The following is a 53,528-nucleotide window of genomic DNA, read 5'->3' as shown; positions in this document are numbered from 1 at the left end:
CACTTCTACAATCACCATCGACCCCACACCGCAACCGGAGGCCAACCACCCATCACCCGACTGAACAACCTCCCTGGACATCACATCTATTGACGACCTGGCACGAAGAAACGGAGGTCAGGCGAGGAACGCCGTCGCCGCGTCCTTGAAGGCCCGGCTGGTGACGGCGGTGAGGTGATCCCGGCCGGGGATCCGCAGGGTCTCGGGGTGACCGCCGGCGTCCTCGAGCAGGGTCACGAGGTCGCCCATGCCGGCCGCGAGCTCGTCGTTCTCGCCCGCGACCAGGAGCACGGGCTGGCGAGGCACCATCGTCTCCGGGTGGTACGGCTCCTGCTGGGCGGCGTGGATGAACGCGAGGATCGGATCCATGGGGTTGCCGGCCGCCTGGGCCATGGAGAGGAACATCCGCGTCTCGTCGTGCGCGATGCCGGTGCCGGAGGCCAGGTGCGCGCGGGCGCTGGCCAGGTCGAAGGCGACGAAGCGGTCGTTGGCCGCGGCCCCGCCGAGCACGATCCGGCGCACGAGTTCGGGCTGGGCCGCGGCCAGTTCCCACGCCAGCCGGGCGCCGAACGAGTAGCCGATCAGATCGGCACCGCCGCCGTCGGGCCCGATCGGGCGGACGTTCTCCTGGGCGAGGATCTGGAGCAGGTCGGCGCGGATCCGGGACGGTAGGCACGCCTCGACCGGGGCGACGCCGGACCGGCCGTGCCCGGGCAGATCCACGGTGAGCACCGTGCGACCCGCCCGCGTCAACTCCCGGACCCAGCCCGGTCGCTCCCAGTTCAGCTCCGACGACGACGCGAAGCCGTGGAGGAGCAGCACCGGAGGGCTGTCCGCCGCGACCGAGGTCTCCGGTGAGAAGCGTTCGACGTGCAGCCGGGCGTCGACCCCCTCGACCACCTCGTGGTTCAGGACGTGCTCCGTGGCGGGCTGGTGGGAATCGCTCATGCCTCCATCATGCCCGGCCAGCGGCGGACCGGTCCCCGTCGTCCACCGCGTCCGGAACCGTGACGGCGCGGCCGTGAGCGGTCTGCCGCCGGTTCCACGCCCAGCAGCCGAGCGCGATGGCGGCCGTCAGCCCGGCGGTCGCGAGGAGCTGGAGGCGGGCGGCGGGATCGAGCAGGGCCAGCACGACGATGCCGGCGAAGAGGACGCAGGCGAGGCCGGTGAGCCAGGGCCACGCCCACATCCGCAGCGGCAGGTCGGTCCCCTCCCGCTCGGCGCGGCGGCGCAGGATGACGTGCGAGGCGATCGACGAGCCCCAGATCACCAGGATGGTGGCGCCGACCAGGTTGAGCAGGACGTTCAGCACCGTCTCGGGCCACAGGTAGTTGGCGAGGACGGCGAGGAAGCCGAAGGCGACCGACGCGAGCACCGCGGGCACGGGCACCCGGTGGGCGTTGACCCGGCCGAACACCGCGCCGGCCTGGCCCCGGCTGGACAGGGAGAAGATCATCCGCGAGGCGCCGTAGAGGTTGGCGTTCAGGGCCGAGAGCAGGGCGATCACGATGACGATCGTCATGGCGGTCGTGGCCCAGCCCACCCCGGCGAGCTCGAGCACCGCGACGAACGGGGTGGCGGCGAGCAGCGGTGAGTCCCACGGCAGCACGGTGACCATGACGAACACCGAGCCGATGTAGAAGACGAGGATCCGCCACAGCACCGTGCGGATCGCGCGGGCGACGTTGCGCCGAGGCTCCGCCGTCTCGGCCGCCGCCACGGTGACGATCTCGGTGCCGCCGAACGCGAAGATGACGACGAGCAGGCCGGCCGCGACGCCGGCCAGTCCCTGGGGAGCGAAGCCGCCGTGGCCCAGCAGATTGCTCAGCCCGGGCGCGGGCACGCCGGGCACGACGCCGGCCATCAGGGCCAGGCCGAGGGCGAGGAACACGACGATCGCGGCGACCTTGAGCACCGCGAACCAGAACTCGAACTCGCCGAAGCGCGCGACACCGGTGAGATTGACGGCCGTGAAGAGGACCATGAACGCCAGCGCCAGCACCCACTGCGGCACGGCCGGCACCAGGGTGGTCAGCAGGGCCGCGGCGGCGGTGGCCTCGGCCGCGATGACGACGACCAGCTGGACCCACCACATCCAGCCCACCGTCGCGCCGGCGACCGGACCCATCGCGCGGTGCGCGAAGACCGAGAACGCCCCGCTGGACGGGTGGGCGGCGGCCATCTCGCCGAGCATGCGCATCACGAGGATGACGAGCAGGCCCGCGAGGGCGAAGGAGATCAGCACGGCCGGGCCGGCCACGGCGATGCCGGCGCCCGTGCCGACGAACAGGCCCGCGCCGATGGCGCTGCCCAGGCTCATCATGATCAGTTGTCGCGGTTTCATCGACCGGCCCAGGTGGGTCGACCGGGTCGGCGACGGGGCGGGACGACGCGGGGCGGCCGCGGGGTCGGCGTGCGAGACGGGGGCGGTCGGGCGGGTGGTGCTCATGCGGTCTCCTGAGCGGCGGGAGTGCCGTGCGGTCGTGGGTGTCGGCGCGTGCGCGCGGTCGGCGCAGCACCCGGCACGTGATCCTAGTCACGCCGCCGTCCGGTGTGCCATTCGTGCGCACCTGGATGAACAGGATGAGCACTAATCGCGCCTCTGTGCGGGTTTGCGCTGTACAGTTCGACCAGTGCGGCGGCGATCCGGTCGTCGCGTTGTCATCTCGGGGCACTGGAGTCAGGACATGGACGCACTGGACGGTCGAATCATCACGCTGTTCACCGCCGAACCACGCGTGTCGGTGCTCGAGGCCGCCCGCCGGCTCGGCGTCGCGCGCGGCACGCTGCAGGCCAGGCTCGCCCGGCTGGAGGCCGAGGGGGTCATCGCCGGCTGGGCGCCGACGCTGAATCCGGCGGCCTTCGGCTTCCCGGTCAGCGCGTGGTGTTCCCTGAGCGTGCGGCAGGGCTCGAACGCGCAGGCGGTGGAGGCGCTCAGCGCCATCGACGAGGTGCAGTCCATCCACCTCGTCACCGGCCCGAGCGACCTGATGGTGCGCGTGGTCGCCCGGGACAACCCCGACCTGCAGCGCGTCATCGAATCGATGCAGGCCACCGGGCTGCTGCTGCGTTCGACGACGGTCGTGGTGCTCACCTCGCCGGTCGAGGCCGGGCGGGCGGCCCGTCTTGCCGCCGTCGCCACCGCCGGCTGACGGACGACGGACGACGGACGACGGACGACGGACGACGAGAGGGCCCGGCGACCGCGTGGCGGTCACCGGGCCCTCCCATCGACGCCGACGGGTCGGTGGGTCAGACGTCCTCGCGCCGGGTGCCGTACTGGTGGCTGCCGGGCTGGTGCTTGAGCACCGCGTCCGGGACGACCGTCGCGCCGGGCTTCTCGTCGGCATCCCGGTCGCCCTTGCCGTGCTTGCCCGAGTCCCGGCCACCCTTGCCCGAGCCCGTGCCCGCGTCGGAATCCTTTCCGGACCGCGCGCCCGCCGCCGCGCCGGGTGCGCCGTTCTGCTCGCTCTCCTCGCGCAGCTCGCGGCCCTGTTCGACCAGGTTCTCCGTCTTGGCGGCCACCTTGTCGGACTGCTTGGTGTCCCGCGGCGGGAGCTGGATGGTCTCCTCCGCGACGATGCCGGCCTGCAGCTGCCGGCCGCGTTCCAGCTCGGCGTCGAACTCGGCGCCGAAGAGCAGCGAGATGTTCGCGATCCAGATCCACAGCAGGAAGATGATGACGCCGGCGATGGACCCGTAGGTCTTGTTGTAGTTGCCGAAGTTGCTCACGTAGAACACGAAGAGCAGCGTCGCGATGATGAGCACGACGACGGCGATGATCGCGCCGCCGGAGACCCAGCGGAACTTCGGCGGCTTGACGTTCGGGGTGGCCCAGTAGAGCACCGCGACCGCCAGCATGACGAGGACGAGCATCACGGGGATCTTGGCGATGTTCCAGACCGTCACGGCCGTGCCGCCCAGGCCGATCACGTCGCCGATGCGCTCGGCGATGGGGCCGGAGACGACCAGCATCAGCCCGGCGGCGGCGACGATGACGACGAGGATCAGCGTCACCAGCAGCATCATCGGACGGAGCTTCCAGATCGGGCGGCCCTCGTCGATCTCGTAGATCCGGTTCATCGCGCGGCTGAAGCCGCCGACGTACCCGGAGGCGGACCAGAGCGCGCCGAGAATACCGACGACGAGCGTGATCCCCGCACCCGTGGAACCGGTCAGCTCCTTGAGGATGTCCTGGGCCGGCGTGATGGCCTCGTTGCTGAGGTACGGCCGGACCAGGTCCAGCATGGCGTTCGTCGTCGCCTCGGCCTGCCCGACGACGCCGAGCAACGACACGACGGCCAGGATGGCCGGAAACAGGGCCAGGACGGCGAAGTACGTCAGGCCGGCCGCCAGATCGGTGCACTTGTCCTTGGAGAACTCGCTCAGGGTCCGCTTGAACACGTACCCCCACGACGGCTTGGCGACGTCCGTGGGAGAGTCGGGTTTGCGGTCGTCCTCCGGATCAGGCGCATTCGCCCTGCCGCGCGCGGTCTGCGCGTCGTCGTCGGTCGGGGTGGTGGTCGCCATGGTCGCTCCTGGTCCGTCGAGGGAGACCGCGCAACCGCGATCACCCGGGCAGTGAGATCGTTGTCTCAGGCTAGTACACACTGATCACCCTGCTGACGACCCACCGGAGGTTCCATGACACGCGAGGTGTCCGCTCACATCACCGGCCAGGTCGGTGACGGCACGCGACTTGTGTTCGCCGTCGCCGCCGTCGACAATGCCGGCTACGACCGGTTCGAGGAGGACCTGCGGATCACGGTGGACGGCCGGCAGCTCGACGTCACCGAGATCCGCGAGAGCCACGGGGGCCGCCTGCACACGGTCACGGCACCGGACTCGGGCGAGGTCGTCCTCGACTACCGGGCGCGGATCGAGGGCCGGTCCACCGTCGAGCCGGTCCGGGAACTCGAGCTGATCGAGTACCTGCGACCGAGCCGGTACTGCGAGTCGGACACGCTGATGCCGACCGCGGTGGCCGAGTTCGCGCAGCTGCGCGGCACGGAGCTGCTCGACGCCGTCACCCGGTTCGTGCACCGCGAACTCGCCTACGTCTCCGGCTGGAGCCGACCCACCGACGGCGCGGTGTCGACGCTGCTCAGCCGCCGGGGCGTGTGCCGGGACTTCGCGCACCTGGCGATCGCCCTGCTGCGGGCCCGCAACGTGCCGGCCCGGCTGGTGGCCGTCTACGCGCCCGGGCTGACGCCGATGGACTTCCACGCCGTGGCCGAGGCGTTCGTGGACGGGTCCTGGTACCTGCTGGACGCGACGCGGATGGCGCAGCGCCACCAGGTCGTGCGCATCTCGACCGGCCGGGACGCGGCGGACACGGCCTTCCTCACCGCGATCGACGGCCCGTTCACCTTCGGGCAGCTCGCGGTCACGGCCACCGCCGACGGCGACTGGCCGGCGGACACCGGCGCCGCCGACGTCGTCATCGGCTGAGGCGGCCGGGAGTCAGCCCAGCGGCGGCAGGCCCGCGCGCAGCCGGTCGGTGAGGGCGGCGAGGGCCTCCATCTCCTCCCGGGAGAGGGCGGCGGCGAACAGCCGTTCGATGGTGCGCACGTGGACGCGGCCCACCTGGCGCTGCATCGCGGTGCCCGCCGGGGTGAGCCGGATCTGGACGCCGCGGGCGTCGTCGGCGGCGCGGCGGCGTTCCACCAGACCGCGGTCGTCCAGCCGGTCGAGCATGCGGCTCAGGCTCGGCTGGCTCATCAGCAGGTGGGCGTTCAGCTCGTGCTGCCGGATCCAGCCGTCGCACCGGGACAGGTTGAACAGGACGTCGTACTCCCGCATGGTCAGCGTGGCGAACGCGTCGTCGGCCAGCAGGTGCCGCATCACCTCCACCTGCGCGCGGAACAACGACTCCCACGCCACCACGGAGGTGCGCAGGTCGGAACGCCCGGACGGGGACGGGTCGCCGTCCGGCGTCGGCCGCGCGGTCCCGTCAGTCGGCGGCATGGCGTCCCCGATGTCCGTTCGAGGCCGCCGCGCCCGCCGGGGCGAGCAGCCCCGCGCCCGCCGCGGAGCCGGCGCCGGTGATGCGGTGGGGCTCCTCCGCGCCGGCCGGCTGCCCGCGCCGCGCGGCCCGGCGTTCGCGCCAGCCCTCGAGCAGCCGGTACAGCACCGGCACGAGGATCAGGGTCAGGGCGGTCGAGGAGATCAGCCCGCCGATGACGACGACGGCGAGGGGCTGGGAGATGAACCCGCCGCCGCCGGTGAGCCCGAGCGCCATCGGGATCAGCGCGAAGATGGTGGCCAGCGCCGTCATCAGGATCGGCCGCAGCCGCCGTCGGGCGCCGGTGGTGATGGCGTCCGCGAGACTCATCGCCGGGCGGTCCGGCCCGGGCCGGCGGTACTGGTTGATCAGGTCGATCAGCACGATGGCGTTGGTGACGACGATGCCGACGAGCATCAGCAGCCCGACGAGGGAGGCCAGGCCCAGCGGGATCTGCGTCGCCACGAGCAGCCCGATCGCCCCGGTGGCGGCGAACGGCACGGAGACGAGCAGGATCAGCGGCTGGGCGAGGGACTTGAACGTGGCGACCATGATGACGTAGACGATCGCGATGGCCGCCAGCAGCGCGAGCCCGAGCTGCTGGAACGAACTGGCCTGCTGCACCGCGGCACCGCCGATGGCCGCCTCGGCGCCGGTGGGCAGGTCGAGGGTCGCCAGCCGGTCCTGCACGCTGCGGCTGACCGCGCCGAGATCCGTGCCCGCCGGGGTGACGGAGACGACCGCGGTGCGCTGACCGGAGGAGACGGTGATGCTGGTGGCCACCTGCTCCTGGCTGACGTCCGCGAGCCGGCTGAGCGGGACGGTGGTGGGGCCGGCCGGGATCGGCAGGTTCCGCAGCGTGGCGACGCTCGTCAGCGCTGGCGGATCGCCGATCTTGACCTGGTAGTCCGTGTCGTTCAGCCGCACGGTACCGCCGGGGATCGGGGAGAGCCGGGCGGCGAGGATGCCGGCCAGGGCGTTCTCGTTGACGCCGAGGCGGGCCGCGGCGGCCCGGTCGACCCGCACCTGGACGACCGGCTGGTTCGCGGCCAGGTTGCTGGAGACGTCCCGTGCGTCCTGCACCCCGGTGAGCCCGCGCACGACGACGTCGTTGGCCTTCGCCAACAGGTCCGACGTGGGCGCGGTGACCGTGACGTTCACGGTGCTGCTGGTGCCGAAGCCGCCGCTCTGGGTCGACAGGGTGACGGTGCCGACGTCGGGCAGCCCCGTCACGGCCCGCCGGACGGTCTCCCGCAGGTCGGTCTGGTTCCGCTTCTCGTCCGTGATGACCGTGTACTGGGCGGTGGACGCCCCGGCGGTGAGGAACGCCGACAGGCCGCCGCTGGCGTTGCCGATGTTCACCTGCACGGTGCGGACGCCGTCGATGCCGCGCAGCGTCGACTCGACCCGCTCGGCCGCGTCGCTCGTGGCCTGCAGGCTGGTGCCGGCCGGCAGGGACTGCTTGATCGAGAAGCTGTTCTGCCCGCTGTCGCCGAGCAGGTTGGTCTTCATCAACGGCAGCATCAGGGCGGTGATGGCGAGGATGAGCGCGGCGGCGGCGACGGTGATGACGGGGTGGCGCTGCGTGCCGCCGAGGATCGGCAGGTAGGCCCGCTGCAGCCACGGCAGCCGGTCGCCGCGGCCCCGGTCCTCCCGCGGGCCGGCGACGGTCGATCCGGTGCCGTCGGCGGCCGCGACGGTCGACCCGTCGGCACTCGAGACCCGGGTGGTGCGGTCCCGGCCCCGACGCGCCGGCCGGTCCCCGAGGAACCAGTAGGCGAGCACCGGGACGATGGTCAGGGCCACCAGCAGAGAGGCGAGCAGCGCCATCGTGACCGTGAGCGCGAACGGGCGGAACAGCTCGCCCGCGAGGTCGCCGACGAAGGCGATGGGCGCGAACACGGCGACCGTCGTCAGGGTCGAGGCGGTGACCGCACCGGCGACCTCGCGGATCGCCTCGAGGATGGCCTGCAGCTTCGCCTGCCCGTACTCGAGGTGCCGCTTGATGTTCTCGATCACGACGATCGAGTCGTCCACGACCCGGCCGATGGCGATGGTCAGGGCGCCGAGGGTCAGGATGTTGAGCGAGTACTTCAGGCCGGTCATGCCGATGAACGTGATGAGCAGCGACAGCGGGATCGAGATGGCCGTGACCAGGGTGGAGCGGACGGAGAGCAGGAAGACGAGGATCACCAGCACCGCGAAGCCGAGCCCCAGCAGGCCCTCGGTGGTCAGGTCCTTGATCGACTTCTCGATGAAGGGGGCCTGGTCGAAGACCGTGGTGAACCGGGCGCCGCCGCCCACCTCGGCCTGCACCTGCGGCAGCAGGTCGCGCACCTGGTGCGAGATGCTGACGGCGTCGCCCTCGGGCTTCTTCGTCACCGCGACCGACAGGGTCGGCTCGCCGTCGGTGCGGGTGATCGACGTCGCGGCGTCGTCGGTCAGGGACACGGACGCGACGTCGCCGATGGTGACCACCCGCGGGTCCCGGCCGGAGACCGGCAGCGCGCGGACGGCGTCCAGCGACGCGATGGGGGACCCGAACTGCACGTCCAGGGCCTGGCTGCCCTGCCGCACCGTGCCGGCCGGCAGGAGGTCGCCGTTGTTCTGGAGGGCGTCGCGGATCGCGGTGACGGAGAGCCCAGCCCGGGCGAGCTTCGCGTCGTCGGGCAGGACCCGCACGGACTGGGTGGCGCCGCCCGCGACGTCGGCGGACCGGACACCGTCGATCTTCTGCAGCTTGGGCACCGCGGCCGTGGTCAGCCGCTGCCGCAGGGCGCTGAGCGACTCGTCGTCGGAGGAGACGGCGAGGTAGACGATCGGGAGGTCGGAGATGCTGCCCGTGATCGACTGCGGGTTCGCGTCGTCGGGCAGCTGGCGGCGGGCGTTGGAGATGGCCCGGTCCACCTGGCTGCGGGCGCGGTCCAGGTTGGTGCCGTAGACGAACTGGAGGTTGATCGTCGAGACCCCGGAGCGCGACGTCGCCGTCGACGAGTCCAGGCCCTCGACGGCGTTGAGCGCGGCCTCGAGCGGCTCGCTGACCTGCTTGTCGATCACCTCCGGACTGGAGCCCGGCATCGACGTGATCACCGAGACCTGCGGGAACTCGATCGACGGGATGAGCTCCTGCTTCAGGGAGGTCATCGTGATCACCCCGAACACCGAGGCGAGCACGGTGACCAGCGCGATCAGCGCCCGGTTGGCGAGCGAGAGGTGGGCGAGGCGGAACACGGTGGTCCCTTCGGTGCGGAGCCGAGCCCCGGGCACGCGCGGCGTCCGGGGCGGTGGGTCAGGCGAGCGCCAGAGCGCGGTTGGTGGCCTCGAGCACCTCGTCGGCGAGCTGCGGGTCGTCGTTGAGCTTCCGGCCGTACGAGGGGATCATCTCGGTCAGCTTCGAGGCCCAGCGATCCGCGTAACCCGGGAACGAGCGCTTGAGCAGGTCGATCATGATCGACGTCGCGGTGGAGGCACCCGGGGAGGCGCCCAGCAGCGCGGCGATGGACCCGTCGGAACTGGTGACCAGCTCGGTGCCGAACTGGAGCACGCCGCCCCGCTTGGCGTCCTTCTTGATCACCTGGACGCGCTGGCCCGCGGTGATCAGCTCCCACGACGCCGGATCGGCCTCGGGGTAGAACTGGCGCAGGCTGTCGTCCTTCGCGGACCGGGACTTGAGCACCTCGGTGACGAGGTACTTCGTCAGGTCCATGTTGTCCTTGGCCACCGCGAGCATCGGGACGATGTTGCTCGTCCGGATGGACAGCGGCAGGTCCAGATAGGTCCCGGTCTTGAGGAACTTTGTGGAGAACCCGGCGTACGGCCCGAACAGCAGGGAGCGCTCGCCGTCCGCGAACCGGGTGTCCAGGTGCGGCACCGACATCGGCGGGGCGCCGACGGAGGCCTGGCCGTAGACCTTGGCGTTCTGCTGGTCGGCGATGGCCGGGTCGGTGCAGCGCAGGAACTCACCGGAGACGGGGAACCCGGCCAGGCCCTTGCCCTCGGGGATGCCGGAGCGCTGCAGCAGGTGCAGGGCCCCGCCGCCGGCGCCGATGAACACGAACCGGGCGTCGACCGACGTGCGCTGCCCGGTCAGGCGGTTCTTGACGGAGACCTGCCAGCGGCCGTTGGTGCCGCGGGTGATGTCGGTGACCTCGTGGCCGTACGCGACCTCGGCGCCGTTCTCGGCGAGCTTCGCGGTCAGCTGGCGGGTCAGCTCGCCGAAGTTGACGTCGGTGCCGCCGACCACACGGGAGGCGGCGACCCGCTCACCCCGGGGACGGCCGGCCATGGTCAGGGGTGCCCACTGGGCGATGACGTCGGGGTCCTCGCTGTGCTCGATGGTCTCGAACAGCTTGTTCGGCTTGAGCGCCTCGTATCGGGTCTTCAGGTAGCGGGCGTGGTCCTCGCCGAACACCAGGCTCATGTGCGCGACGGGGTTGATGAAGCTCTTCGGGTCGGCGAGCACGCCCGTCTGAAGCAGGTGGGACCAGAACTGCCGGGAGAGCTGGAACTGCTCGTTGATGACCAGCGCCTTGTCCGCGCTGACCGATCCGTCCTTCGCCTGCGGCGTGTAGTTCAGCTCGCACAGGGCGGAGTGACCGGTGCCGGCGTTGTTCCACGGGTCGGAGCTCTCGCTGCCCGCCCGATCCAGCCGCTCGAACATCCGGATCGTCCAGGTGGGCTCGAGCTGCTGCACCATGGTGCCCATCGTCGCGCTCATCACGCCCGCCCCGATGAGGACGACGTCGGCCTTCTCGGTGACTGGTTCTCCGGACATTGACAACCCTCCATCAGCAGTATTGCTCGCTTGACGAGACTACCGTCTGGCACCGAGCGCTCCGAACCGCGCTCAGTTCAGGCGGATGGCGTTGAACACCTCGTTGTAGGTGGAGGAGACCGGGTAGGAGGCCACGCGGGGCGAGACGGCGAGCGCGGAGACGGGGAAGGCGAGCGGGACCGCGGGGACGTCCGAGGAGACCTGCTCGGCGATGTTCTGGTAGGCGGCGGTGCGGTCGGCGCCGTCCGGCAGGGTCCGGGCGCGGGCGACCTTCGTCTCCACCTGGGCGTTCCGGTATCCCAGTTCGGGTGTCGCGGCACCGAAGAGCGGGCCGACGAAGTTGTCAGGGTCGCGGTACGCGCCCGTGAGCCCGAGCAGGTGCAGCCCGTGACCGGCGCCGGTGACGACGTCGTCGGCGTACCCGTCCGCCCAGGCGATCGGCACCGGTTTGATGGTCAGCCCGATGACCGTCAGCTGCCGGGCGATCTCGGCGTAGACCTTCTCCGGGGCCGGCAGCCACGGCAGGGTGGCGTTGCGCGGGTAGTAGAACGGGATCGCCTGACCCCGGTAGCTGGAGGCGGCGAGCAGCTGCTTGGCCCGGGCGACGTCCGTGTCGTACCGCTGGACGTTGTCGCTCGTGACCGCGAGCCGCGGCGGCACGAACTGGTTGGCCGCATCGGTCCCGTCGATGAAGTAGTTGCGCAGCAGGGTCTGCCTGTCGATGGCGTAGGCGATGGCCTGGCGGACCCTGAGGTCGGAGAGCGGGCCGAACTCCTGGTTGATGCCGAGATAGGCCACCGAGTAGGGGTCGCGCTGGATGATCTGCTGTCCGGCCTGGGCGAGCGGCGCGAACGCATCGCGCGTGACCCCGTCGAACCCGTCGACGGTGCCGGCACTCAGCGCGGCCAACCGCTGCAGCGGGTCGCGGATGGTCCGGAACGTCAGGGACCGGATCTGCCCGCGTTCGCCCCAGTAGCGATCGAACGAGGTGAGCACGACGTCCTGCCCGGTCCAGGCGGCGAACCGGTACGGTCCCGTGCCGACCGGGTGCTGCCCGAACGCGGAGATCGCCCGGCCGGCGCGGCGCTGCGTCAGCTGGTCGGCCGCCAGCGACGTCAGCGAGGCCGGGGACGCGATCGCGAAGGCCGGGGCGCTGAGCGCCTTGAGCAGGGTGGGGAAGCGGTCGTTCAGGGTCAGCGTCACCTTGCCGGTGCCCTGCGCGGTGCAGCCCCGGTAGACCGACAGATCGGGCTGGTCCGCGTAGGCACCGAAGACGTTCTTGAAGGTCAGGGTCGCGCGGCCGGTGCGCAGCGAGACGGGCAGGGTGTACCAGCGCTGGAAGTTCGCGCACACGGCGGCCGCGGTGAACGCGGTCCCGTCGTGGAAGACGACGTCCGGGCGCAGGGTGAAGGTCCACGCCCGGCCGTCCGCGGACGTGGTCCAGGACTGGGCCAGGGCCGGTTTCGGCTCGGCGGTGCTCGGATCGGCGGTGACGAGTCCCTCCATCACCTGCCGGCTGACACGGGTCGCCTCCACGTCCCGGGTCAACGCCGGGTCGAGGCTCGAGGGCGCCGCCGGGGTGGCGAACACGAACGACGCCGACGGACCGGTGGGGGACGCGGACGTCGACGGGGGCGGGGTGGGCGGGGTACCCGTGCAACCCGCGAGCAGCAGGCCGGCCACGGCGGCACCGGCGACGGCCAGGCGTCCCTGCGCGCGGCGTCGTCGTGCTGGGCGCGGCACCGTCCGCCTCCTCTCGCGTCGGGGCGCCCGACCGGCGAACGGCCCGGTCAGGCGCGTGCGGGTGGGCGGTGGATCAGGCGCCAGTGTAGCCCAGCGGCCACGCCGGCCCGGTGCGCCGTGACGCCGCCGGCGGCCGGCCTGCTGCCCCTTGGCGTCGCGGTGAGGCAGCATGGTGACATGGACAACACGGTGCCGCCGACCGCGGACACGGACTCGACCCCGCCCCTGCTCAGCGTCACGGACCTGTCGGTGAGCTTCGGCACGGCCCACGGATCCGTGGCCGCCGTGCAGGGCGCGTCGCTCACCCTGCACCCCGGCCGGACGCTCGCGATCGTGGGTGAGTCGGGGTCCGGCAAGTCGACGACGGCGATGAGCGTGATCGGCCTGCTGCCCGGCAACGGCCGGGTGACCGGTGGGTCGATCGTCTTCGACGGCCAGGAGCTCGTGGGGCTGCCGGAGTCACGCCTGCGCGCCATCCGCGGCCGGCAGATCGGCCTCGTCCCGCAGGACCCGATGTCCAATCTCAATCCCGTGACGAAGATCGGCACCCAGGTCGCCGAGACGCTGCTCGTGCACGGGCTGGCCACCCGCAAGGACGTGGACGCGAAGGTCGTCGCGGTGCTCGAGGCGGCGGGGCTGCCCAACGCGGCCGAGCGGGCGAAGCAGTACCCGCACGAGTTCTCGGGCGGCATGCGGCAGCGCGCCCTGATCGCGATCGGGCTGGCGTGCCGGCCGCGGCTGCTGATCGCCGACGAGCCGACCAGCGCCCTCGACGTCACGGTCCAGCGCACGATCCTCGACCAGATCGGGGCGATGACGGACGAGCTGGGCACCTCGGTGCTGCTCATCACCCACGACCTCGGCCTCGCCGCCGAACGCGCGTCCGACGTCGTCGTCATGCACCGCGGCCGGGTCGTGGAGCAGGGGCCGGCGCAGCAGATCCTCCAGGACCCCCAGCACCCCTACACCCAGCAGCTGGTCAAGGCGGCGCCCTCGGTGGGCGTCGCCCGGCTGCAGCCGGCGGCATACACGCACGGCTCGACGGCGGTGGGCGCCGGCGCCCCCGGGGCCTCCTCCTCGGCACCGACGACCGCCGCGACGTCGTCGGACGGGCCGGACAACAGGGGCACCATCGTGGAGATCACCGGCCTGTCCAAGGTGTTCAAGGGCCGCGCCGGGGCCGAGGACTTCCGCGCCGTGCACGACGTCAGCCTGCAGATCCCGCGGGGCTCCACGGTGGCGATCGTGGGCGAGTCCGGCTCCGGGAAGACGACGACGGCGCGGATGCTGCTGAAGCTGATCGAGCCGACCAGCGGCACCATCACGTTCGACGGTACCGACATCACCGCACTCGACCGGGCGGGGGAGAAGGACTTCCGGCAGCGGGTGCAGCCGATCTTCCAGGACCCGTACTCGTCGCTGAACCCCATGTTCACGATCGGGCGGATCATCGAGGAGCCCCTCTCGACGTACCACCGCGGGTCGAAGGCGGAGCGCGCGGCGCGGGTGCGGGAGCTGCTCGAGGCGGTCGCCCTGCCGGACTCGATGGTGAGCCGGTATCCCGCGGAGCTCTCGGGCGGGCAGCGGCAGCGGGTCGCGATCGCCCGGGCGCTCGCGCTGCAGCCGGAGCTGATCGTGTGCGACGAGCCGGTGTCCGCGCTCGACGTGCTGGTCCAGGACCAGATCCTGCGGCTGCTCGGCGACCTGCAGCGCGAGTTCGGGCTGAGCTACCTGTTCATCTCCCACGACCTGGCGGTGGTGCGGCTCATCTCGGACTACGTGTGCGTCATGAAGGACGGCGAGCTGGTCGAGGCGGCCAGTTCCGAGGAGATCTTCGTCAACCCGCGGCACCCGTACACGCGGAAGCTGCTGGCCTCGATCCCGGGCAACGAACTCGGCATCGAGGAGGCGTCGTAGAGGTTTCGTCCGCCGGATCCGCTGAGTCCGTCACCTCCGCCCGCTGGATCCGGTGAGTCCGTCACCTCCGCCCGCTGGATCCGGTGAGTCCGTCACCTCCGCCCGCTGGATCCGGTGAGTCCGTCACCTCCGCCCGGACGCGCCTGTCTTTGACCGGGGTCGCAGGGCAGAACTGACGGACTCACGAGCGTGATCGTGCACCCGGCGACCACGACGCCGCGCGGCTCCGGTGCACCGTACGGGCGGACGGCGTCGTTGTCCACAAGCGTCGGCGGAGCCTTTCGCGGGGGGTAGCGCAACGGCGACAGTGAGCCATGCGCGCATTCTCCCCTCGACCCACCGGACATGAACTGGGCGTCCGGACGACGGGTCAGCTGCTTCACGCCGGGTACGGGTCGAATCGCCTCGACCGGCTCGTCCGGACGGGCGCCCTCATCCGCATCTGGCGCGGGCACTACGTCGCGGCGACGACCTGGAACGCGCTGACGCCGGAGGACAAGCAACTCGCGCGCCTGTTCTGTTCGCAGGCCGTGCCGACCGGATCTGAGCGGGTGCTGTGCCGCCAGAGTTCGGCCCTGGCCCACGGGCTGTCGCTGCTCCGGCTCGATTCGTCGATCCACGTGGTCGCGAGAACCAAGCGGGCAACCGGTGAGCGGCACGCCGGGCTGCGTTTCCACCTGACGGAGGAGGAGACGCCCGTCGTCGCGTTGCCTCACGGACTCCTGGTCACCACGGCAACGGCAACGCTGATCGATTGCGCCCGGTTCCTGCCCCACCGGGACGCCCTGGTGATCGCCGACCAGTTCGCCGCCGCCGGCGTGGACCCGGACCGTGTTGCCGCGTGGGCGACCTCCCATCCCGGCTGGAGGGGCGTTGCTCGGCTGCGGCTCGTGCTCGAGCGCGTGGACCCGCTGTCGGAGTCGGCGGGCGAAACGCTGACCCGGATCCGGCTGCACGAGTGGGCGGTCCCGCTGCCGGTCAGCCAGTTCGAGATCGAGACGCCGCTCGGCCTGTTCCGAGCGGACTTCGCCTGGCCCGAACTCATGCTGATCCTCGAGTTCGACGGCAAGGCCAAGTACTTCGGCGAGACTCCGACCGCGGAGGTGCTCTTCAAGGAGCGGCAGCGTGAGAAAGCGCTCGCAGCCCTCGGCTGGACGGTCTTGCGCACCGACTGGGACGAGGTGAACCGCCGCCCGGAGGCCCTCCGCGCGAGGCTGACGTCGGCCTTGGCGCGCGGCCGCCGAGGAGCGCTCCGCGCCTGATGCCACGAGACGACGAACGTGCTGGATGAGTCCGTCAGTTCCGCCCTCAGGAGGTGGTCAAAGACCGGGGTGGAAGGGCGGGACTGACGGACTCACGCGAGACCGAGGGCGGGACTGACGGACTCACGCGAGACCGAGGGCGGGACTGACGGACTCACGCGAGACCGAGGGCGGAACTGACGGACTCACGCGAGACCGAGGGCGGAACTGGCGGACTCACGCCCGACCGGGGACGGGCCTCAGACGCTGCGCGTCTTCGGGTCCAGTGACTCCCGCAGCGACTCACCGAGCAGGGTGAAGCCCAGCGCGGTGATGGCGATGCAGATGCCGGGGAGGAAGGCCAGCTGCGGGGCGACGGCGAGCTCGTTCTGCGCATAGGTGAGCATCCGCCCCCACTCGGCCGTCTCCGGCCGGCCGCCGCCGAGTCCGAGGAAGGACAGGGCCGCCGCGTCGATGACGGCGGTGGCCAGCGTCAGCGTCGCCTGCACGATGACCGGCCCGATGCTGTTCGGCAGCAGGTGGTTGATCGTGATCCGGCTCCGGGAGAGGCCCAGGGTGCGGGCGGCGAGCACGTAGTCGGCGCCGCGCTGCGAGAGCATGGACGAGCGCAGCAGCCGGGCGAAGATCGGCACCTGCGAGGCGCCGATCGCGATCATGACAGCGGCCGAACCCTGGCCGAGCACGGCGGCGATGCTGACCGCGAGCAGCAGGTTCGGCACGGAGAGCAGGACGTCGACGACGCGCATGATGATGCTGTCCACCCACCCGCCGAAACCGCCCGCGAGCAGGCCGAGCAGCATGCCGCCGGCCAGGCCCAGTGCGGTCGAGACGATGCCGATCAGCAGGGACGCCTGGGCGCCCCAGATCAGCTTCGAGAGCACGTCGCCGCCGAACCGGTCCAGCCCGAGCGGGAAGCCGTCGACCTCCCCGAAGCCGGGGATGTGGGTCGGGGTGATGTACTGCCGGCCGGGCAGGTCGTCCCCGCCATGGGGGGCCAGCACCGGCGCGAGCAGCGCGACGAGCACGAACAGCACCACGATGACGGCGCCGGCGATGGCGGCCGGGTTCCGGCGCAACCGCAGGAAGGCCTCGTGCCAGAGGCTGCCTCCGCCGCGGGCGTCGACCGCGGTACCCGGGCCGGGCTCGGGTGCCAGGCTCGACGACGGGGTGGAGGCCGGGGGAAGAGTCGCACTCATTGCACACGCACCCTGGGGTCGATGAGGCCGTAGCTGATGTCCACGATCAGGTTGATCAGCGAGTACATGATCGCGATCAGGATGATGAAGCCCTGCAGCACGGGATAGTCGAGATTGAAGATGGCGTCCCGCAGGAACCGGCCGATGCCGCTGAACGCGAAGACGGTCTCGGTCAGCACCGCGCCGGAGATCAGCAGGCCCAGCTGCAGACCGATCGTCGTCACCACCGGCAGCAGCGCGTTGCGCAGCACGAACCGGTCGCGGATGGTCGCCTGCCGCAGGCCCTTCGCCCGGGCGGTGCGCACGTAGTCGGCGTTCTGCACCTCGAGCACCGAGGCGCGGGTGATGCGCACGATGATCGCCAGCGGGATGGTGCCCAGGGCGATGCCGGGCAGGATCAGGTGGGTGAAGGCGTTCCACGCCGAGTCGAGCTCGCCGGTCAGGAACCCGTCGAGCACGAAGAACCCGGTGGCGTGCGTGGCGTCGATCCGGGGGTCCTGCCGCCCGTCGGTGGGCAGCCAGTGCAGCTGGATGGCGAAGATCCACTTGAGGATGAACGCGAGGAAGAACACGGGCACGGTGATGCCGAGGAGGCTGAGCACGACGGAGCCGTGGTCGACCAACCGGCCGCGGTAGCGTGCGGCGACGTAGCCCAGCGGGATGCCCAGGCCGATGGCGAAGACGAGGGCGACGATGGTCAGTTCCACCGTGGCCGGGAACCGGGTGGCGAACTCCTCCAGCACGGGCCGGCTCGTCGTGATGGACGTGCCGAAGTCGCCGGAGAGCAGCTTGCCGAGGTACGTGACGTACTGCTCGAGGATGGGCCGGTCGAACCCGTAGGCGGCGTTGATCTGGGCGACGGCCTCGGGCGTGGCGCGGTCGCCGAGCAGGGCGGTGGCCGGCCCGCCGGGCAGGGAACGCACCCAGGCGAACAGCAGGATGGACAACCCGATGAGGGTGGGGATCAGCAGCGCGATGCGCTTGCCGATGACTCGAAGCACGGTGCTCCTCGTGGCTGACGACGGCGGTCCCGCCGGACGACGGTGCCGCGCCGCCGCGGCGGACGGCCGGGCGGGCCGGCGGACGGGGGCGGGGTGGGCCGTGGGCCGCCGGATCGCTCCGACGGCCCACGGTGGGTGGTCAGCTGGTCAGCTTGATCTCGTTGAACACCTCGTCCTGGACGGGGCTGGCGGGGTAGGACTCGACGCGGGACGCGAAGCCGAGCGACGGCGCGGGGTGCGCGAGCGGGACGCCCGGCACGAACTTCATGATGTCGTCGTTGATCTTCTCGTACAGCGGGGTCTGCTCCTCGAGCTTGCTGACGCCGCGGGCCTTGGTCAGCTCGTCGAACAGGCTCGGGTTGGAGAAGCCCCACTCGGGCTTCTGGTGGCCGAAGAACACGCCCACGAAGTTGTCCGTGTCGTTGTAGTCGCCGGTCCACCCGAGCAGGTGGATGCCGTGGTCCGCGGTGCCCTGCGTCTTCTCCAGGTAGTCCGGCGACCACTTCAGCGGCTTCGGGTTGACCTTGATGCCGACCTCGGCGAGCTGGGCGCTGAGGTTGGTGAAGGTCTGCTCCGGGGTCGGCATGTAGGGCCGGGACACGTTGGTCGGGTAGTTGAAGTCGATCGTGAACCCGTTGGGGTACCCGGCCTCCTTCAGCAGCTCCTTGGCCTTGTTCTTGTCCGTCGGGTAGCTCGTGACGTCCTTGTTGTAGCCGTTGACCGACTCGGGCACGAACTGGGTGGCGACCTTCGTGCCCTCGGGCAGGGTCTGCTTGACGAGGGCGTCCTTGTCGATGGCGTAGGCGATGGCCTGCCGCACCCGCACGTCCTTCAGTTCCTTCTTCGCCTGGTTGAAGCCCAGGTAGAGGATGTTGAACGGATCGCGCTGGATGACCTTCATGCCCTTGTCCTTCAGCGACTGCGTGTCGGCGGGCGCCACCAGGTCGTACCCGTCGATGCTGCCGGACTCGAGAGCCTGCCGGCGGGCGTTGGCGTCGTCGATCACCCGGAAGATGATCTTCTTGATCTGGCCCTTGTCGCCCCAGTAGTCGTCGTTGCTGGACAGCTCGATCTGCTGGCCGACGTCCCACTTGTCGAACTTGAACGGGCCGGTGCCCACCGGGTGCCCCTTGGCGTACTCGCTCAGCTGCGGCGAGTCCGCGGTGCCGGCGACGGCGTTGGCGTTGTACTTCTGCAGCGCCGTCGGGCTCTGCATGCCGAACGCGGGCAGCGACAGGGACGCGATGAACCCCGCGAACGGCTTGGCGAGGGTGACGGTGGCCTGCGCGTCGCCGGTGGCGGAGCAGGACTTGTAGACCGCGTTCTCCGGCTTGTCCTTGAAGCCCTTGAACAGCGAGCCGTAGTAGTACGCCAGGTTCTCGGACTGCTGGATGCCCTTGAAGTTGTACCAGCGGTCGAAGTTGGCGCAGACGGCGGCGGCGTTGAACGGGGTGCCGTCCTGGAACTTCACGTCCTTCTTGAGCTCGAAGGTGTGCGTCAGGCCGTCCGCGGACGTCTTCCACGACTCGGCGAGCAGCGGCGCGGGGTCGGCGGTGCCGGGCTTGGTGCCGACGAGGCCCTCGAACACCTGCCGGCTCACGCGGAAGGACTCGCCGTCGCTGGCGAAGGCGGGGTCGAGGGACTTCGGGTCCGACGACGCCGCGAAGACGAACGTCGAGTTGACGGACCCGCCGCCGTTGCCGGACTCCGTCCGCTGGCTCTGGACGCAGCCCGAGAGCGCGAGGGCGCTGGTTACCAGGATGGCCGTGGCGCCGGCGGCGCGAAGGCGCGGGCGGCTCCCGCGCCCGGCCGGGGGTGTTGCTGACATGGCATCTCCTCCGATGCGAGTGATCGGCGGGGACCGCTCCTGCGTCCCGCCCCGCGGGCGGCTGTGGCGCGCCTCACGGTGGTCAGGAGCCTAACCCGCCGGTAACGGTTGGGGGAGCGTCGCCACGGCGTCGGGCACGATTTCCCGCGGCCGGGCCGGGTGGGTGCGCGAGGCGGGACTCGAACCCGCACACCCGGGGGCACAGGAACCTAAATCCTGCGTGTCTACCAGTTCCACCACTCGCGCGCGCCCCGTCGGCAGGGCGCGGTCAGTCTACCCGCGCGTCCGAGGCCGACGTCGGCCTGGGTCACGGCGCCACCGCCCGTCCGGACCTCAGTCGATGCCGAGGTCGCGGCGAAGCTTGGCGACGTGACCCGTGGCGCGCACGTTGTACTGCGCCAGGTGGACGACGCCCTCCTCGTCGAGCACGACGGTGGACCGGACCAGCCCATCGTAGGTCCGCCCGTAGTTCTTCTTCTCGCCCCAGGCGCCCCAGGCCTCGGCGACCGCGTGGTCGGCGTCGGAGAGCAACGGGAAGGTCAGCGCCTCCTTCTCGGCGAAGGAGGCCAGCTTCGCGGGCGGGTCCGGGCTGATACCGACGACGGTGTAGCCGGCCGACTGCAACGAGGCGAGGCTGTCACGGAAATCACAGGCCTCCTTCGTGCACCCCGGCGTGCCCGCCGCGGGGTAGAAGTAGGCGACGACCTTCCGGCCCCGCAGGTCGTGCAGGTGCACGGCGGTGCCGGTCGCGTCGGGAAGGGTGAAGTCGGGGGCGATGTCGCCCCTGCTCAGTCGCTGCATGATCCGCACTTTCGGCCGGTGGAGGCGGGGGAGGCGTCGTCGCCCCACCCAGCGTATCCCGACCCCTCGACGGCCTCGAGGCGTACTTTTCATGCCCGGGTGAACCATCAGTCGGCTGACGGACGCTATAATTCTGTGCATGCCTCAGCCGTCACTCTGGCCGACCAGCCGTTTGCTGTCGACGGCGGCGCGTCTGGTCGAGCACTCCTGGAATGAGAATCTCGCCTCCATCGGCGTCACCCACGCCGGTGTCATCGCACTCGACGTCCTGGCGGCGTACGGCCCCATGACGCAGGCGCGTCTCGCCTCCCTCGTCAAGGTGCAGGCCCAGACCATGGGCAAGACCCTGCACCGGCTGCAGATCCACGGCCACGTCAGTCGGCAACGGGACGAGCAGGACCGCCGCAGCCACGTCGTCACGATCACCGATGCCGGCCGCACCGCACTCGAGCGGTCGCGGCGGATCGAGCGGGACCTCCTGCCCGGCGGCGATCGCAGCAGCGACGAGCTGCGCGCGCAACTCGTCGGCATCATCGCGAGCCTCGGCGACGCGCGGTGGCAGAGTGCCGGGATGCTCCCGGATGACGACGATCTCTCGTCGGCCGCCACGTCCTGACCCGGGCACGGCCGGATCGCCCGATTTCGTGATCGGACGATCCAGCTGCTAGGGTTTCATGCTGTTGCCGACGACGTCGGAGAGGCTCCCGGACACCGGTCCGGAACCGCTCCCGACGGCCCAGGGAACACGCGCCTCTAGCTCAATTGGCAGAGCAATTGACTCTTAATCAATGGGTTCTCGGTTCGAGTCCGAGGGGGCGCACCCCAGAAGAAACACCCTCCGGTCCATCGGGCCGGGGGGTTTTCTGTTGTCGGTGTTCTGCTGTCGGGCTGGTCTCGCGGTCCGAATCGTCTGCTCCCGGATCCCCGCGCCCGGATGAGAGGATCCAGGGCATGGCCGAGACGACCGGAACGCACCGCAGCGACCAGCCGCAGACCGACCGTGCGGCGGCCGGCCTGCTCGACACCGACCTGCCGATCGTCGCCGCCCCCATGGCCGGGGGTCCCGGCACGGCCGACCTCGCCCGGGCCGTCGGCGCGGCCGGTGGCTTCCCCTTCCTCGCCGGTGGGTACCTGACCCCCGAGGCGTTCGCCGAGGCCCTGGGCTCGTACCGGCGGCTCGGCACGCCGTTCGGCGTCAACCTCTTCGTACCGGGGACGGGCGACGACGTCGACCCGGGCGCCTTCGCCGCGTACGCCGCCCGCCTCGCACCCGAGGCCGAGCGCTACGGACTCACCCTCGACCTGGAACCGGTGATCGGCGACGTCGACGCCTGGCCGGACAAGCTCGCCCAGCTGCTCGCCGATCCGGTCCCGGTCGTCTCCCTCACGTTCGGCCTGCCCGCCACCGAGGACATCGCGGAGCTGCGCCGCGCCGGCTCACGGGTGCTGGCGACGGTGACGACGCCGCGGGAGGCGCTCGGCGCGCGGGACGCGGGCGTGGACGGACTGGTCGTGCAGGGACCGGCGGCCGGCGGCCACAGCGGCACCTGGGATCCGGCGCGCCCCCCGACGAAGATCGCCACGGCGGACCTGGTCCGCGAGGTGGTGGCGGCCGCGGGGCTGCCGGTGATCGCCGCCGGGGGCGTCGACGGAGCGGCGGCGGTGCGGGGGCTGCGGGACGCCGGGGCCGTCGCCGTCGCGGTCGGCACCCTGCTGCTGCGTACCGACGAGGCCGGCACCTCCCGCACGCACCGGGACGCCCTGACCGATCCCGCGCTCGGGCCCACCGTGATCACTCGCGCCTTCACCGGCCGGCCCGCCCGCGGCCTGCGCAACGCGTTCACCGAGCGGTTCGAGGCGGACGCTCCGCTCGGTTACCCGGCGATCCACCACCTCACCCGGCCGTTGCGGCGCGCCGCGGCGGACGCCGGCGACCCGGACCGGGTGCACCTGTGGGCCGGGACCGGCTACCGCAACGCGCCGCCTGGCCCGGCGGCCGACGTGATCCGGGCGCTGGCCCGCGGCTGGTGATCCGGTCCACCGTGGCGGCGAACCGACCCGGCCGTCGCCGGCGGCCCGGGACCACGGCCGGTCAGCCCACCTCGACCCGCAGGATGGACGAGCCCGCGCCCTGGTCGGTCAGCACCCACAGGGAGCCGTCCGGCGCACGCTCGACGTCCCGCAGGCGGCCGTACCGGCCCTGCAGGTGCGCCACCGGATCCCCGGCACGGTCTCCGTCCAGCGGCACCTGCCACAGGCGCTCGCCGCGCAGTGCGCCCACCCACAGGGAGCCGTTCACGATCGCGGCGCCGGACGGCGAGCTGTCCGCCGTCGACGGCCAGACCACGGCCGCGTCGACGTACTCCGCCCGGTGCGGCGCGCCGGTGACCTCCGGCCAGCCGTAGTTGCCGCCGGCCCGGATCAGGTTGACCTCGTCGTCCACGGTGGGCCCGAACTCCGTCGCCCACAGCCGGCCCGCCGCGTCCCAGGCCAACCCCTGCACGTTGCGGTGCCCGTAGCTGTAGACGGGGGAGTCCCCGAGCGGGTTGCCCGGTGCCGGGCGGCCCTCCGCCGTGATCCGCAGGATCTTCCCGTTCAGCGCCGCGCGGTCCTGGGGCGCCCCGCGGTTCTGGGCGTCGCCCGTGCCGACGTAGAGGTAGCCGTCCGGGCCGAAGGCGATGCGCCCGCCGTTGTGCGTCGTGTTCTTCGCGATGCCGGAGAGGATCACGCGGCCCTCCGTCAACCGGCCGTCGGCGTAACGGAACGACTCGACCCGGTTGTCGGACGCGGCCGTGTAGAAGAGGAAGACCCGCTGGTCGCGGGCGAATCCCGGGGAGAGGGCGATGCCGAGCAGGCCGCCCTCCCCGGCGGGGCGAGCCGCGTCGATCCGTGCGACCTCCGTCGCCGTGCCGTCCCGCACCAGCCGCACGGTGGCGGGGTCGCGCTCGGTGATCAGCGCACCGCCGTCCGGCAGGAACGCGACGGCCCACGGGGTGTCGAGACGCTCGACGACGGTCCGCACCCGCGGCTCGGGACCGGGGGGCGCGGTCGGTCTCGCTGTCGCGTCCGGACCCGAGGCGCGCGATGACGTCGGCAGAGGCGTCGTCGACGACGCCGCCGGGGATCCCGCCGCCCCGCTGGGGGATGGGGAACCGGCCGCGGGGCCGCCCCCGGTGCATCCGGTCAGCGCCAGGACGATCGCGGCCGACGCGGCCAGCGGCGCGAGGACGGCGCGCGGGTGGGAGTGGACGGGGTGGGAACAGGACGGGTCGGGTCGCATGGGGGTCCTCCGTCGGCGGCTACCGCGATGGTACGCGGTGCCCCCGGCGCCGCGCTGGGTCCGGCCGCCGCCCCGGGCACGTGACTAGGGTGGACGGCATGGACCCGACGCCCTCCCTCACCGCCACCGTCCCCGAACGCTGGATGCTGGAGGGCATCGGACCGGTGCCCGGCGTCGAGCTGGTGGTGTGGGACGCGAACGCACCGGCGCCGGTGGAGGCCGCCGACCGGATCGGTGCCGTGGTGCTGCCCTACGGCCGCGGCTACGACGGTGACGCCGTGCGCGCGCTGCCGCGCCTGCGGACGGTGCTGACGGCGACCACCGGGTACGACGGGGTGGCCGAGAAGGTCGGCGACGGCCCGGCGATCGTCACCGCGGCCGGCGTCCACGCCGCCGCGACGGCCGAGATCGCGCTCGCCCTGACGCTGGCCTCCCTGCGCGGCATCGACATCGCCGTGCGGGACCAGCTGCACGAGCGCTGGCGCCCGGAACGGCGACTGTCGCTGGCGGACCGCCGGGTGCTGCTGGTCGGCGTCGGCGGCATCGGCGAGCAGATCGCCCGCCGGCTGGACCCGTTCGAGGTCACGCTCACCCGGGTGGCGTCCCGTGCCCGCACGGACGAGCGGGGCCCCGTGCACGGCACCGACGAGCTGGCGGCCCTCGCCGCCGACCACGACGTCCTCGTCGTGGTCACTCCGCTCACGCCGGACACACACCACCTGGTGGACGCGGACGTGCTGGCCGCCCTCCCGGACGGCGCCCTCGTCGTCAACGTCGGACGCGGAGCGGTCGTGGACACCGAGGCCCTCACCGCCGAGGTGACGGCCGGCCGCCTGCACGCGGCGCTCGACGTCGTCGATCCCGAGCCGCTGCCGGCCGGTCACCCGCTCTGGTCCGCGCCGAACGCCCTGATCACCCCGCACGTGGGCGGCAACGCCTCCGCGTTCGAGCCGCGGATCGTGGAGCACCTGCGGCGCACGCTCGGTCAGCTGGCCCGCGGTGAGGAGCCGGCGACCCAGGTGCGGCCGGCGGCCGGCTGAAGGTCCTCCTGCCGACCGGCGGACCGGTCGCCCGGCTCAGAGGTCGACGAACTCCTCGGCCATGAAGCGGGCGAAGTCGTCGGCGTCGTCCCCCTGGTCCAGCCACGTCGTCGACCCGTCGACGGCGAGCCGGGCCCGGCCGCGGACGGTGACCCCGAAGCGGACCCCGATGTTGGTCTCCACCTCGTACCAGGAGTCGGTGCCGATCTCGGCGAACGCCAGGTTGGTGGCATTGACGGCCGTGGCGGGTTCCACCGGCGTCAGTGCGGGCAGCAGGAACGGGGCGAACACCACCTCGACCGGCGTCATGCAGTACCCCACGATGAAGTCCCGCCGGGTGCCCGGGGCGATCCCGGCGCGCGGCGGGGGGTACTCGGCCGAACCGTACCCGTAGAGCAGGTTGTACGAGCCGAAGGTGGAGATCTGCCGGTCGAAGATCCGGTGCAGATCGGCCTTGAGCCGGGCACCGTCGTCGGTCGTCATCGCGCCTTTCAAGGGAGCGAGGCAGCGGCTGGGGTCGTGCCGTGACCACGCCCCGCGGGAGTGGGGGGGTGCTCTCAGTCTAGGGAGGACACCCACCGGGCCGGCCGCGAACGACGGCGTGTGACGGCGACGAACCCGCGCCGGAGTACGCGCCGCGGTGCCGTTCCGGGGCCGGGACGACGACGGCGGCCGGCCCCGGAGGACCGGCCGCCGTCGTCGGCGCACGTCAGCGCCGCACGCGTGGGGAGCGGACGCGTCAGAAGGTCAGCACCAGCCGGCCCCGCGTGCCGCCGGCCTCCAGCCGGCGGTGGGCCTCGGCGGCCTGCTCCGCCGGCAGCGTGTCGGCGACGCGCAGCGTCAGGGCGCCGGCCTCGACGGCCTGCCGCAGGGCGTCCAGCTTGGCACCGGAGTGGTACTCGGCGAAGACCCAGATCTTGTGGACGGTGACGTCGCTGCCCTCGACGCCGCCCCAGTTGCGCACGGTCGCGAAGCCGCCGCCCGAGCGGACGGCGGGCAGGGCCTTCTCGTTCATCACGGCGGCGTCCAGCAGCCCGTCGACGCCCTCGGGCACGATGGCCCGGATCCTCGCGGCGACGTCGTCCCCGCGCTCGACGATGTGGTCCGCCCCCAGGGAGGCGACCAGCGCGCGGTCCTTCTCCGCGGCGTCGGCGATCACCGTCAGGCCGCGCTGCTTGGCCAGCTGCACCGCGTAGTTGCCGAGGGTGCCCGCGGCCCCGGTGACGGCGAAGGTGCCGCCGGCCGGGATGGCCAGTTCGTCGAGGGCCTGCACGGCGGTCAGGCCGTTCATCGGCAGCGAGGACGCCTCCTCGAGGGAGGAACCGGCCGGGATCCGGGCGAGGGAGTCGGCGTCCGCGACGAGGTACTGCACGTAGGCGCCGCCGTGGCCCTTCCGCGGCAGGGCGATCGCCATCACCTCGTCGCCGACGGACCAGCCGGAGGTGTCGAGCCCGCGCGTCGGGTCCGGATCGCCGACCTCGTCGATCACGCCGGCCGCGTCCATGCCGGGCACGACCGGGAAGGGCAGCTCGCTCTCGCCGTAGGCGCCCTCGCGGACGTTCGTGTCGGTGGGGCTGACCGCGGCGGCCCGGACGCGGATCCGGACCTCGCCGGGCCCGGCGTGCGGGGCGGGGACCTCGTGGACCCGCAGGTTCTCGGGGCCGCCGTACGTGTCGACGCCGACGGCGGTCATCGTGCTGGTGCTGGTGGTGGTGTCCATACCGGGGCGAACAGATCCGCGCGCGGATAATTCCCGGGCGCCCGCTCGGCGGGGCGGTTCGTCGCCCGCGTCACGGAGTGGTCCCGGGACGGGGCCGCAGGTCCGCCCGGCATAGACTCCGAGCATGAGCGTTGAGAACACGGTGGACATCAAGCCCCGCAGCCGGGACGTGACCGACGGTCTGGAGAAGACCGCCGCGCGCGGCATGCTACGGGCGGTCGGCATGGGCGACGAGGACTTCGGCAAGCCGCAGATCGGCGTCGCGAGCTCGTGGAACGAGATCACCCCGTGCAACCTCTCGCTCGACCGGCTCGCGAAGGCGGCCAAGGAGGGCGTGCACGCCGCCGGCGGCTACCCGCTGGAGTTCGGCACCATCTCCGTCTCGGACGGCATCTCCATGGGCCACGAGGGGATGCATTTCTCGCTCGTCTCCCGCGACGTCATTGCCGACTCGGTGGAGACCGTGATGATGGCCGAGCGCCTCGACGGCTCCGTGCTGCTGGCCGGTTGCGACAAGTCGCTGCCTGGCATGCTCATCGCCGCGGCCCGCCTGGACCTGGCCTCGGTGTTCCTCTACGCCGGTTCCACCATGCCGGGCCGGGTCAAGCTCTCCGACGGCCAGGAGAAGGAAGTGACGATCATCGACGCGTTCGAGGCCGTCGGCGCCTGTGCCGCGGGCCTGATGAGCCGCGACGACGTCGACCGGATCGAACGCGCCATCTGCCCGGGTGAGGGCGCCTGCGGCGGCATGTACACCGCGAACACCATGGCGTCGGTGGCCGAGGCCATGGGCATGTCAGTGCCCGGCTCCGCGGCCCCGCCGTCGGCCGACCGCCGCCGCGACAACTTCGCGCACAAGAGCGGCGAGGCCGTCGTCGAGATGCTGCGGAAGGGGATCACCGCCCGGCAGATCATGACCAAGGAGGCGTTCGAGAACGCGATCTCCGTGGTGATGGCCTTCGGCGGCTCGACCAACGCCGTGCTCCACCTGCTCGCCATCGCCCGCGAGGCGCAGGTCGACCTGACCCTGGACGACTTCTCCCGCATCGCCGAGCGCGTCCCGCACCTGGGGGACCTGAAGCCCTTCGGCCGGTTCGTCATGAACGACATCGACCGGATCGGCGGCGTGCCCGTCGTGATGAAGGCCCTGCTCGACGCCGGGCTGCTGCACGGGGACTGCCTCACCGTGACCGGGAAGACGGTCGCCGAGAACCTCGCCGACATCAACCCGCCGGATCCGGACGGGAAGATCCTGCGCGCGCTGGCGGACCCCATCCACCCGACCGGCGGCATCACCATCCTCAAGGGCTCGCTCGCCCCCGAGGGCGCCGTCGTCAAGTCCGCGGGGTTCGACTCGGACGTCTTCGAGGGCACCGCCCGCGTGTTCGACGGGGAGCGGGCCGCGATGGACGCGCTGGAGGACGGCACCATCGCCGCCGGCGACGTCGTGGTCATCCGCTACGAGGGTCCCAAGGGCGGCCCCGGCATGCGGGAGATGCTGGCCATCACCGGGGCGATCAAGGGGGCGGGGCTGGGCAAGGACGTCCTGCTGCTCACCGACGGCCGGTTCTCCGGCGGCACCACCGGCCTGTGCGTCGGCCACGTCGCCCCGGAGGCGGTGGACGGCGGCCCGATCGCGCACGTGCGCGACGGCGACCGGATCCGGCTCGACGTCGCCGGCAAGACCCTGGACGTGCTCGTCGACGAGGCCGAGCTGACCGCCCGGGGCGACGGCTTCGAACCGCGCGAGCCGCGCTTCTCCACCGGCGTGCTGGGCAAGTACGCCAAGCTGGTCCATTCGGCGTCCGAGGGCGCCTGGGTCGGCTGAGCAGCGCCGCCGTGTGGACGTCTCGTCTCACGATGTGAGACGAGACGTCCACACGTTGACACCGTCGGCGCCCGGGGACGACACTGGGGACATGCAGAAGCTGAGTGTTCTCGTAGTCGACCGGTGCGTGGCGTAGGAGCCCCCTCGGAAGCTTCTGCCACCCACGCCCACCCCCGCGCCGCAAGGCTGAGGGGTTTTTTTATTGGGGTGACCCTCCCGCCGGGACGGGGGAGGATCGCCGCGGGCGACCACCACGAGCGAGACCGAAGGACGAACCGATGAGCAAGGGACAGACCGTCAGCCCGGCGCTGATGGCGCACACGTCCCGGGCGGGTGCCCGGGAGACCGCACCGGTGCCCCCGGCGGTTCCCGGGGGCACGAGCACCGCGCGGGCCACCACCGGGGAGACCGGCGTCTCCCCTTCCGGCTCCTCCGTCCAGGGCCCGAACCGCGTCGTCGAACCGGTGCGGATGACCGGGTCGCAGGCGATCGTGCGCACCCTGGAGGAGCTCGGCGTCACCGACGTCTTCGGCCTTCCGGGCGGGGCCATCCTGCCGACCTACGACCCGCTGATGGATTCGACGACGATCAACCACATCCTCGTCCGCCATGAGCAGGGTGCCGGTCACGCCGCGCAGGGCTACGCGATGGTCACCGGGCGGGTGGGCGTGTGCATCGCGACGTCCGGCCCCGGGGCGACGAACCTCGTCACCCCGATCGCGGACGCGCACCTGGACTCGGTGCCGATCGTCGCCATCACCGGTCAGGTCTCCAGCGCCGTGATCGGCACCGACGCCTTCCAGGAGGCGGACATCGTCGGCATCACCATGCCGATCACCAAACACTCCTGGCTCGTCACCGACCCCGAGGACATCCCGCGGGTCCTCGCGGAGGCGTTCTACATCGCCGGCACCGGGCGCCCCGGCCCGGTGCTCGTGGACATCGCCAAGGACGCCCAGCAGGGCATGATGACGTTCAGCTGGCCGCCGAAGGTCGAGGCCGCCGGGTACCGACCGGTGCTGCGCGGGCACGCCAAGCAGTTGCGCGAGGCCGCCCGGCTGATCGCCGCGTCCTCCCGGCCCGTGTTCTACGTCGGCGGCGGGGTCGTCAAGGGCCACGCCTCCGAGGAGCTGCGCCAGCTCGCCGAGTACCTGGGCGCGCCGGTGGTGACGACGCTGCAGGCCCGCGGCGTGTTCCCCGATTCCCACGACCTGCACTTCGGCATGCCCGGCATGCACGGCGCCGTCTCCGCGGTCGCCGCCCTGCAACAGGCGGACCTGCTGATCACCCTCGGCGCCCGCTTCGACGACCGCGTGACCGGGCAGCTCTCCAGCTTCGCCCCGGGAGCGAAGGTCATCCACGCCGACATCGACCCGGCGGAGATCTCCAAGAACCGCACCGCGGACGTGCCGATCGTCGGCTCGGTCAAGGAGATCATCCCGGACCTCACGGACGCGCTGACCGCCGAGTTCGAGCACGCGCAACGGCCGGACCTGACGCCGTGGCTGGCCACCCTGCGCCGACTGCGGGAGACCTACCCCCTGGGGTACGCCGAGCCGTCCGACGGGCTGACCGCCCCGCAGAAGGTGATCTCGCGGATCGGGGAGCTGACCGGACCGGAGGGCGTGTACGTGGCCGGCGTCGGGCAGCACCAGATGTGGTCCGCCCAGTTCATCCAGTACGAGCGCCCCCACGCGTGGCTCAACTCCGGCGGCGCGGGCACGATGGGCTACGCCGTGCCGGCCGCGATGGGCGCGAAGGTCGGCAACCCCGACCGCGTCGTGTGGGCGATCGACGGCGATGGCTGCTTCCAGATGACCAACCAGGAACTGGCCACCTGTCGGATCAACGACATCCCCATCAAGGTCGCGGTGATCAACAACTCCTCGCTCGGCATGGTCCGCCAGTGGCAGACCCTGTTCTACGACGGTCGCTACTCCAACACCGACCTCAACACCGGCCACGACACCGTGCGCGTCCCCGACTTCGTCAAGCTCGCCGAGGCGTACGGCTGCGCCGCGCTGCGCTGCGAGCGCGAGGAGGACATCGACGCCACCATCGAGCAGGCCCTGGCCATCAACGACCGGCCGGTGGTGATCGACTTCGTCGTCAGCCCGGACTCGATGGTGTGGCCGATGGTGCCGTCGGGCGTGAGCAACGACCTGATCCAGGTGGCGCAGAACATGACGCCGCAGTGGGAGGAGAACGACTGATGGCTCGCCACACCCTGTCCGTGCTGGTGGAGGACAAGCCCGGCGTGCTCACGCGCGTCGCCGGCCTGTTCGCGCGCCGCGCGTTCAACATCCACTCGCTCGCGGTCGGGCCGACCGAGGTGCCCGGGGTGTCCCGGGTGACCGTGGTTGTCGACGCCGACCCCGAGCTCCTCGAACAGGTGACGAAGCAGCTCAACAAGCTGATCAACGTCCTGAAGATCGTCGAGCTGCTGCCGGAGACCTCGGTGCAGCGCGACCACGTCCTGATCAAGGTGCGCGCCGACGCGGCCGCGCGCCTGCAGGTCACCCAGGCGACGGACCTCTTCCGCGCCTCGATCGTCGACGTCGCCCCCGACTCGGTGGTGATCGAGGCGACCGGGACGGCCGAGAAGTTGAACGCGCTGCTGGCGGTGCTCGAGCCCTTTGGGGTGCGGGAAATCGTCCAGTCCGGCACGCTGGCGATCGGCCGAGGCCCCCGCTCGATGAGCGACCGCGCGCTGAGGAGCGCGTAGCGCCAGCGGAGCGCGACCGAAGCGCGCAGACCCAGCACCGCGCGCTGAGGAGCGCGTAGCGCCTGAGTAGCCCACTCATTCCCGCAACACATCCAAGGAGAGACTGAACCCCCATGGCAGAGATCTACTACGACGACGACGCCGACCTCTCGATCATCCAGGGCCGGCACGTCGCGGTCATCGGCTACGGCAGCCAGGGCCACGCCCACGCTCTCAACCTGCGCGACTCGGGCGTCGACGTGCGGATCGGCCTGGCCGAGGGGTCGACGTCCCGCGCCAAGGCCGAGGCGGAGGGCCTGCGGGTGCTCTCGGTCGCCGACGCGGTCGAGGAAGCCGACGTCATCATGATCCTCACGCCGGACCAGGTGCAGCGGACCGTCTACGCGGAGTCGATCCAGCCGCACCTGACCGCCGGTGACGCCCTCTTCTTCGCCCACGGCTTCAACATCCGCTTCGGCTACATCAGCGCGCCCGAGGGCGTCGACGTCGCCATGGTCGCTCCGAAGGGGCCCGGCCACACCGTGCGCCGCGAGTTCGAGGCCGGCCGGGGCGTGCCCGCGCTCATCGCCGTCGAGAAGGACTCCTCCGGCAACGCCGAGGCCCTCGCCCTCTCCTACGCGAAGGCCATCGGCGGCACCCGCGCCGGCGTCATCAAGACCACGTTCACCGAGGAGACCGAGACCGACCTCTTCGGCGAGCAGGCCGTGCTGTGCGGCGGTGTGTCCCAGCTCGTCCAGTACGGCTTCGAGACCTTGACCGAGGCCGGCTACAAGCCCGAGATCGCCTACTTCGAGGTGCTCCACGAGCTCAAGCTCATCGTCGACCTGATGATCGAGGGCGGCATCGCCAAGCAGCGCTGGTCCGTCTCCGACACCGCCGAGTACGGCGACTACGTCTCGGGCCCGCGCGTCATCGACCCGCACGTGAAGGAGAACATGAAGGCCGTGCTCTCCGACATCCAGGACGGCACCTTCGCGAAGCGGTTCATCGACGACCAGGACAAGGGCGGCCCCGAGTTCAAGGAGCTGCGCGCGAAGGGCGAGGCGCACCCGATCGAGGCCACCGGCCGCGAGCTGCGCCAGCTGTTCTCCTGGATCAAGTCGAACGACGACTACACGGAGGGCCAGGTCTCCCGCTGAGACCGCGCTGACCCGTTTGACCGCCGGTGAGGCCAGTCTCACGGTGTTGCCACCGGTGACACCGTGGGGCTGGCCTCGCGCCGTCGTGCGCCCGGCCTAGGCTGGAACCCGCTGCCCGTCCATCCCCGTTCGCCCGTTGTGAAGGAACCGTGTGACCACCGCACCCGCTCCCACCCGTCCCGTCGTCCTGATCGCCGAGGAGCTCTCCCCGGCCACGATCGAGGCCCTCGGCCCCGACTTCGAGATCCGCCGCGCCGACGGCGCCGACCGCGCCGAGCTGCTGCCCGCGATCGCCGACGTCGACGCCATCCTGATCCGATCGGCCACGCAGGTCGACGCCGAGGCCATCGCCGCGGCCTCGAGGCTGAAGGTGATCGCGCGAGCCGGCGTCGGCCTGGACAACGTCGACGTCGCCGCCGCCACCCGCGCCGGCGTGATGGTGGTCAACGCCCCGACGTCGAACATCATCTCCGCCGCGGAGCTGACCGTCGGCCACATCCTCTCCCTGGCCCGCAACATCCCCCAGGCCAACGCCTCCCTCAAGGGCGGCGAGTGGAAACGCTCGAAGTACACCGGCGTCGAGTTGTTCGAGAAGACGATCGGCATCATCGGACTCGGGCGGATCGGCGGCCTGGTCGCCGACCGGGTCAAGGCCTTCGGCACCGAGGTCATCGCCTACGACCCGTACGTCACCTCCGCCCGCGCCGCCCAGATGGGCGTGCGCCTGGTGGACCTGGACACCCTGCTCGCCGAGGCGGACTTCATCACCATCCACATGCCGAAGACGCCCGAGACCCTGGGCATGCTCGGCGCGGACGCGTTCGCGACGATGAAGGACACCGCGTTCGTGGTCAACGTGGCCCGCGGCGGCCTCGTCGACGAGGCGGCGCTGGACGCGGCGATCACCGCGGGCACCATCGCGGGCGCCGCGATCGACGTCTTCACCTCCGAGCCGGCGACGGACCTGCCGTTCATGGCGCACGAGAGCGTCGTCGTCACCCCGCACCTGGGCGCCTCGACCGACGAGGCGCAGGAGAAGGCCGGCGTCTCCGTCGCCCGCTCCGTGCGGCTCGCCCTCGCCGGGGAGCTGGTGCCCGACGCCGTCAACGTCGCCGGCGGCGTCATCCACCCGGACGTGCGCCCCGGCATCCCCCTGATCGAGAAGCTCGGCCGGATCGTCACCGCCCTGGCCGCCGGCTCCGTCACCCAGGTCGAGGTGGAGGTCGCCGGGGAGATCGTCGAGCACGACGTGAAATCGCTCGAGCTGGCCGCCCTCAAGGGCGTGTTCCAGGACATCGTCTCCGAACACGTCTCCTACGTGAACGCCCCGGTGCTGGCCGAGCAGCGCGGCGTGGCCGTGCAGCTGACGAAGACCGCCGAGTCCCCGGACTACCGCAACCAGCTGACGGTGCGCGGCGCCCTCTCGGACGGCCGCCGCGTGGAGGTCTCCGGCACCCTGACCGGGCCGAAGCAGAACCAGAAGCTCACCGGGATCAACGGGTATGAGCTCGAGATGCCGCTGGACGACCACCTCATCGTGGTCATCTACCGGGACCGACCCGGCGTCATCGCCGTGATGGGCTCCGTGCTGGGGGACCGGGACGTCAACATCGCGGGCATGCAGGTGGCCCGCACGTCCGAGGGCGGCCAGGCCCTGTCCGTGCTCTCCGTCGACTCCACCGTCACCGGCGAGCAGCTCGACGAGATCAGGGAGCGGATCGGCGCCGAGACGGTCCGCCAGGTCGACCTGACGGAGTCCTGAGCGCCGGACCGCATCCGCTGTCCGAGGGCGTCGTCGGCCGTCACCGAACGGGGCGGCCGACGGCGTTCACCTAGACTGTCCCGGTGACGTCCCGCCCTGCCTACTACCTGACCACCGCCATCGCCTACCCCAACGGGGAACCGCACATCGGGCACGCGTACGAGTACATCGCCACCGACGCGATGGCACGCTTCAAGCGGCTGGACGGGTACGACGTCTTCTATCTCACCGGCACCGACGAACACGGTCTGAAGATGGAGCAGACCGCGCAGAAGCTGGGTCTGACGGCGCGGGAACTCGCGACCCGCAACGCGCAGCTGTTCAAGTCGATGGACGACGCGCTCGGCATCAGCTACGACCGGTTCATCCGCACCACCGACGCGGACCACTATGCCGCAGCCCAGGAGATCTGGCGCCGGATGGAGGCCGCCGGTGACATCTATCTCGACGCGTACGCCGGCTGGTACTCGGTCCGCGACGAGCGGTACTTCGGCGAGGATGAGACGACGGTGGGGGAGGACGGCGTGCGCCGGGCCACCGAGACGGGCACCGAGGTCACGTGGACGGAGGAGGCCAGCTACTTCTTCCGGCTCTCCGCCTACCAGGACCGGCTGCTGACCCTCTACCGGGAAAAGCCCGAGTTCGCGGCGCCGCGGTCCCGCTTCAACGAGGTGATCCGCTTCGTCGAGGGCGGACTGGAGGACCTGTCCATCTCCCGCACCAGCTTCGACTGGGGCGTGCCGGTGCCCGGGGACCCGGACCACGTCATGTACGTGTGGGTGGACGCGTTGACCAACTACCTGACCGGCGCGGGCTTCCCGAACACCGACTCGGAGCAGTACCGCACCTACTGGCCGGCCGACCTGCACGTCATCGGCAAGGACATCTCCCGGTTCCACTGCATCTTCTGGCCTGCGTTCCTGATGAGCGCGGATCTGCCCCTGCCCCGGCGCGTGATGATCCACGGCTTCCTGCACAACAACGGCGAGAAGATGTCCAAGTCGCTGGGCAACGTCGTCGCCCCGCGGGACTGGGTGGCCCAGTACGGGCTGGACGCCGTCCGGTTCTTCCTGCTCCGGGAGATCCCGTTCGGCGCGGACGGCTCCTACAACCACGACGCCGTCGTCGGGCGCAAGAACGCCGACCTGGCCAACAACCTCGGCAACCTCGCCCAGCGCTCCCTGTCCATGGTGGCGAAGAACTGCGACGGCGTGGTGCCGCAGCCGGGGGAGTTCACCGCCGACGACGAGGAGCTGCTTGCGCGGGCCGCGGACCTGTTGCGCGTCAACCGGGAGGCGTACGCGGTGCAGGACTTCCACGGGGCGCTGGAGGAGACCTGGCGGGTGCTCGGGGACACGAACGCCTACTTCGCCGAGCAGGCCCCGTGGGTGCTGCGCAAGACCGACCCGGCGCGGATGGCCACCGTCCTGTACGTGACGCTGCAGGTGGTGCGCACCGTGGCCACCCTGGCCCAGCCGGTGATGCCCCACTCCTGCGGTCGCCTGCTCGACCTGCTCGGCGTGGCCGACGATGCCCGGGACTTCGCGTCGCTCGGCACCCCCCTGACGCCCGGCACCGCGCTGCCGGCTCCGGTCGCGGTGTTTCCGCGGCACGAGGAACCGGCCGCCTGAGACCGATCACACGCACGCGCGCACGGTGGTCGCGGATCCCGGCCCGGGACCCGCGACCGCCGTCGTTGGGCGGGCCTCAGACCGTCGCCAGTCCCTGCACCGGGCTGAGCCGGGTGGCGCGGCGGGCCGGCAGCACGGACGCGAGCAGACCGGCGACCAGCGCGACGAGGAGGACGGCGGCCAGCTGGCCCCACGGCACGGCGGGGCTCACCGGCCCGAGCGCACCGAGGACGGACTGGGCTCCCGCCCAGCCGTACCCGACCCCGGCCACGAGCCCGAGCGCCGCGGCCACGCCGGCGAGCAGCAGCGCCTCGAGGACGAGCATCCACCGCAGCTGACCCCGGGTCAGCCCCAGGGCCCGCAGCAGCGCGTTCTCCCGCGTCCGCTCCAGCACCGACAGGGACAGCGTGTTCGCCACCCCGATCAGGGCGATCAGCACCGCGACGCCGAGCAACCCGGTCACGACCCACAGCAGCACGTCGAGGATCTGGTTGAACGCCAGGCGTTGCAGCGCGCCGCCGCCGACCTGGGAGACGTCGATGCCGGCGGTGGCGGCGACGTCGTCGCGCAGGGCGCTGACCGCGGCCGCGTCGGCGCCCTCGGCCAACGCGGACCAGACCAGCGGCGCGGCGTTCCCGGACAGGGCCGGCCCCGTCGCCGGGCCGTCGCGCAGCACGCGCGCCGCGGTCGCTGGCGTGACCACCACCGGGAACGAGGAGGACCGGCTCCTCACCACCGGCACGGTCACGGAGATGCCGCCCCGACCGGTCAGCGTGAGGGTGTCGCCGTCGTAGCCGGCGGGGACCAGGGCCACGCCGTCGCGCAGCGTCAGCGATCGATCGTCGACGACGTCGGCGACGTCCTGGGGCGTCGCCTGGTACGCGGGACCGGCCGGGGTGTCCACGCCCGTGGGACGCAGCGTCGTGGTCGCCCGCACGGCCTCGGCGGAGCGCAGGGCCGCCTCCACCTGCCTGGCCTGGCCCTCGTCGGTCACGTCCACGCCGACGTCGACCGGGTACGCCTGCGCGATCGCGTCGCCGAGCGACTGCCGGGCGGTCTGGGCGCCGGTCATCATCAGCGCGACCAGCGTGACCCCGAGCAACAGGGCGGTGGCCGTCGTCGCGGTCCGGCGCGGGTTGCGCACGGCGTTCAGGGCGGCGAGGCGGCCCGGGACCGAGGAGCCGCCGACGAGGCGACCCACCGCCGCGGCCACCCGGGGCAGGAAGAACGGCACGAGCATCAGCAGTCCCACGAAGGAGAGCATGCCGCCGGGCAGCGCGATGAGCACCTGCGAGATCGCCGCGCCGCCGATCATGAGGACGGTTCCCCCGACGAGGAGCACCAGGCCCCCGACCAGCCGGAATCGGGAACCCAGCCGCTGACCGGACTCCTCCGCGGAGGGGCGCAGCGCCGCCAGCGGCTTGACCCGCGTCGCGGCGGAGGCCGGGCGCCACGTCGCCACCAGCGTGAGCGCCAGGCCCACGACCAGCGGCAGCACGATGGCGATCGGCGAGACACCGAGTTCGAACGGGACCGCGTCGGGTTGGGTCCGCAACCAGGCGCGCAGCCCCGAGAGCAGACCGAGGGCCAGACCCACCCCGGCGACGGAGGCGACCGCCCCGACGACGGCGCCCTCGGCCAGCACGGACCGGCGGATCTGCGCCCGGGTCGCCCCGACGCAGCGCAGCAATGCGAGGTCCCGGATGCGCTGGGCGATCAGCACGGCGTACGTGTTGCCGACCACGAGGATGCTCACGAGGACCGCGATCGCGGCGAAGCTCAGCAGCACGGTGGTGAGCACCCGCTCACCGCCGGTGAACCGGGCCACCTGGGCCTCGACCCGTTCGTCGGCGGTGGCGACCACGGGATCGGCGATCCCGGCGCCCGCGGCGGCGCGGTGGAGCGCCGTCGCGACGGTGCCGCGGTCCGCACCCGGCGCGAGGGCCACCTGGATCTCGCTGGCGGGGAGCGCGTCCGCGGATAGCCGCGACAGCACCGCAGGCGGTGCGGAGACGAGGGGCATCCCGGCGCGCTGGGGCGACTGCGAGGGCGCGGTGATGCCGGACACCGTCACCGTGACGGGCTTCCGGGCCGAGCCGGACGATGCGCCCGGGTCGAGTGGGGCGAGGGTGAAGCGGTCGCCGACGGCCAGGTGCTGACGGGTCGCGGTGTCGGCGTCGACCGTCACCCCGTCCGGGCCGGCCGGGGCGGACCCGGCGGTGAGGGTGTCCGTGCTCAGTTGGGCCGGGGGCGCGGCGGAGACGAGCGGTCGGAAGACGCGGTCGCCGGCGGCCGCCGTCGCCAGCGTCTGCCGCGGGGCGAACGCCTCGGCCACCCCGTCGGTGCGGGCCGCGGCCGTGACCGCGGCGTCGGACAGGGGAGCGTCGTCGCCGGCGGAGACCACGAGATCGGCCTTGGCGTAGGCCTCGCCGACGGTGGTGCGCAGGGTGGCGCGGGACGAGTCCCCGAAGAGCAGTGCCGCGCACACGAACGCGACGGCGATGGCCACGGCGAGGACGACGGCCGTGAACCGACGGGGCTGGGACTTCAGCTGGGAGAGGGTGACGGTCAGCATGTCAGCCCTCCAACCGGGCCAGGGCGGCCAGGATGGACTCCACCGTGGGGCCGGCGAGGTCGTCGACGAGCAGTCCGTCACTGAGCACGACCACCCGATCCGCGTAGGCGGCGGCCGCCGGGTCGTGCGTGACCATGATGATGGTCTGCCCGCGGTGGCGGCACGCCTCCCGCAGCAGGGCCAGGACCTCGTGGCCCACCCGGGAGTCCAGGTTGCCGGTCGGCTCGTCCGCGAACACGACGGCGGGCCGGCTCAGCAGGGCGCGGGCGATGGCGACCCGCTGCTGCTGACCCCCGGAGAGTTCGTGGGGGCGATGCGCCAGTCGGTCGGTCAACCCGAGCGACGCGGCGATCTCCGCCAGCCGGTCGGCATCCACGGCGCGGCCCGCCAGGTCGAGGGGGAGGGCGATGTTCTGCCGGGCGGTCAGCGTCGGCACCAGGTTGAAGGACTGGAAGACGAAGCCGGTCCGCTCCCGCCGCAGCACGGTCAGCTCGTGTTCGGTCAGCCCCTCCAGCGCGGCACCGTCGAGCAGCACCTGACCGGCGTCGACGGTGTCCAGGCCCGCCAGGCAGTGCATCAGCGTGGACTTGCCCGAACCCGAGGGTCCCATGATGGCGGTGAAGCGGCCCCGCTCGACGTCGAGGTCGACCCCCCGCAGCGCCTCCACGCGGGCGTCGGCCGTCCCGTAACCCTTGCGCACGCCGCGGGCGGCGACGGCGACGTCCGTCCGTTGCCGCGCGTGCTCTCCGGCGATCGTGGTCTGTTCCATGGCGGTCCTCTCTCGTGATCCTCGCGTGACGCGCTCCACGCTAGGGACGAGCGGGCCGGCGACGCCTCGGGCGCGGGCGGGAGATCCGGGCGCCGTCTCCACCCGCAGGATGAGGCCGTGAGGATGAGGCCGGCGCCCGCGGGCCTTCCCGCCGGGGCGGTGCTGCCGGCGGGGACGCGTCAGGGCGCGACGAGCCCGGCCCGGTAGGCCATCACGACCAGCTGCACCCGGTCCCGCGCGGCGAGCTTGGTCAGGATGTGACCCACGTGCGTCTTGACCGTCGCCTCCGAGACCACGAGCCGGGCCGCGATCTCGGTGTTGGACAGCCCGTCGGCGATCAGCAGGAACACGTCCCGCTCGCGGGCGGTGAGCGATGCGACCAGGTCCTTCGCCGCCGTCCGTTCGCGGCCGGGGCGGGTGAGCAGCGGGCCGACGTGGTCGAGCAGCCGCCGCGTCGTCGAGGGCGCGATGACGGCGTCCCCGCGGTGCACGGTGCGGATCGCGGCGAGCAGCTCCTCGGGCGGCGCGTCCTTGAGCAGGAAGCCGCTGGCGCCCGCCTGGATCGCGGCGAGCGCGTACTCGTCGAGGTCGAACGTGGTCAGCACCACGACGCGCAGGTCGCGCCCCGAGCGGTTGCCCCCGTCGGCGAGCAGGCGGCGGGTCGTCTCGATCCCGTCCAGCTTCGGCATGCGCACGTCCATCAGCACGACGTCCGCCGCGACCGCACGCAGCGCCGCCAGCGCGTCGACGCCGTCACCCGCCTGGGCGACCACGGTCAGGTCCGGCTGGGAGTCGATCAGCATCGAGAAGCCGCTGCGGACGAGGTGCTGGTCGTCGACGACGGCGACCCGGACGGGGCGGACGTCGTCGGTCTCGAGGGGCACGGGTCAGCCTTCCGGGTAGGGGAGCGTGGCGCGGATGCGGAAGCCGGTGGCGGTGGGACCGGCGCGCAGCGTGCCGTCGTAGAGGCGGATGCGCTCGGCCATGCCGACCAGGCCCTGCCGGGCGCCGGCCGTGGCGTCCAGGGCGGCCGCGCCGCGCCCGTCGTCGTCGACGATCACCGTCAGCCCGGCGAAGTCCCACGTCAGCTCGACGAGTGCGGTCGCGGAAGGCCCGGCGTGCTTGAGCACGTTCGTCAGGCCCTCCTGCACGACGCGGTAGGCGGTCAGCTCGGCGCCCGGCGCCAGGGCCGCGCGTTGCCGGCCGGTGACGCGCGCCTCGACCTCGAGCCCGGAGGACCGGATCGTGCCGACCAGATCCGCGACGTCGGCGAGCGTGGGGGTGGGGCGGGTGCCGGTGTCGGCACCGGCGCGGAGCACGCCCAGCAGGCGGCGCATCTCCCGCAGGCTGGCGCGCCCGGTCTCGGCGATGGTCTCGAGCGCCTGCGGCGCCGCCTCCGGGTGCTGCACGCTCGCGTACCGGGCGCCGTCGGCCTGGGTGATCATGACGGTGAGCGAATGCGCGATCACGTCGTGCATCTCCCGGGCGATGTGGGTGCGCTCGTCGGCGGCGGCCAGTGCCCGCTCCTGCTCCCGCTCCACCCGCAGCCGGCGGTTCGCCTCGGTCAGCTCCTTCAGCCGCAGGCGCCGGGTGCGGGCGAGGTCGCCGAAGGTCCAGGCGACCAGCACCAGCAGCGCGCAGACCAGGAAGACACCGACGACGGCCGGCGCGGAGAAGAAGGGGGTCCACCGCTGCAGGTACACCGGCAGCGCGGCGAGCACCGCGCCGGTGAGGCCGAGGCCGAGCACCGTGCGGGATCCGGCGCGTCGGCCGTGGGCCGCGGCGGTGTAGACGACCAGGGGCACGGCGATCTGCGCGGGAACCGGCGCGATGCCGAACACCCACTGGACGAGGCAGACGGCGGCCACGGCCAGAGCGGTGCCGATCGGCCAGCGGCGGCGCACCGCGACGGGAACCAGCAGCGCGGTGCCCACGACCGCAGCCGTCGCGTCGGCCCGGCCGGCGAGGACGGCGGTCAGCAACCACAGGAGGACGGCGACGGCGACGTCGACGGTGCGCGGCCGGTCGCGCATCCATCGGGCGAGGCGTTGGTGCAGATCCATCGCTCTCGACTCTAGGGCGGCGTCCGGCGGTTGCGCGTCATCCTCCGGTCGGAGCCGGAGCGGAAGGGCCGGACGGGCGGCCGGGTCGCGCGGCTGCCTCGGTGCCGTGGTGTGCGCGCCGCTCGCCGATCCGCCGCTGACGCGCGGGACGAGGCCGTGGTCTCGTCCGATGTGGTCACATCCTGAGATCCGTTTCTCACGATGCAAGACGCCGAACTACGGTGGTGGCCATGAGCGAGACGATTCGGCTGGCAGTCATCGGTGGCGACGGGATCGGTCCGGAGGTGGTCGCCGAGGGGCTCAAGGTGCTCGACGCCGTCCTCGTGGGAACCGACGTCAGCGTCGAGAAGACCGACGTCGAACTCGGTGCCGACCACTGGCTCAAGACCGGCGAGGTGCTCGCCGACGAGACCCTGGAGCGGCTGCGTGGCTTCGACGCGATCCTGTTCGGCGCGGTGGGCGCGGCCCCGGGGGACGCGCGGGTCCCCTCGGGCCTGATCGAGCGCGACCTGCTGCTCAAGCTGCGCTTCAGCCTGGATCAGTACGTCAACCTGCGCCCGTCGCTGCTGCCGGCCGGGGTCGCGAGCCCGCTCGCCGATCCCGGCGAGGTCGACTTCGTCGTCGTCCGCGAGGGCACCGAGGGCCCGTACGCCGGCAACGGCGGCGTTCTGCGCGCCGGAACCGAGGCCGAGATCGCCACAGAGGTGTCGGTCAACACGGCGTTCGGGGTGCGCCGGGTGGTGCGGTACGCGTTCGAGCAGGCCGCGGCCCGGCCCCGGCGGAAACTGACCTGGATCCACAAGACCAACGTGCTGGTGCACGCCGGCCGGCTGTGGAAGCGGGTCGTGGAGGAGGTCGCCGCCGACTACCCGCAGGTGACCGTCGACTACCTGCACATCGACGCGGCCACGATCTTCATGGTCACCGACCCGGCCCGGTTCGACGTCATCGTCACCGACAACCTGTTCGGCGACATCATCACCGACCTCGCGGGCGCCGTCGCGGGCGGCATCGGCCTGGCCGCGTCCGGCAACATCAACCCCGACCGGACCGCCCCGAGCATGTTCGAACCGGTGCACGGCTCGGCCCCGGACATCGCCGGGCAGGGGATCGCCGACCCGACGGCGGCCATCCTCTCGGTCGCCATCATGCTCGAGACGCTCGGCCAGCCCGAAGCGGGCGCTCGCGTCCGGGCCGCGGTGGCCGCGGACCTGTCCACCCGGGGCGCGGAGCGGCGCGGCACCACGGCGGTCGGCGATGCGATTGCTGGTGCGGTCGCGGCGCGAGCACAATAGGAACGCAGCGGCGCACGTGGCCGCACGATCGACGAACGGTGAGGACGAGATGACGACGGTGGCCGAGGGCTTGACCTTCTCACGGACCCTGAACGCGAACCCCCGCAGCGACGCGGAGCGGGAGAAGATCCTGGAGAACCCGGGGTTCGGGGACTGGTTCACGGACCACACGGCCGTCGTCGACTACCACGACGGTGCGTGGCACGACGCCCGGATCGAGCCGTACGGACCCATCCCCATGGACCCCGCCTGCGCCGTGCTGCACTACGCGCAGGAGATCTTCGAGGGACTGAAGGCCTACCGGCACGCGGACGGGTCGATCTGGACCTTCCGGCCGGAGAAGAACGCGGCGCGGATGAAGCGGTCCGCGCACCGGCTGGCGCTCCCGCAGCTGCCGGAGGAGCTGTTCGTCGAGTCCCTCAAGCAGCTGGTCGACATCGACCGCTCCTGGGTGCCGGACGGGGACGGCGAGAGCCTCTACCTGCGTCCGTTCATGTTCGCGACGGAGAACTTCCTCGGCGTCCGGCCCTCCCGCGAGGTCACCTACCGGGTGATCGCGTCGCCGGCCGGCAACTACTTCGGCGGCGAGGTGGCGCCCGTGTCCATCTGGTTGTCCGAGCAGTACGCGCGGGCCGGCCGGGGCGGCACCGGCGCCGCCAAGTGCGGCGGCAACTACGCGGCCTCCCTGCTGCCGCAGCTGGAGGCGGAGGCGCACGGCTGCAAGCAGGTGCTGTTCCTGGACGACGGCGCCGTCGAGGAGCTGGGCGGCATGAACGTCTTCTTCGTCTACGCCGACGGGCGGCTCGTCACCCCGGCCCTGTCCGGGTCCATCCTCGAAGGCGTCACCCGGGACTCCGTCCTGCAGCTGGGCCGGGACCGCGGCCTGGACGTGCAGGAGCGGCAGGTGATGATCGACGAGTGGCGCACCGGCGTCGAATCCGGCCAGATCGCGGAGGTCTTCGCGTGCGGCACGGCCGCCGTCATCACCCCGATCGGCGAGCTGAAGACCGAGAAGGGCACCGTCTCCTCGCCCGCGGCCCAGGCCGGCGGCGTCACCATGAGCATCCGCGAGGAACTGCTCGGCATCCAGACCGGCGCCGTCGAGGACACCCACGGCTGGCTGACCCGCTTGGTCTGACCGCGCGCTCGTCCGGGCCCGGCCGGCACTCTCGCCGAGTGTGCGGTCGATGTCGTTCTGACCACGAATGCGAGCAGGAGCCGCACACTCGACGGCGGTGCCGGTGAGGAACGCGCTCCGTACCGGCGTCCGACGCGGGCGTGAATGCCCCGCGAACCTCGGCCCGGGGCTCTGGACGGGTCCTGCACGGCGTCCTAGTCTGACGCTGGACGGCGCTGATCCGGCAAACCCGGCCGTCCCGGGCGAAGGGGCGTGGGATGCGAACGACGATCGTGCGGGTGCTGGGGATCTTGACGCTGCTGGTCGCCCTGCTGGGGTTGACGGCGACGTCCGCGCAGGCGGCCTCGATCGCCCCGGTGACGGCCACCGTCGCCGCCGCGGAAACCGACTACTGCGGGACGCCGAGCACGGCGTGGGTGCCGGACGGCTGGGGTCGCGCGGACTTCCGCTCCGCCTGCGGGAAGCACGACGACTGCTACAGCGCCGCCTCCACCACCGGCCGGCTCGCGTGCGACCAGGCGTTCCACACCCGGCTTCGCACCTCCTGCGCGGCCGCCTACGGGAGCTGGGACCCGCGGCGCTACACCTGCTACGGCGTGGCCTGGACGTACTACGAGGCGGTCCGCGAGTTCGGCGCCTGGGCCTACTCCGGGCAGGGCTCGCGCGCCTGACGCGGCCGCCCACCGGGCGGATGCCGGCGTCGGGCCCTTGCGTGCCGCTGTCCTAGGGTGGACCCATGCGCATAGCCCGGTTTGCCACCAGTGATTCGGAACCCTCCTTCGGCGTCGTCCACGGCGAGCCGGGCGCGGAGGAGGTCTTCGCCATCAAGGGCGACCCCTTCTACCAGCAACTGGTCCCCACGGGCGTGCGGCATCCCCTTGAGGACGTGCGGCTGCTCGCCCCGATCATCCCGCGCAGCAAGGTCGTCGGCGTCGGGCGCAACTACGCGGACCACGCCGCCGAGATGGGCAACGAGCTGCCGCCCTCGCCGCTGCTGTTCTTCAAGCCCAACACCGCGGTGATCGGGCCGACCGATCCGGTGCTGATGCCCGAGTTCTCCGACGAGATCTCCTACGAGGCCGAGCTCGCGGTCGTCATCGGCAAGATCTGCAAGGACGTGACCCCGGATCGGGTCAAGGACGTCGTCTTCGGCTACACCTGCGGCAACGACGTCACCGCTCGCGACATCCAGCGCACCGACGACCAGTGGGCCCGGGCCAAGGGGTTCGACACCTCGTGCCCGCTCGGTCCGTGGATCGAGACCGACCTCGACCCGGACAACCTGCGGATCACCGGCACGCTGGACGGCGACGTCGTCCAGGACGGCAGCACCGCCGACATGATCTTCGGCGTCACCGACCTCGTGGTCCACGCCTCCCAGGCGTTCACCCTGCTGCCCGGCGACGTCATCCTCACCGGCACGCCCGCCGGTGTCGGCACCATCCGGGAGAACCAGCGCTTCGAGGTCGACATCGAGGGCATCGGCACCCTGAGCAACCTGTTCCTGCGCCGCTGACGGCCCTCGTCGGCGCGCCCGACGACGGGGTGCGCACCCGACCCGGGGCGGGTCCCGGGACACGCCGGGCATTCTCGGGATGGGGCGCCATGTCCCGGGTGATGCCGGTGTGCCGCGGGACAGGGCTCGCCCGCTCTCGGGGGCGGGGCACCGCTCGCCGACGGAGTCCGCCGGTTCCGCCCGCCCCGCCCGGTGAGTCCGCCGGTTCCGCCCTCAAGGGGTGGAAAGAGACCGGGGCTCGAGGGCGGAACTGACGGACTCGGCGTGAGTCCGCCGGCTCCGCCTCCCAGCCCGCCCCGCCGGTTCCATCAGTTGGCAGGAGCTCGCCGGGAGCGGGGTGCGGGGTGCGGAGGGAGTCAGCCGCCGAGCAGCAGCGTCAGCCCGAGGGCGGCCATCACGACGGCGATCGCCCCGTCGAGGACGCGCCACGTCGCGGGGCGGCGGAACCAGCCGGCGAGCAGGCCCGCACCCCAGCCCAGCGCCACGAACCACACCACGCTGGCCAGCATGGCCCCGCCGCCGAACCACCAGCGGCCGGGCTCGCCGTGCACGGCCGCCAGCGACCCCACGAGCAGCACGGTGTCCAGGTAGACGTGGGGATTGAGCCAGGTCAGCGCCGCCCCGGTGAGCAGCACCCGCCGCCGGGAGAGCGACCCACCGCCGGCGTCGGCGCTCATCCGGCCCGGGCGCAGAGCCCGCCGCGCCGCCAGCACCGCGTACCCGAGCAGGAACGCCGCCCCCACGACGCGGACGCCGGTCAACACCGCCGGGACCGCGGTGACGAGCGCCCCCAGGCCGGCCACGCCCGCGCCGATGAGCACGATGTCGGAAGCCAGGCACAGGGCCACCAGTCCCGCCACGTGCTCGCGTCGGATGCCCTGGCGCAGGATGAACGTGTTCTGGGCGCCGATGGCGACGATGAGACCGAGGCCGGTGCCGAGTCCGGCGAGGGCGGTGGTGAGAGCGAGGGGCACGCCGCCACGCTAACCATCCATTACGATGAAAACCACTTAAGGATTCTCCAGGAACATGAGAGTTGCTTCATGAACCTCTCGACCGATCAGCTCACGGCCCTCGTCGCCGTCGTCGACGAGGGCAGCTTCGACGGTGCCGCCGCGGTCCTGCACCTGACGCCGTCCGCGGTGAGCCAGCGGATCCGGGCCCTCGAGGAGTCCCTCGGGCAGGTGGTGGTGCGGCGGAGCCGGCCCGTCCAGCCGACCGACGCCGGGCGGACGGTGCTGCGGACGGCCCGCCAGGTCCTGCACCTGCAGCACGACCTCGCCGCCGACCTGGGCGGTGGCGCCGGCGGGACGAGCGGCGAGGGGGGAGCGGCGCGCCCGACGGCGACGGTGTCCGTCGCCGTCAACAGCGACTCGCTCGCCACGTGGTTCATGCCGGCGCTCGAGTCCCTGCAGGGGTGGGGCGACGTGGCCGTGGAACTGCACCGCGACGACGAACTCCGCTCGGCGGACCTGCTCCGCGACGGCCGGGTGATGGCCGCTGTCGCCGCGACGCCCGTGCGCGTGCAGGGCTGTTCGGTGACCCCACTCGGCGCGCTGCGGTACCTGCCGGTGTCCAGCCCCGGCTTCGCGTCCCGGTGGTTCGACGGCGGCGCCACCCCGGCCCTGCTGCGCCGCGCGCCGGTCCTCGACTTCGACCGCGACGACAGCCTGCAGCGCCGGTTCGCCGCGTCCGTCGCCGCGGCATCGGGTGACGAGTCGGCCGTCGGCGACGCGCCCGGCTCCGCGCCGCGCAGCTACGTGCCCAGTTCCCGCGAGTACGCCGATGCGATCCGGCTCGGGATCGGCTGGGGCCTGGTGCCGACGGACCAGCTGGACGACGGGCTCGTGGCGCTCGACGTCGGACCCGGTCACCTCGACGTCCCGCTCTACTGGCTGCGCTGGACGCTCGACTCGCCCGTCCTTGCCGCCCTCACCGACGCCGTGCACGCCGCGGCCCGCGCCCGGCTGCGGCCGCTGCCCGCGTCCGTCATCCGCTGACCGACCGGCCACGCGGCACGGGATTCCCGCCGACGGCCGTGAGAGGCCGTCGATAGACTGGCCCCATCATGACCGACGATGCCTCCGTTCCCCCTGCCACCCGTCCTTCCGGTGTTCACGTCCACGCTCCCACGGACGTCGCCGCCGGTGCGCCGACCGCCCCGAACGCCTCCTCGGCCGGATTGCCCGCCGTCACCGACGACACCCCGGTCCGGGTCCGGTTCTGCCCCTCTCCGACGGGCACGCCCCACGTCGGGCTCATCCGCACCGCCCTGTTCAACTGGGCCTACGCCCGGCACACCGGCGGCACGCTCGTCTTCCGGATCGAGGACACCGACGCCGCCCGGGACAGCGAGGAGAGCTACCACCAGCTGCTCGAGGCGCTGCGCTGGCTCGGCCTGGACTGGGACGAGGGCGTCGAGGTCGGAGGCCCGCACGGGCCGTACCGCCAGTCCCAGCGCGGCGACGTCTACACGAGGGTCCTCGCGCAGCTGACCGAGGCCGGCCACCTGTACGAGTCCTTCTCGACGCCCGAGGAGATCGAGGCGCGCCACCGCGAGGCCGGCCGCGACATCAAGCTCGGCTACGACAACCACGACCGGGACCTGACCGACGAGCAGCGCGCCGCGTTCCGTGCCGAGGGCCGCGAGCCCGTGCTGCGGCTGCGGATGCCGGAGGAGGACATCACCTTCACCGACCTGGTCCGCGGCGAGATCACCTTCCGCGCCGGCTCGGTGCCGGACTTCGTCGTCGCGCGCGCCAACGGCAAGCCGCTCTACACGCTGGTCAACCCGGTCGACGACGCGCTCATGGGCATCACCCACGTGCTCCGCGGCGAGGACCTGCTCTCCTCCACGCCCCGCCAGATCGCCCTCTACCGGGCGCTGATCGACATCGGGGTCGCCTCGTACATGCCCCTGTTCGGGCACCTGCCGTACGTGATGGGGGAGAAGAACAAGAAGCTCTCCAAGCGGGACCCCGAGTCCAACCTCTTCCTGCACCGGGACCGCGGCTTCATCCCGGAGGGGCTGCTGAACTACCTGGCGCTGCTGGGCTGGTCCCTCTCGGCGGACGAGGACGTGTTCGGCGTCGAGCAGTTCGTCGCGGCGTTCGACGTCCACGACGTGCTGCCCAACCCGGCCCGGTTCGACGTCAAGAAGGCCGAGGCGATCAACGGCTCCCACGTGCGGCTGCTCGACGCCGACGACTTCCGCGACCGGCTCGTCCCGTACCTGCGGGCCGCCGGCGTCGTGGGGGAGACCCTGACCGACCGCGAGCAGCAGATCCTCGCGGCCGCGGCCCCGCTGGTCCAGGAGCGCATCACCCTGCTCGGCGAGGCCCCGGCCATGATCGGGTTCCTGTTCGCAGCGGACGCCGACATCACGGTCGACGCCGACGCCCGCAAGGGCATGCCGGAGAACCTCACCGAGGCCCTCGACGCGGCGATCGACGCGCTCGAGCCGCTGGACACGTTCGACGCCGAGGCGATCCAGGCCGCGCTGCGGACGGCGCTGGTGGAGCAGCTCGGACTCAAGCCGCGCCACGCCTTCGGCCCCGTGCGCACGGCGGTCTCCGGGCACCGGATCTCGCCGCCGCTGTTCGAGTCCCTCGAGATCCTCGGCAAGGACTCCGCGCTGGCCCGGCTGCGCGCCTTCCGGGCCGACGCCGCGGGCGAGGCCTCGTGAGCCACGCCGGCACCGACCGCACCACGACGGTGACCGCGGCCGGGCCGTTCGACGGCTCCCTCGCCGTGGACGGCGTGCTGCTGGACATCGACGACACGATGGTGGACCTGCACCGGGCGATGGACGCGACCCTGCGAGCCGTGGCCCGCCAGACCGGCCTCGCCGTGCCCGCCGAGCTGGAGGAGGAGTACTCCCTGTCCTTCTCGCGGGACCCGGACGGATTCTACGACCGGTACCTGGCCGGTGAGCTGGACTTCGCCACGCAGCGCCAGTACCGGGTCCGCGCCGCGCACGAGCGGCTCGGCCTGGAGCCGATCGCCGACCTGGACGGGTGGGATGCCATGTACACGGCCATCCTGCCGACCCACTTCACCGCGTTCGACGACGTCGCACCGCTGCTGGACGCCCTCGACGCCGCCGGGATCCCCTACGGCGCGCTGAGCAACAACGTCGCCGACTATCAGCGGGCGAAGCTGGACCGGGCCGGGCTGGAGCGGATCCGGGTGCTCATCGGCACCGACACCCTCGGGGTGGCCAAGCCGGACCCGGCCATCTTCCTCGAGGGCGCCCGGCAGCTGGGCACCGCCCCGGGGCGGACGCTCTACGTGGGCGACAATCCCGCCGTCGACGCCGTCGGGGCGACCGACGCCGGGCTGATCGGCGTCTGGCTGGACCGGCAGCGCGCCGGAGGCAGGGGCGCGGTGGGTCAGGGCACGGGTCTCGACACCGCTGCCGAGGAGACGTTCGCCGGTCCCGTGGTGGGAGCCCTGACCGACGTGATGCACCTCATGAACGGCTGACCCGTTCTCGTTTTGCTCGAACGGGCAGGGCTACGGTAGTATTTCTAGTCGTTGCCCGAACGATGCGGACACGCTCCACGGGGAGTGCTCGACGGGATTCGGCAGCAATGGGATGTGGTGTAATTGGCAACACTACGGTTTCTGGTACCGTCATTCTAGGTTCGAGTCCTGGCATCCCAGCGCGGGGTGGTCGGTGCGAAACACCACCTCCCGCCACACGAGGCCCCATCGTATAGCGGCCTAGTACGCCGCCCTCTCACGGCGGTAACGCGGGTTCGAATCCCGCTGGGGTCACGGCCGAAGGCCGGTTCCGAGTTCGACTCGGAACCGGCCTTCCTCGTTTTCCGGCAAGATGAACGCGTGAGCTCCTCGACTCCACCGCCACCCCCGGCCCGTCGGCCGCGCATCGGCGACGACGCCGCTGCCCGGAACGCTGCCGCCCGTGACGACGAGATCCGTGACGACGTCGTCGCCGGTGGCGGTTCGGACGGCGATCCCGTCGAGCTGCTGCGGCACACCCGTGATGCCGTTGCCGGGCTCACCCTGCCGCTGGACCTGCCGGACGTGCCACGGATCCGCGCGGCCGCCTCGGACGCCGTCGCCCAGCTCGACGACTACATCGTCCCGCGCTTCGCCTCGCTGCACGCCCCGCTGCTCGCCGTCGTCGGCGGCTCGACCGGCGCCGGCAAGTCGACCCTGGTCAACGCCATCGCCGGGCACCCCGTCACCCGGGCCGGCGCCATCCGGCCCACCACCCGCCAGCCGATCCTGCTGCACCACCCGGCGGACGAGCACTGGTTCACCGACCAGCGCGTCCTCGGCTCCCTGGCCCGGGTGCGGGGCGGAGGGAGCGCGACCGGCAGCTCGCTCGTCCTCGTCGCCGACACGGCGATCCCGGCGGGCATCGCTCTGCTGGACGCGCCCGACATCGACTCCGTCTCGGACGAGAACCGGCGCCTCGCCGGTCAGCTGCTCTCGGCCGCGGACCTGTGGCTCTTCGTGACGACGGCCAACCGATATGCCGACGCCGTGCCGTGGGACCTGTTGCTGAACGCCGCCGGACGCGACATCACGGTCGCGGTGGTGCTCGACCGGGTGCCCGCCGGCGTCGAGGACGAGGTGGCCGCGGACCTGCGCCGGATGCTCGCCGCCCAGGGTCTGGGCGGGTCGGCGCTGTTCGTCGTGCCGGAGACCCGGCTGGACGACGCGGCGATGCTCCCGCCCGTGGCCGTCGAGCCGATCCGTCGCTGGCTCACCGACATCTCCCGCGACGCGCAGAGCCGGGCGGTCATCGCCCGGCGCACCCTCGGCGGGGCGATCCGCGCGCTCGCCGCTCGGCTCGACCTGCTCGCCGAGGCCCAGCGCGACCAGCGCACGGCCGCCGCGCGGCTGGCGGACGACGTGCGCGGCGCCTACGCCCGCGCGGCGTCCGAGGCCATGGAGAGCACGCGCGACGGCAGCCTGCTCCGCGGCGAGGTGCTGGCCCGCTGGCAGGACTTCGTCGGCACCGGCGAATTCTTCCGCGGGGTCGAGGCCAACCTGAACCGGGTCCGGGACCGGGTCGGTGCGTTCCTGCGCGGCGAACCGGCGCCCGTGGCCCAGGTGGAGAACGCCATCGAGACCGGGCTGCACGCCGTCATCGTCGCCCAGGCCGCGCGCGCCGCCGAGCAGTCCTACGATCGGTGGCGCGCCGACCCCGCGGGGCGGGCCCTCGCGCAGGACGGTGATCTCTCCCGGCTGCCGGCCGGGTTCACCGACGCGGTGGCGCAGCAGATCCGCCAGTGGCAGGGCGACCTGCTCCAGCTGGTGCAGACGCAGGGCGCCGACAAGCGGAAGAAGGCCCGCGCGCTGTCCTGGGGCATCAACGGGGTCGCGGTCGCGCTGATGGTCGTGGTCTTCGCCTCCACCGCCGGGCTCACCGGGCTCGAGGTCGGCATCGCCGGCGGCTCCGCGGTCGTGGGGCAGAAGCTGCTGGAGACCGTGTTCGGGCAGGACGCCGTGCTCGAGCTGACCGCCCTGGCCCGGACCAACCTGCAGGACCGGGTCTCCGCCCTCCTGGACGCCGACGCGCGCCGGTTCCTCGACCGGCTGCCGCCCGACGGCGTCGCCGCGGACGAGGTCGCCGGCGTCGGGGCCGCGGACGACGATGCCGACGCCGCCGGCGCCGTGCCGGTGCCGATGGCCGAGCTCGCCGCCCGCCTGCGGCTGTTGGCGGACGCCGCGTGATCCGCTCCCGGCCGCCGGCCCTGACCGAACGGATCGAGGCGCTGACGGACGCGCGCCGGCTCGCCGACGGCGTCCTGCCGGACTCGGACCTGGCCGCCGTCGACGCGGTGCTCGCCCGGGCGCACACCCGGCGCGCCCTCTCCGCCGCGCACACCGTCGTCGGGTTCTTCGGCGCGACCGGCAGCGGCAAGTCGTCCCTCTTCAACGCCGTGGCGGGTGCGCCGATCGCGCGAGCGGCCGCCACCCGGCCCACCACGTCCCGACCGCTCGCCGCGGTGTGGGGCGGACCGGACAGCGATGCGCTGCTCGACTGGCTGGACGTGCAGGACCGGCACGTGCTGCGGGAGGACATCGGCGACGGCGGCCTGATCCTGCTGGACCTGCCCGACTTCGACTCCACCCATCGGGAGCACCGCGAGGTGGTCGAGCGGATGGCCGCGATGGTCGACGTGCTCGTCTGGGTGCTCGACCCCCAGAAGTACGCCGATCTCGCCGTGCACCGGGGTTTCCTGCGGCCGCTCGCGTCCCACGGCCCGGTGATGCTGGCCGTGCTGAATCAAGCGGACCGGCTCCCCGAGCGCGAGCTGCCCGGCGTGCTCGGCTCCCTGGAGGACCTCCTCCGCCGGGACGGTCTGCCCGGGATGGAGGTCCTGGCCACGTCGGCCGCGACGGGTACGGGCGTGGACGCCCTGCGGACGCGGATCCGCGCCGTCGTCACCGCGCGGACCGCGGCCGTCACCCGGCTGGAGTCCGACGTCGTCCGGGCCGCGCGGACCCTGGAACGCGCCGGGCAGGGCACGGGCGACGCCGCCGGCGACGTCCGGGGTCGTGAGCCGGGCACCGGCCGCGGCCCGGCCGTCGGCAGGAGCGAACGCACCCGGCTGTCCCGAGGGCTGAGCGAGGCCGCGAACGTGGAGACGGTCGCGCGCGCCTCCGGCCGCTCCTGGCGCAAGCAGGCCGGGCGGCACACGGGCTGGCCCGTCACCCGGTGGATCGGCTCGCTGGGGCCGGATCCGCTGCGTCGACTGAACCTGCACCGCCGGACCGCCGACCCGGCCGTGAACCGTACCTCCCTGCCTCGGGCGAACGCCGCGCAGGACGCCATGATCGACGGCGCGGTGCGGGACTACCTGCAGGCAGCGGGCGCGGGGATGCCGGAGCCGTGGCAGCGGGAGCTGCGGGCCGACGTCCGGCGCCGGCAGGAGGAGTTGCCCGACGCGCTGGACCGGGCCATCGCCGGCACCGACCTCGGCGCCGGCCGTACCGCGTGGTGGTGGCCGCTCGTGTCGGTGGTCCAGTGGCTGGCCCTGGCCGCGGCGCTGGTGGGCGTGGCCTGGCTCCTGGTCCTGGCCGCACTGGCGTGGTTCCAGCTGCCCGTGCCGCCGACCCCGCGGGTGGAGGGCTGGCCGGTGCCCACGTTGCTGATCCTCGGCGGGGTGCTGATCGGCGTCCTGCTCGGTGGACTGCTCAGCGTCGTCAACGGGCTCGCCGCCGCGGCCCGGACCCGACGCAGTCGACGCCGGCTGCGGGCCGCCGTCGACGACGTGGCGCAGCGGTTGATCGCGGCACCGGCCGAACGGTTCTGCGCGCGGTACGCCGACTTCGCGGTCGCCGTGCAGCGGGCACGGGCCTGAAGGAGCACCCCGAGGTCGGCCGGGAGGCGAAGCGTCTGACGGAGCAGCGGCAGCGCCGCGGATGACGGCGGGGAGCGGCTTCAGACCCTATGAGGGTGCGGGTTGCCTGGGTCTTGAGGCCGGGGCCTCGCGTATGCAGTGATTCGTGGATCACTCGCTCGGTCGGCGGGCGGGTG

At 72.3% G+C, this 53,528-nt stretch carries 41 protein-coding genes and 4 tRNA genes; 25 read left to right on the top strand and 20 right to left on the bottom strand.

The features are described 5' to 3' along the window. Positions 1–117: 117 nt before the first annotated feature. A complete protein-coding gene (locus IEX22_RS13435) occupies positions 118–948 on the bottom strand; it encodes an alpha/beta fold hydrolase (protein ID WP_188668909.1) in 831 nt (276 codons plus the stop codon). Positions 949–955: 7 nt separating this feature from the next. Beyond that, complete coding sequence (locus tag IEX22_RS13430) at positions 956–2,449, bottom strand: amino acid permease (protein WP_188668908.1); 1,494 nt, start codon at positions 2,447–2,449, stop codon at positions 956–958. Between the two features lie 238 nt (positions 2,450–2,687). Between IEX22_RS13430 and IEX22_RS13425 the strand changes: the two genes are divergently transcribed. After that, positions 2,688–3,152 (top strand): Lrp/AsnC family transcriptional regulator, encoded by a 465-nt coding sequence (locus IEX22_RS13425; RefSeq protein WP_188668907.1) that lies wholly within the window; start codon positions 2,688–2,690, stop codon positions 3,150–3,152. A gap of 100 nt (positions 3,153–3,252) precedes the next feature. Here the strand turns inward: IEX22_RS13425 and IEX22_RS13420 are convergent, their stop codons facing one another. Next, positions 3,253–4,530: a YihY/virulence factor BrkB family protein gene (locus IEX22_RS13420; RefSeq protein ID WP_229660038.1), complete on the bottom strand. Its 1,278-nt coding sequence runs from the start codon at positions 4,528–4,530 to the stop codon at positions 3,253–3,255. A gap of 114 nt (positions 4,531–4,644) precedes the next feature. On the opposite strand from IEX22_RS13420, the gene IEX22_RS13415 reads away from it, so the two are divergent. After that, the gene (locus tag IEX22_RS13415; RefSeq protein ID WP_188668906.1) at positions 4,645–5,451 is read left to right on the top strand and encodes a transglutaminase-like domain-containing protein; all 807 of its coding nucleotides are present in this window, start codon (positions 4,645–4,647) and stop codon (positions 5,449–5,451) included. Between the two features lie 12 nt (positions 5,452–5,463). Here the strand turns inward: IEX22_RS13415 and IEX22_RS13410 are convergent, their stop codons facing one another. From IEX22_RS13410 to IEX22_RS13395, 4 genes are all read right to left on the bottom strand, one after another. Then, entirely contained in the window at positions 5,464–5,967 is a 504-nt protein-coding gene (locus IEX22_RS13410) for a MarR family winged helix-turn-helix transcriptional regulator (RefSeq protein ID WP_188668905.1), read from the bottom strand. Next, the gene (locus IEX22_RS13405; RefSeq protein WP_188668904.1) at positions 5,954–9,235 is read right to left on the bottom strand and encodes an efflux RND transporter permease subunit; all 3,282 of its coding nucleotides are present in this window, start codon (positions 9,233–9,235) and stop codon (positions 5,954–5,956) included. Before IEX22_RS13405 ends, IEX22_RS13410 begins: the two co-directional genes overlap by 14 nt. 58 nt (positions 9,236–9,293) lie before the next feature. Beyond that, positions 9,294–10,778, bottom strand: a complete 1,485-nt coding sequence (locus tag IEX22_RS13400) for a malate:quinone oxidoreductase (protein ID WP_188668903.1) — start codon at positions 10,776–10,778, stop codon at positions 9,294–9,296. Between the two features lie 72 nt (positions 10,779–10,850). Beyond that, positions 10,851–12,521, bottom strand: coding sequence for an ABC transporter substrate-binding protein (locus IEX22_RS13395; protein WP_229660037.1), 1,671 nt, complete (start codon positions 12,519–12,521; stop codon positions 10,851–10,853). A gap of 177 nt (positions 12,522–12,698) precedes the next feature. Between IEX22_RS13395 and IEX22_RS13390 the strand changes: the two genes are divergently transcribed. Both IEX22_RS13390 and IEX22_RS13385 read left to right on the top strand, forming a co-directional pair. Beyond that, positions 12,699–14,438: an ABC transporter ATP-binding protein gene (locus IEX22_RS13390; protein WP_188668901.1), complete on the top strand. Its 1,740-nt coding sequence runs from the start codon at positions 12,699–12,701 to the stop codon at positions 14,436–14,438. Positions 14,439–14,752: 314 nt separating this feature from the next. Beyond that, entirely contained in the window at positions 14,753–15,700 is a 948-nt protein-coding gene (locus tag IEX22_RS13385) for a type IV toxin-antitoxin system AbiEi family antitoxin domain-containing protein (RefSeq protein ID WP_188668900.1), read from the top strand. A gap of 239 nt (positions 15,701–15,939) precedes the next feature. Here the strand turns inward: IEX22_RS13385 and IEX22_RS13380 are convergent, their stop codons facing one another. From IEX22_RS13380 to bcp, 5 genes are all read right to left on the bottom strand, one after another. Continuing rightward, entirely contained in the window at positions 15,940–16,896 is a 957-nt protein-coding gene (locus IEX22_RS13380) for an ABC transporter permease (protein WP_188668899.1), read from the bottom strand. Further along, a complete protein-coding gene (locus IEX22_RS13375) occupies positions 16,893–17,897 on the bottom strand; it encodes an ABC transporter permease (RefSeq protein WP_188668898.1) in 1,005 nt (334 codons plus the stop codon). Before IEX22_RS13375 ends, IEX22_RS13380 begins: the two co-directional genes overlap by 4 nt. Positions 17,898–18,036: 139 nt before the next feature. Further along, a complete protein-coding gene (locus IEX22_RS13370; RefSeq protein WP_188668897.1) occupies positions 18,037–19,725 on the bottom strand; it encodes an ABC transporter substrate-binding protein in 1,689 nt (562 codons plus the stop codon). A 164-nt stretch (positions 19,726–19,889) separates the two neighbouring features. Beyond that, positions 19,890–19,971: transfer RNA gene (locus IEX22_RS13365), tRNA-Leu, on the bottom strand. A gap of 87 nt (positions 19,972–20,058) precedes the next feature. Further along, a complete protein-coding gene (gene bcp, locus IEX22_RS13360) occupies positions 20,059–20,526 on the bottom strand; it encodes a thioredoxin-dependent thiol peroxidase (protein ID WP_188668896.1) in 468 nt (155 codons plus the stop codon). 139 nt (positions 20,527–20,665) lie between these two features. Here bcp and IEX22_RS13355 point away from each other — a divergent pair, with 139 nt between their 5' ends. From IEX22_RS13355 to IEX22_RS13345, 3 genes are all read left to right on the top strand, one after another. Next, positions 20,666–21,142 carry a MarR family winged helix-turn-helix transcriptional regulator gene (locus IEX22_RS13355; protein ID WP_188668895.1) on the top strand — a complete coding sequence of 159 codons (477 nt, stop codon included), beginning with the start codon at positions 20,666–20,668 and terminating at the stop codon, positions 21,140–21,142. Between the two features lie 131 nt (positions 21,143–21,273). Next, positions 21,274–21,346: transfer RNA gene (locus tag IEX22_RS13350), tRNA-Lys, on the top strand. 131 nt (positions 21,347–21,477) lie between these two features. Next, on the top strand, positions 21,478–22,557 hold the full coding sequence (locus IEX22_RS13345) for an NAD(P)H-dependent flavin oxidoreductase (RefSeq protein WP_188668894.1): 1,080 nt from the start codon (positions 21,478–21,480) through the stop codon (positions 22,555–22,557). A gap of 61 nt (positions 22,558–22,618) precedes the next feature. Here IEX22_RS13345 and IEX22_RS13340 read toward each other — a convergent pair whose 3' ends face one another. Continuing rightward, entirely contained in the window at positions 22,619–23,548 is a 930-nt protein-coding gene (locus IEX22_RS13340; RefSeq protein WP_229660036.1) for a PQQ-dependent sugar dehydrogenase, read from the bottom strand. Between the two features lie 356 nt (positions 23,549–23,904). Between IEX22_RS13340 and IEX22_RS13335 the strand changes: the two genes are divergently transcribed. After that, entirely contained in the window at positions 23,905–24,846 is a 942-nt protein-coding gene (locus IEX22_RS13335; RefSeq protein ID WP_188668892.1) for an NAD(P)-dependent oxidoreductase, read from the top strand. Positions 24,847–24,882: 36 nt separating this feature from the next. Here the strand turns inward: IEX22_RS13335 and IEX22_RS13330 are convergent, their stop codons facing one another. Further along, positions 24,883–25,329 carry a hypothetical protein gene (locus IEX22_RS13330; protein WP_188668891.1) on the bottom strand — a complete coding sequence of 149 codons (447 nt, stop codon included), beginning with the start codon at positions 25,327–25,329 and terminating at the stop codon, positions 24,883–24,885. A 256-nt stretch (positions 25,330–25,585) separates the two neighbouring features. Further along, entirely contained in the window at positions 25,586–26,566 is a 981-nt protein-coding gene (locus IEX22_RS13325; RefSeq protein ID WP_229660035.1) for an NADP-dependent oxidoreductase, read from the bottom strand. A 124-nt stretch (positions 26,567–26,690) separates the two neighbouring features. Here IEX22_RS13325 and ilvD point away from each other — a divergent pair, with 124 nt between their 5' ends. The 6 genes from ilvD to metG all read left to right on the top strand — a co-directional run bounded on the left by ilvD (position 26,691) and on the right by metG (position 35,651). Further along, positions 26,691–28,394, top strand: a complete 1,704-nt coding sequence (ilvD, locus tag IEX22_RS13320) for a dihydroxy-acid dehydratase (RefSeq protein WP_188668890.1) — start codon at positions 26,691–26,693, stop codon at positions 28,392–28,394. Between the two features lie 278 nt (positions 28,395–28,672). Continuing rightward, entirely contained in the window at positions 28,673–30,607 is a 1,935-nt protein-coding gene (locus tag IEX22_RS13315) for an acetolactate synthase large subunit (protein ID WP_188668889.1), read from the top strand. Further along, the gene (gene ilvN / locus IEX22_RS13310; protein ID WP_188668888.1) at positions 30,607–31,119 is read left to right on the top strand and encodes an acetolactate synthase small subunit; all 513 of its coding nucleotides are present in this window, start codon (positions 30,607–30,609) and stop codon (positions 31,117–31,119) included. Before IEX22_RS13315 ends, ilvN begins: the two co-directional genes overlap by 1 nt. A 113-nt stretch (positions 31,120–31,232) precedes the next feature. Next, positions 31,233–32,258: a ketol-acid reductoisomerase gene (ilvC, locus tag IEX22_RS13305; RefSeq protein ID WP_188668887.1), complete on the top strand. Its 1,026-nt coding sequence runs from the start codon at positions 31,233–31,235 to the stop codon at positions 32,256–32,258. Positions 32,259–32,409: 151 nt separating this feature from the next. Further along, on the top strand, positions 32,410–34,020 hold the full coding sequence (gene serA / locus IEX22_RS13300) for a phosphoglycerate dehydrogenase (RefSeq protein WP_188668886.1): 1,611 nt from the start codon (positions 32,410–32,412) through the stop codon (positions 34,018–34,020). 83 nt (positions 34,021–34,103) lie between these two features. Continuing rightward, positions 34,104–35,651 (top strand): methionine--tRNA ligase, encoded by a 1,548-nt coding sequence (gene metG / locus IEX22_RS13295; RefSeq protein WP_188668885.1) that lies wholly within the window; start codon positions 34,104–34,106, stop codon positions 35,649–35,651. Positions 35,652–35,727: 76 nt separating this feature from the next. Here metG and IEX22_RS13290 read toward each other — a convergent pair whose 3' ends face one another. The 4 genes from IEX22_RS13290 to IEX22_RS13275 all read right to left on the bottom strand — a co-directional run bounded on the left by IEX22_RS13290 (position 35,728) and on the right by IEX22_RS13275 (position 41,058). Continuing rightward, positions 35,728–38,226 (bottom strand): FtsX-like permease family protein, encoded by a 2,499-nt coding sequence (locus IEX22_RS13290; protein WP_188668884.1) that lies wholly within the window; start codon positions 38,224–38,226, stop codon positions 35,728–35,730. A gap of 1 nt (position 38,227) precedes the next feature. After that, on the bottom strand, positions 38,228–38,995 hold the full coding sequence (locus IEX22_RS13285) for an ABC transporter ATP-binding protein (RefSeq protein WP_188668883.1): 768 nt from the start codon (positions 38,993–38,995) through the stop codon (positions 38,228–38,230). A 179-nt stretch (positions 38,996–39,174) separates the two neighbouring features. Then, on the bottom strand, positions 39,175–39,879 hold the full coding sequence (locus IEX22_RS13280; protein WP_229660034.1) for a response regulator: 705 nt from the start codon (positions 39,877–39,879) through the stop codon (positions 39,175–39,177). A 3-nt stretch (positions 39,880–39,882) separates the two neighbouring features. Next, positions 39,883–41,058 carry a sensor histidine kinase gene (locus IEX22_RS13275; RefSeq protein ID WP_188668882.1) on the bottom strand — a complete coding sequence of 392 codons (1,176 nt, stop codon included), beginning with the start codon at positions 41,056–41,058 and terminating at the stop codon, positions 39,883–39,885. 230 nt (positions 41,059–41,288) lie between these two features. Between IEX22_RS13275 and IEX22_RS13270 the strand changes: the two genes are divergently transcribed. The 4 genes from IEX22_RS13270 to IEX22_RS13255 all read left to right on the top strand — a co-directional run bounded on the left by IEX22_RS13270 (position 41,289) and on the right by IEX22_RS13255 (position 45,007). Further along, entirely contained in the window at positions 41,289–42,353 is a 1,065-nt protein-coding gene (locus IEX22_RS13270) for a 3-isopropylmalate dehydrogenase (RefSeq protein ID WP_188668881.1), read from the top strand. A 49-nt stretch (positions 42,354–42,402) separates the two neighbouring features. Next, positions 42,403–43,491, top strand: coding sequence for a branched-chain amino acid aminotransferase (locus tag IEX22_RS13265; RefSeq protein ID WP_188668912.1), 1,089 nt, complete (start codon positions 42,403–42,405; stop codon positions 43,489–43,491). 257 nt (positions 43,492–43,748) lie between these two features. Next, positions 43,749–44,162 carry a phospholipase A2 gene (locus IEX22_RS13260; RefSeq protein ID WP_188668880.1) on the top strand — a complete coding sequence of 138 codons (414 nt, stop codon included), beginning with the start codon at positions 43,749–43,751 and terminating at the stop codon, positions 44,160–44,162. A gap of 65 nt (positions 44,163–44,227) precedes the next feature. Beyond that, positions 44,228–45,007 (top strand): fumarylacetoacetate hydrolase family protein, encoded by a 780-nt coding sequence (locus IEX22_RS13255; protein WP_188668879.1) that lies wholly within the window; start codon positions 44,228–44,230, stop codon positions 45,005–45,007. Positions 45,008–45,363: 356 nt separating this feature from the next. On the opposite strand, the gene IEX22_RS13250 is transcribed toward IEX22_RS13255, so the two are convergent. Next, on the bottom strand, positions 45,364–45,981 hold the full coding sequence (locus IEX22_RS13250; RefSeq protein ID WP_188668878.1) for a LysE/ArgO family amino acid transporter: 618 nt from the start codon (positions 45,979–45,981) through the stop codon (positions 45,364–45,366). A 69-nt stretch (positions 45,982–46,050) separates the two neighbouring features. Between IEX22_RS13250 and IEX22_RS13245 the strand changes: the two genes are divergently transcribed. The 7 genes from IEX22_RS13245 to IEX22_RS13215 all read left to right on the top strand — a co-directional run bounded on the left by IEX22_RS13245 (position 46,051) and on the right by IEX22_RS13215 (position 53,352). Beyond that, a complete protein-coding gene (locus IEX22_RS13245) occupies positions 46,051–47,007 on the top strand; it encodes a LysR family transcriptional regulator ArgP (protein ID WP_188668877.1) in 957 nt (318 codons plus the stop codon). 68 nt (positions 47,008–47,075) lie between these two features. Beyond that, a complete protein-coding gene (gene gltX / locus IEX22_RS13240) occupies positions 47,076–48,692 on the top strand; it encodes a glutamate--tRNA ligase (protein WP_188668876.1) in 1,617 nt (538 codons plus the stop codon). Next, the gene (locus tag IEX22_RS13235) at positions 48,689–49,492 is read left to right on the top strand and encodes an HAD family hydrolase (protein ID WP_229660033.1); all 804 of its coding nucleotides are present in this window, start codon (positions 48,689–48,691) and stop codon (positions 49,490–49,492) included. The genes gltX and IEX22_RS13235 overlap by 4 nt, the downstream gene beginning before the upstream one ends. A gap of 108 nt (positions 49,493–49,600) precedes the next feature. Continuing rightward, positions 49,601–49,672, top strand: a tRNA-Gln gene (locus IEX22_RS13230). 41 nt (positions 49,673–49,713) lie between these two features. Beyond that, positions 49,714–49,786, top strand: a tRNA-Glu gene (locus IEX22_RS13225). Between the two features lie 159 nt (positions 49,787–49,945). Continuing rightward, on the top strand, positions 49,946–51,718 hold the full coding sequence (locus IEX22_RS13220; RefSeq protein ID WP_188668910.1) for a GTPase: 1,773 nt from the start codon (positions 49,946–49,948) through the stop codon (positions 51,716–51,718). Next, positions 51,715–53,352: a GTPase gene (locus IEX22_RS13215; protein WP_188668875.1), complete on the top strand. Its 1,638-nt coding sequence runs from the start codon at positions 51,715–51,717 to the stop codon at positions 53,350–53,352. Before IEX22_RS13220 ends, IEX22_RS13215 begins: the two co-directional genes overlap by 4 nt. Positions 53,353–53,528 lie beyond the last annotated feature (176 nt).

This window comes from Tersicoccus solisilvae (assembly GCF_014643255.1).
Taxonomy (GTDB): Bacteria; Actinomycetota; Actinomycetes; order Actinomycetales; family Micrococcaceae; genus Tersicoccus; species Tersicoccus solisilvae.
The sequence above is the reverse complement of the archived record's forward strand: the minus strand, read 5'-3'. Positions and strand labels throughout refer to the sequence as shown.

Excerpts from the sequence above, each read along its gene's own strand:
- IEX22_RS13435 (WP_188668909.1), bottom strand. The coding sequence starts at position 948 with ATGAGCGATTCCCACCAGCCCGCCACGGAGCACGTCCTGAACCACGAG.
- IEX22_RS13430 (WP_188668908.1), bottom strand. The coding sequence starts at position 2,449 with ATGAGCACCACCCGCCCGACCGCCCCCGTCTCGCACGCCGACCCCGCG.
- IEX22_RS13425 (WP_188668907.1), top strand. The coding sequence starts at position 2,688 with ATGGACGCACTGGACGGTCGAATCATCACGCTGTTCACCGCCGAACCA.
- IEX22_RS13420 (WP_229660038.1), bottom strand. The coding sequence starts at position 4,530 with ATGGCGACCACCACCCCGACCGACGACGACGCGCAGACCGCGCGCGGC.
- IEX22_RS13415 (WP_188668906.1), top strand. The coding sequence starts at position 4,645 with ATGACACGCGAGGTGTCCGCTCACATCACCGGCCAGGTCGGTGACGGC.
- IEX22_RS13410 (WP_188668905.1), bottom strand. The coding sequence starts at position 5,967 with ATGCCGCCGACTGACGGGACCGCGCGGCCGACGCCGGACGGCGACCCG.
- IEX22_RS13400 (WP_188668903.1), bottom strand. The coding sequence starts at position 10,778 with ATGTCCGGAGAACCAGTCACCGAGAAGGCCGACGTCGTCCTCATCGGG.
- IEX22_RS13390 (WP_188668901.1), top strand. The coding sequence starts at position 12,699 with ATGGACAACACGGTGCCGCCGACCGCGGACACGGACTCGACCCCGCCC.
- IEX22_RS13385 (WP_188668900.1), top strand. The coding sequence starts at position 14,753 with ATGCGCGCATTCTCCCCTCGACCCACCGGACATGAACTGGGCGTCCGG.
- IEX22_RS13380 (WP_188668899.1), bottom strand. The coding sequence starts at position 16,896 with ATGAGTGCGACTCTTCCCCCGGCCTCCACCCCGTCGTCGAGCCTGGCA.
- IEX22_RS13370 (WP_188668897.1), bottom strand. The coding sequence starts at position 19,725 with ATGTCAGCAACACCCCCGGCCGGGCGCGGGAGCCGCCCGCGCCTTCGC.
- bcp (WP_188668896.1), bottom strand. The coding sequence starts at position 20,526 with ATGCAGCGACTGAGCAGGGGCGACATCGCCCCCGACTTCACCCTTCCC.
- IEX22_RS13355 (WP_188668895.1), top strand. The coding sequence starts at position 20,666 with ATGCCTCAGCCGTCACTCTGGCCGACCAGCCGTTTGCTGTCGACGGCG.
- IEX22_RS13345 (WP_188668894.1), top strand. The coding sequence starts at position 21,478 with ATGGCCGAGACGACCGGAACGCACCGCAGCGACCAGCCGCAGACCGAC.
- IEX22_RS13335 (WP_188668892.1), top strand. The coding sequence starts at position 23,905 with ATGGACCCGACGCCCTCCCTCACCGCCACCGTCCCCGAACGCTGGATG.
- IEX22_RS13330 (WP_188668891.1), bottom strand. The coding sequence starts at position 25,329 with ATGACGACCGACGACGGTGCCCGGCTCAAGGCCGATCTGCACCGGATC.
- IEX22_RS13325 (WP_229660035.1), bottom strand. The coding sequence starts at position 26,566 with ATGGACACCACCACCAGCACCAGCACGATGACCGCCGTCGGCGTCGAC.
- ilvD (WP_188668890.1), top strand. The coding sequence starts at position 26,691 with ATGAGCGTTGAGAACACGGTGGACATCAAGCCCCGCAGCCGGGACGTG.
- IEX22_RS13315 (WP_188668889.1), top strand. The coding sequence starts at position 28,673 with ATGAGCAAGGGACAGACCGTCAGCCCGGCGCTGATGGCGCACACGTCC.
- ilvN (WP_188668888.1), top strand. The coding sequence starts at position 30,607 with ATGGCTCGCCACACCCTGTCCGTGCTGGTGGAGGACAAGCCCGGCGTG.
- ilvC (WP_188668887.1), top strand. The coding sequence starts at position 31,233 with ATGGCAGAGATCTACTACGACGACGACGCCGACCTCTCGATCATCCAG.
- IEX22_RS13290 (WP_188668884.1), bottom strand. The coding sequence starts at position 38,226 with ATGCTGACCGTCACCCTCTCCCAGCTGAAGTCCCAGCCCCGTCGGTTC.
- IEX22_RS13285 (WP_188668883.1), bottom strand. The coding sequence starts at position 38,995 with ATGGAACAGACCACGATCGCCGGAGAGCACGCGCGGCAACGGACGGAC.
- IEX22_RS13275 (WP_188668882.1), bottom strand. The coding sequence starts at position 41,058 with ATGGATCTGCACCAACGCCTCGCCCGATGGATGCGCGACCGGCCGCGC.
- IEX22_RS13270 (WP_188668881.1), top strand. The coding sequence starts at position 41,289 with ATGAGCGAGACGATTCGGCTGGCAGTCATCGGTGGCGACGGGATCGGT.
- IEX22_RS13265 (WP_188668912.1), top strand. The coding sequence starts at position 42,403 with ATGACGACGGTGGCCGAGGGCTTGACCTTCTCACGGACCCTGAACGCG.
- IEX22_RS13260 (WP_188668880.1), top strand. The coding sequence starts at position 43,749 with ATGCGAACGACGATCGTGCGGGTGCTGGGGATCTTGACGCTGCTGGTC.
- IEX22_RS13255 (WP_188668879.1), top strand. The coding sequence starts at position 44,228 with ATGCGCATAGCCCGGTTTGCCACCAGTGATTCGGAACCCTCCTTCGGC.
- IEX22_RS13245 (WP_188668877.1), top strand. The coding sequence starts at position 46,051 with ATGAACCTCTCGACCGATCAGCTCACGGCCCTCGTCGCCGTCGTCGAC.
- gltX (WP_188668876.1), top strand. The coding sequence starts at position 47,076 with ATGACCGACGATGCCTCCGTTCCCCCTGCCACCCGTCCTTCCGGTGTT.